Origin of the sequence: Thermoactinomyces vulgaris, from assembly GCF_003688725.1 — a bacterium.
In the GTDB taxonomy this organism is placed as follows: Bacteria; Bacillota; Bacilli; order Thermoactinomycetales; family Thermoactinomycetaceae; genus Thermoactinomyces; species Thermoactinomyces vulgaris.
The window spans coordinates 285,736-343,194 of the sequence record NZ_REFP01000008.1; the positions used below are offsets into that span (position 1 = coordinate 285,736).

Consider the following 57,459-nt stretch of genomic DNA (forward strand, 5'->3'; position numbering starts at 1 on the left):
AAGAGATTTCTGCAGGCGGTGTTGTGTTTCGGGAAAAGCACGGAAGATACGAGATTTTGATGATTAAAGACCGTTTTGAACATTGGACGTTGCCGAAAGGAAAACAAGAGCCGGGCGAAACCGTTGAGGAAACAGCCTTGAGGGAAATCGAAGAGGAAACGGGGATCAAAGGGGAAATTCTGCGTCCCCTGGTGACCGTGCAGTATACATATGAACATCTGCAGCACGGGGAAACGGACAAGGTTGTGCACTATTTTTTGGTGAAAGCGATGGACGGAACAGAATCCCCTCAGTTGGAAGAGATAGATGATGTCACATGGCTCACGGTGAAAGAAGCGTTGTCAAGACAAGCGCTTCACGGCTATTCGAATAATCAGGAGGTCATGGATCAGGCAGTTGATTTCCTGACCAATGAGTGCGGTTAAAAGCTTGCTTTTTCGGGAACCAGACGGGTGATAAAGCGGGCGAATTGGTCGCAAAACGGAAGCACCGCGATGGAACAAATGAGATTGAACAAGGTCTGAATGTGGGCGATTTGCGTTGCCGGATCTCCGGACAAATACGGAGCCAGCCGGGCGATGACCGGTATGAACGGGGTGAACAAGATGGCGCCTGCCACATTTAAGATCAGATGGGAAAGGGCGACTTGTTTGGCGGCAGGGATGGTGCGGATGGACGCCATGAGTGCTGTGACGCAGGTGCCGATGTTGCTTCCGAACACAACGGCAATGGCAAAAGGAAGCGGAATCACCTGGGCGGCATAAAATCCCATGGCCATGGCGATGCAGGCGCTGCTGCTGTGAATCAGCGCCGTAACCAGGATGCCTGCGGCAAGACCCGAAACAATGGGGTTTCCGCCGTGATGGATGAGCCAGGAAACCCATCCTTGTTCCTTCAGGGATTCCGTGATGCTTTGCATCCATTCGATTCCCCAAAAGATGGCTCCAAATCCGAGACAGACCGAGCCGGTGTTTTTGAGGAACGGATTGGAAAGCAAAGTGAGGCCGCCGCCGATGACCAACAGCGGAATGGCAAAATCTTCGATTTTCAAGGCCAGGATTTGGGTGGTGATGGTGGTTCCCACATTGCTTCCCAGGATGATTCCCAACGATTGGGAAAAAGTGAGCATACCGGCATTGACGAAACCGATGGTCAACACCGTCACGGCACTGCTGGACTGCAAAAAAGCGGTGGTGACCGTTCCGGTCCAAAAACTGCGCACCGGTGTTTTCGTGAATCGCAGCAACACGGACTGCAAGCGGTCACGGGCCAGGTTTTCCAAGCCTGTCCGCATCTTGGAAAGTCCCCATAAAAAAATAAAAAGACCAAACCCGAACGGAACCAACAATTGAATCGGCATCGGCTTGTTTCCCTCCTTGATTTGATTTATATGTGGACATGCGGAGGGAATGACCGATAAAATAAATAAAAGCCCTGCAACAGGGCTGGCGCATTATGCTTTTCTTTCTTCCGGTGCTGTTTCAACGGACAGGTCGCCCGGCTTTTCCCGGGGATGTTTCGGGATGAACGGGGGAGCGTCAAACCCGGTGAAGTCTGGGCGGTACAATTCCGGAAAGCCGGGCAAAGCACGTGCATGTTCTGAGCGGGTTTGGACCGGTGCCAGTTCCGGTGTCCCGAAAATGGCCCAAGTGCCCGTATGGGGATCTTCCGCCATGCGCGGCGGTTTGATGGACGGCCCGTCTTCCATTTGTTCCGGCAGCGAAGCGGAATTGTTTTCCTTTTTTGACTCCGCAAAGAATTGGCTCAGTTCTTCCCGGACGATTTTCCGGATCAGTTTCCGCAGTTGCGATGCCGATGGATGATTGCGTTGTGTCATGGTTTTCACCCCTTTTTTCCTTTCAGGCTGATATAGTGTATGTCAAACGGGAAAAATGGGTGAATACATAGATTGCCCTGAAAAAGTAGGGAGGGAACTTGTATGGCGGATTGCATTTTTTGCCAAATCGTGGAAGGGAAAATGCCTTCCAAAAAAGTGTACGAAGATGAATATGTTTACGCTTTTCATGACATTTCCCCGGCTGCTCCGACGCACATTTTGGTCATTCCGAAAAAACATATTCCGACGATCATGGACTTGAAGGAAGAAGACCAGATGCTGGCAGGGAAAGTGATGGCGGCAATTCAAAAAATTGCAAAAGAGTATCATTTGGATGAAAGAGGATTTCGGATTGTAAACAATGTCGGAAAAGAAGGCGGACAAACCGTCTATCACATTCATTTCCATTTGTTGGGTGGACGGACCCTGACCTGGCCTCCGGGTTGATTTTGACAGGAACCATTCTTATAAGATATAATATAAAATGATTATTTGTGTCTCCAACGGTGGTTCTCAGACGACTGTCTTGGAACCTTATTTTGGGCATCGTTGGCTGATTTTTTGAGCAGGTGTTGTTGTGCTGACCCTCCTCTGGGGGAAGGCCGCTCTCTTGTTTTTTTGCTTGAAATGTGTGGGTCTTTTTCCTTTGTTAGGCTGCCGGCCCAAAGCGGTCTAGCTGACCCGTGGAGGGAGGGAATAGCATGGTTGAAACTCGCGTTCGCAAAAACGAATCACTCGATGCCGCTTTGCGTCGTTTCAAGCGTTCTTGCGCCAAAGACGGGATTTTGGCCGAATACAGAAGACGCGAGCGCTATGAAAAGCCGAGTGTAAAACGCAAAAAGAAGTCGGAAGCGGCACGTAGAAAGCGCCGTTAGTGAGGTGGCATTTTTTGAGTTTGACGAATCAGTTGGATCAAGAGATGAAAATGGCACTGAAAAATAAGGATAAACAAAAATTATCCACCATTCGCATGTTGAAATCAGCGATAAAAAAAGAAGAAATCGATAAAAAGCGTCCGTTAAACGACGATGAAATCATCAGTGTCATCATGCGTGAAGTAAAACAACGCAAAGATTCATTGGCTGAATACAAAGCTGCCGGACGCGATGATTTGGCAGAGAAAGAGCAAGCTGAAATTGACATCCTCTCTGCTTATTTGCCGGAACAAATGTCCGAAGAGGAATTGAAAGCCCTTGTGCAACAAGTCATTGATGAAGTGGGGGCCGGTTCCAAAGCGGACATGGGCAAAGTGATGAGTGCGATCATGCCCAAAGTGAAGGGACGGGCAGAGGGAAGATTGGTCAATCGAATGGTTCAAGAAGCACTTCAGTAATGATTGCAGCGTGTTTATCCAAACACGCTGTTTTTTGTACCGGGAGGGGAGGGCGAACCGGGATGGAACTATCGGAATTTTTGATGAATCCCGCGGTGATGATGGTTATCCTTACCATCGGGCTCGTGGGTTTGCTGGTGGAGTTGTTTTCCCCGGGAGTCGGGCTTGGAGCGTTCATCGGTTTGGCCAGTTTTGCCGTTTTTTTCGGGACTTATATTCATGCCGGAACGGCCGGTGCAACCGAACCTTTGCTTTTTATCGCCGGAATCATTCTGATCTTGTTGGAAATTTTTTTGCCGACACTGGGGATTGTTGGAACAATTGGTTTGATTTTGGTGGCGGTTTCCATTTTCAATGCCGTTCCCATATTGAGCGAGGCCATTTGGATCGTGGCCGGAGCGGTCCTGCTCACGGCGGTGATCGTGTGGATCTTGATCCGTTTTTTGGGATGGGAAGTGAAATGGAACCGAGTGGTGCTCCGATCGTCTCAATCCAATGAGGAAGGGTATACGTCTTCAAAAGACCGGAACGAATTGCTCGGGCAAGTCGGAATCACTTTGACTCCGTTGCGCCCGTCCGGTTTTGCCAAGTTTGGCGATCGGAAGGAAGATGTTGTCAGTGAAGGAGAAATTATATCAAGAGGAGAAGAGGTAAAGGTTATTCATGTTGAAGGAATGCGTGTGGTTGTGAAGCGTGTGAAGGATTTGGATTCTGACCATTAACAACAAAAAGGAGAAATGGGTATGGATTTTGGTTCGTTGTTTTCGGTTATCTTGATTATCATCGCGATTTCCCTGTTTTTTTCCTTTGTTCCGGTCATGCTGTGGATCACGGCCATGGCCTCGGGGGTTTACATCGGTTTGACCACCCTGATCGGTATGCGGTTGCGCCGGATTACTCCTGCCCGCATTGTCAATCCGTTGATCAAGGCGCGTAAAGCCGGATTGAATGTGGATATTTCCCAATTGGAAACGCATTATTTGGCAGGCGGAAACGTGGATCGTGTGGTGGATGCTTTGATTGCGGCACAACGTGCCAATATCGACCTGGTGTTTGAACGGGCGGCGGCCATTGATTTGGCTGGACGGGACGTGCTGGAAGCCGTGCAGATGAGCGTCAACCCCAAAGTGATTGAAACCCCGGAAGTTTCTGCAGTTTGTAAAGACGGAATCGAAGTCAAGGTGATTGCGCGGGTGACGGTGCGTGCCAACATCGACCGTTTGGTCGGAGGCGCCGGTGAAGAAACCATCATTGCCCGCGTGGGGGAAGGGATTGTCACCACCAACGGATCGGCGGAAAACCACAAAGAAGTATTGGAAAATCCCGACATGATCTCCAACACTGTTTTAAGCAAAGGTTTGGATGCAGGGACAGCGTTTGAAATCTTGTCCATTGACATTGCGGATGTCGATATCGGAAAAAACATCGGCGCTTCTTTGCAAATTGACCAAGCCGAAGCGGACAAGAAGATTGCCCAGGCGAAAGCCGAAGAACGGAGGGCCATGGCGGTGGCCGCGGAACAGGAAATGAAAGCACGCGTTCAAGAGATGAAAGCCAAAGTGATCGAGGCGGAGTCCCAGGTTCCATTGGCTTTGGCCGAAGCGTTGCGTTCCGGAAAAATGGGCTTTATGGATTATTACATGTTGCAAAATATTGAAGCCGACACCAAAATGCGCCGTTCCCTGCGCGGAGATGACCTCAAGGAGAATGGTGGAGATAAAGAATGATTTTTGAAGAAGTGAAGGAGAAGGTGGAAGGGAATCAGAGAGAGGAGACAAAAAATGATCCGGAGGCATCGCTTTGGCTGACCCGTTCCGAGCTTCGCCGGGGATTTTTGATGAGTGAAATTTTGGGAGCGCCCCGGGCCTTGAAACCATTTTCCTGGGTCCGGTATCGCCGCTTTTAATGCATATCAAACAAAAAGTCCGTTCCTTGCGGGGGAACGGACTTTTCTTTTTTATCCCAACCAAGGAAATAAATCTCTGTCATGGATTCAATCCGTACACTCATACTAAAAAAAACAAAGGAGGTGAAGAAGGTGGCCAACCGTTCCAACCGATTGCTCGTTCCCGGTGCCCGGCAGGTCTTAAACCAGTTCAAAGAAGAAATTGCTTCGGAATTCGGAGTGAAGTTGGGTTCTGACACGGCGGCCCGTGCCAATGGTTCCGTCGGCGGTGAGATCACGAAACGGCTCATTTCGCAAGCGCAAAAACAATTGAATGAATAAACGGGTTGACAAGCATGGGTGATTCACGGTTCCCATGCTTTTTTGGTTGGAAGGAACGAAACATAACGGAGTACATCGAAGCATAAGGATGGTACAAAAGAAGGGGCGGGTGGAGAGGAAGGCTGAAAACCATGCGCAAATGGGCTTCGGATTGGTTGGATTTACCGGTTCATGTGGCAAGTGATGCTCCGCGGATTGAGATCATCGGCTCAATGACCATGCAAGTGGAAAATTATCAGGAGATTGAGAAATTTAACGCCGATGAATTGTTGCTAAAGACAAAAACCGGAATTTTGAAGATCGAAGGAAAGCAATTAAAAATCAAAGCCATTCAGCCTGAAGTGGTATGGGTTGAAGGAAAAATTCAGGGCTTTCAATTTCAGGAATAAGAGGAGGACCCGGCGTGTCATCCAACATCTTACCATCCAATTTCAAAGGAAAAATCGAATGTATTTGCGAAGGGGAGCATTTGACTTCTTTGCTAAACCAAGCGGTTCAGCAGGGGATGGAACTGGAAAATATCGAATGGCTGGACGGGCATCGCATCCGGTTAAAAGTGCCACTGTCGGAGTTTCTCTCTTTCTACCGGATTGCGCGTAAATCACGCAACCGGGTGAGGATTGTGAAAAAAGAAGGACTTCCTTTTTTATTAAAGCGCTTGAAAAGGAGGAAGTTCTTCGTTGCGGGCTCTGTTTTGTTTTTTGTCTTGATTCTTTTGTTCACCTCGCTGGTGTGGAATGTGAAAGTGGAAGGGACGGAGAAGATTCCCGTGCAACACGTACAAGCTTTATTAAAAAAAGAAGGCGTGTATCCAGGCCAATGGAAGATGCGTTTGCCGGACCGGGAAGAAGTCCAATACCGTTTGCTGTCCCAACTGCCGCAGGCTTCCTGGGTCGGCGTCCGCGTTGAAGGGACACGGGTGGTGGTGACCGTGGTGGAAAAAAGGGAGAAGGATCCGTCCGGGGAACAAAACGGCGATGCCGGACCCGTGCATTTGGTTGCCACCAAAAACGCATTGATTTACGATCTGAAAGTGGAACGGGGCAATCCGATGGTCGAGGTGAATGATGTCGTCAAAGAAGGCCAAATTTTGGTATCGGGAATTTACGGGGACTTAAATGATTCAAAATCGAAAAAAATAGTGGGTGCAAAGGGAAAAGTATGGGGAGAGGTTTGGTATGAGTCCAGTGTCGAGATTCCGCTCGAACGAAAAAGAAAAGTGTATACGGGACGACGCGAAAAACATGTTTATCCTTATCTGTTTTCCCATGTGATGAAAAATCCTTTTCACAGAAAACCGCCGTATAAATCAACCGAGGTAATGGATCATTTTCACTTTCTGAAGTTGGGCCGGTGGGAACTTCCTGTTGGCTGGGTGGAACGGGAAGAGTTGGAAATGGAGTGGATGAAAGAACGGTTGTCGGTTGATGAAGCCGTTCAGGAAGGACTGGTTCACGCCAAGGAGGATTTACTTAAAAAAACCGGATCGGACGGGCGGATTTTGGGGCAAAAAGTTTTGCAGAAGCGCCAAGAGAATGGTAAAGTTTATTTGAAAGTACACTTTGATGTGATTGAAAATATCGCTAAAATCCAACCGATTCTGCAAGGAGAATGAGCCATTGCAAAATCCACGTGAAGAGAACAAAACCGTAAAAATTCATTTGCGCAACGGGGCGGAAGCCCTGAGCCTTTTTGGCCCCCATGATGCTTATTTGAAACAAATTGAAAGAAACACCAATGCCCAAATCATTTCGCGCGGGGGAGAGGTGCTGATCCAAGGTCGGCCCGGGGATGTTGAAATATTGGAGGAATTGTTCCGGGTACTGATCACCCTCATTCGCCGCGGGATGCAAGTGACCGAAAGGGATGTGGTGTATGCTCACCGCCTGGCGGAACAGGGGATGGCCGATGAATTGCTGGAATTGTACCAGGAAGAAATCGGTGTGACCCAAAAAGGGAAAGCCATCCGGGTCAAAACGTTGGGACAGCGCCATTACGTGACGGCCATTCAAAAATCGGACATTGTTTTTGGTGTGGGTCCGGCCGGAACCGGTAAAACGTTCTTGGCGGTGGTGATGGCCGTGTCGGCACTGAAAGCCCATCGGGTGAAACGGATTGTTTTAACCCGCCCGGCTGTCGAAGCTGGAGAAAATCTGGGCTTTTTGCCCGGGGATCTGCAGGAGAAAGTGGATCCTTATTTGCGTCCGCTTTATGACAGCTTATATACGATGCTGGGCACCGAGCAAATGAATAAAATGATGGAACGGGGGTTGATTGAAGTTGCCCCGTTGGCTTACATGAGGGGCCGGACCTTGGAGGATTCGTTTGTGATTTTGGATGAAGCGCAAAACACGACCCCTGAACAGATGAAAATGTTTTTGACCCGTCTAGGTTTTGGTTCCAAAATGGTGGTCACGGGAGATGTGACGCAGATTGATTTGCCGAGAGGCAAAAAGTCCGGTTTGAAAGAAGCCGAACGGATTTTGAAATCGATTCCGGAAATCAGCTTTGTTTATTTGGGACAAGCCGATGTTGTCCGCAATACCTTGGTACAGAAAATCATTGATGCTTATGAAGCCGATTCAAAAGAAGAGGAGAACAGATAAGGAGCCGGTTTCGATGAAAGAGAGCAAAGAACCGACCTCTGGTGTGAGCCATTGGTTTCTTTTAAAGGATTGGAAAACAAGCTGGCGTGTTAAGATTCTGATGTACGCGATCTTCGGGATCGCGTTCTATTTATTGCTGATCCATCATGTGTTGCCCGACCAATATGATATCACCCTCGGGGAGCCCAGTCCGGCTACGGTGGTGTCCCCCGTTACCAAAGTGGATGAATATGCGACCAATCAGGCAAGGAAAAAAGCGGCTGCATCCGTGGAGCCGGTGTACATCAAAGATGATCATTTAACCATGCAGCAAATCGGAAAGATTGATTCCATTTTTGTGATGGCCAAAGAAATTTTGGAGAAGCCGGTCGATGCGGATGAAAAGCGGGAGAAATTAAAAAATGATTTTGAAGCCACTTTTTCCTTGGGGTTTTCAGACGGGTTTTACCAAAAACTGTTGAATGTTTCGCTGAACCGCCTGCAAGTGATTCGTTTGACCGCCCGCCAAATTGTGTCTGAAATCTTACAAGAAGGGGTTCGGGAAGACGAACTGAAAAAAATGCAGGAAAAAGTGGATCAGACCTTATATCTCAGCGTTAACACCCTGAACAATGAAGAGCAGGCCCTGGTGAGTGAACTGGCGAAAAAAAGCCTGGTTGTCAATGAATTTTATGACAAGAATCAGACCGAACAGCAAAAACAGGCTGTACAGGAGGCGGTCAAGCCGATTCCCATCAACAAAGGGCAAATCATCGTCGCTTACGGAGAAGTGGTGACGGATGACCAGTATCGAAAATTGCAAGAATTGGGCCTGCTGAAAAAAGATACCCAATTGCAGACACATCTGGGAATCCTTTTGTTTGTCTTTACCATCATGGGTCTTTTATATTATTACATTTACCGCTTTGATCAGGAAAATCACCATAATAACCGGAACTTGTTGTTGCTGTTTTGCATCTTGCTGCTCACGCTGATCGGGATGAAAGTGGTGTCTTACGGCCAAAATCTCGAATGGAGCAAAATCGGATATCTGGTTCCGGTCGGATTGGGATCCATGCTGATCACTTTATTGCTCAACATACGCTTGTCTTTGATCTGCACGGTCTTTTTGTCGATCTTCTGCAGTGTGTTGTTTAACGGGGATAATCATTTGCTGTTTGATTACCGATACGGTCTGGTTTCACTGGTGAGCGGGATGACGGCGGCGTTTGCGTTGGGCGATGTGCGAAAAAGAAGCGCCATTTTGAAGGCGGGGCTTATTTCTTCGCTGGCTTCCGTGATTCCGGTGATGGCCATCTGGTTTATGATGCCGGTGGAGGGAACCTTGAATGAATTGTTGCAGTCGATCGGTTTTGCCATGTTGGGCGGGATCTTTTCGGCTGTTTTGACCATGGGTTTTCTCCCCTATTTGGAAACGCTTTTTGGCATTTTGTCCCCGATGCGTCTCATTGAACTCGGAAATCCGAACCATCCGTTGTTGCGAAAGTTGCTGATTCAAAGTCCGGGGACTTACCACCATTCGGTGATGGTCGGAAACTTGTCGGAAGCGGCGGCCGAAGCGATCGGCGCCAACGGATTGCTGGCGAGGGTGGGGGCTTATTATCATGATGTGGGCAAAACCAAACGTCCGCAATTTTTTATCGAAAATCAATTGTCCAAGGAAAATCCCCATGACAAAATATCGCCCAATTTAAGCAAAAGCATTATCATTTCCCATGCCAAAGACGGGGTGGAGTTATTAAAGTCCCACAATATCCCCAAACCGATTCAGGATATCGCCGCCCAACATCACGGAACCACCTTGATCAAATATTTTTATTTTAAAGCCAAAGAACAAATGGAGAATGTGCGTGAAGAAGATTACCGTTACCCCGGGCCCAAAGCACAATTTAAAGAGGCCGCGATTGTCGGAATCTGTGATTGTGTGGAAGCAGCTGTCCGGTCGCTGTCCAGACCGACTCCGTCCCGCATCGAAAACATGGTCAAAAAGATCATTCGGGAGCGGTTGGAGGACGGACAGTTCAATGAATGTGACCTGACCCTGAGGGAGCTTGATTTGATTGAAAAATCGGTTTGCGAAACCTTGCAGGGAATCTTTCATTCGCGCATCGAATATCCGGATGAAACAGGAAATGCCAAAGGAGTCAAGAAAGAATGAGTTTAGTCATCGATTTGCAAGTGGAAACTCCCTTAAACGAAGCCGAACAAGAGTCACTTTCGGTGATATTAAAAGCGCTCCGGGCCGCCGCCCGGGCTGAAAACCTGCCTCCGGCGGATGTGGCGGTCACGGTGGTGGACAATGAACAGATTCATGCGTTGAACAAGGAGTATCGCCAGGTGGACCGTCCCACCGATGTCTTGTCGTTTCCCCTGTGGGAACCGGGGGAGGAATGGGTGATCTCGGAAGAAGAAGAAACCGTGCCGCTCGGGGATATTGTGATTTCTTACCCCAAAGCGAAGGAGCAGGCGGAAGAATACGGCCATTCCCTCGAACGGGAACTGGGCTTTCTGGCCGTACACGGTTTTTTGCATTTGTTGGGATATGATCATGAAACGGCGGAAGAAGAAAAGGAAATGTTCCAAAGACAGGAGGAGATCTTACAGCAAGCAGGTTTGCACCGGTAAAAGGGAGGATGTCTTTCATGAAAGTGACCAAACTGTTACGCAGTTTTGTCTACGCTTTGGAAGGATTAAAATACACGATTGTGACGCAACGGAACATGCGGTTTCATTTTTTGGTGGCATTGGGGGTTCTTTTGCTGAGCCTCACGCTCCCGATGAACAAAGTGGAAGTTCTGGTCTTGTTTGTCGCAATCGTCCTCGTCCTGTTTGCTGAATTGATTAATACGGCCATTGAAGCCGTCGTCGATATGGTCACCGGTGAGTATCATCCGCTTGCCAAAGTGGCCAAAGATGTCGCAGCCGGTGCGGTGCTTCTTACCGCCGGATTTGCCGTGATCATCGGAATCAGTGTTTTTTATCCGCATCTGGATGCTTTGTTTACCCTGGCCATCAACCAAAAGACGATTCCGGCCAATATCAGTCTTGCAATCATCATTGTGTTTGACTTTTTCCTCACGCTTTTCATAAAGGGCTGGTTGCAACGTATGGATCGTGGAAGTTGGGAGCCCAGTATGGTTGCATCCATTGCCGGTTGTGTTTCGGTATTACTGATCGGTGTCATCGGTCATTTTTTGATCACCTTATTGGTCCTTGTGCTTTTTGCCATGTTGATCGGCACCCGCCTCCGCTTCCGTTCTTCGCGGAAACCGGTGTTTTTTGGCGTCTGCCTGGGGATTTTGGTGGCCCTGATTGGCGCGCAGTTCTTGTAAGAACCGGCCGTTTCCGGTGAAAATAGATAAAGAAAAAGACCATTGCTTGGCAACCATTCTTTACAAGAAGGGCCAAGCAATTTTTGAAAGGGGATATTGACTTGGGAAGTGAATTTCGTTCAGGATTTGTAGCCTTGATCGGGCGACCGAATGTGGGAAAATCGACTTTGATGAATCATGTGATCGGGCAAAAGATCGCCATTATGTCCGACAAACCGCAAACCACCCGCAACAAGATCCGGGGGGTTTACACCGAAGAAAACGGACAAATTGTTTTCCTGGATACACCGGGGATTCACAAGCCGCAATCCAAATTGGGGGAAATGCTGGTCAGGGCATCGCACAATGCCTTGGAAGAAGTGGATTTGATCCTGTTTCTGGTGGATGCGGTCGCAGGAAAAGGTCCCGGGGATGAATTTATCATGAACCATTTAAAGGATGTCAAAACACCTGTTTTTTTGGTTGTCAATAAAATCGACCAGGTGCATCCGGATGATCTGTTGCCGCTCATTGACAAATACCGCAAAGATTTTTCGTTTGCGGAAGTGGTGCCGATTTCGGCGCTGAACGGAAATAATACGGGAACGCTGATCCAACAGGTTTTTCAGTATTTGCCGCAAGGGCCGAAATATTATCCGTCCGACCAGGTGACCGATCATCCCGAACGGTTTATCGTCAGTGAATTAATCCGGGAAAAAGTCCTCGAACTGACCCGGGAAGAGATTCCGCATTCGGTGGCGGTCGTTGTCGAGGAAATGAAGCGGAGACCCGGGAAGGACATCGTGGATGTGTTGGCAACGATATATGCTGAGCGGCCTTCACAAAAAGGCATCCTGATCGGAAAAAAAGGAGCCTTGCTGAAAGAAGTCGGCACGCGTGCCCGGGTTGAAATCGAGCGTTTGCTGGGTGTGAAGATTTTCCTTGATTTGTGGGTCAAAGTGAAAAAAGACTGGACCAATGAAGATATCATGTTGCGTCAACTGGGTTACACGGAAGAAGAGATCTGAAAAAATGACAAATTTTCCTTCTTATACTCTCCCGCTCAAAAGGTCATCCTAAAGTTGTAAAATACGGAAAGGGTGATACTGGTTGCGCAATTTCTTATGGAGTTGCTTTGAAGTGACTGGCAGTATCGATGCATATCTCTTGCTCAAAAGCCTCGAAAACATAAAAGAGAATGAAGAAAAAGCGCAAAAAGAGCGGGATGAGGAGGAAAGCGGCTGACACGGGAAAGGGCGGTTAACCGGTGTTAAACAAATATGAGGGGATTGTCCTGAAAGCTCGCGATTACGGAGAGAGCCATCAAATTCTAACCGTTTATACGAAAAACCAGGGGAAAGTTTCTTTTATGGCCAGAGGCTCCAAGAAAACGAAAAGCCGTTTTGGAGCCGTGACCGAGCCGTTTACCCGGGCTCATTTTGTCAGTTTTGGAAACGGGAACATCGCGACGTTGTCGCAAGCTGATCTCATTTCTTCTCATCATTTATTGCGTTCTGATCTCTTGTTGACGTCATATGGCGCCTACTGGCTGGAGTTGATCGACAAAACGACGGAAGAAAAAGAAGCGGATCCTTCTATGTACGATTTGTTGACCAGCTTGTTGGAGCATTTGGAACAAAAAAAGGACCCTGACATCTTAACCTTTATTTTGGAACTCAGAGTGTTGAGGACGGCGGGATACACTCCGGAGACGGACCGGTGTGTTTCTTGTTGTTCCGGACGGCGTCCTGTCCGTTTCAGTATCCGTCAGGGCGGTTGGTTATGCGAAAGTTGTCAGGATCAGGATCGAGACGGGATTTTGGTATCGGAGGCAAGCATCCGGATTTTGCGGATCCTGCAACAAGTCGATCCGCACCGGCTCGGTAAAATCGATGTGAAACCGGAGACCAAAGAGCAGTTGGAAAAAATGATCCGGGGATTTGTTGAAGAGTATTTGCCGGTCCGGCTGAAATCCTTGCAACTGCTGGAGCAGTTCAAAAAAATCTGGACGTGAGACTTCCGGATTTTTTCATGGATATTGACATTTGAAAGGATTTTTGCTATACCATTATTAAAATTTGAAGATCGGCGCGATGAGAGAAAAGGAGTAGCCAAATCTGTCTGTGTGAACAGCGAGCCGGGGATGGTGGGAGCCCGGTCCGGGCAATTGGTGAAGGCAGTTCTTAAGCGCTGTATGATAAAAAGCGGGCCTGGACCAAGTCCGGGTCAAATAGGGTGGAACCGCGGGAAAACCTCTCGTCCCTATGAGAAAACCATGGGTTTTGTCAGGGATGAGAGGTTTTTTAGGTGGAAATTTGACGGAGGTGGAAAGCTGTGAACATGCAGGAGATGATCAAACGATTGCAAGATTATTGGGCTTCGCATGGTTGTATCCTCGCCCAGCCCTACGATACGGAAAAAGGGGCCGGAACCTTAAATCCAATGACTTTTTTAAGGGCGTTGGGTCCGGAACCGTGGAACGTGGCGTATGTGGAACCTTCCCGGCGTCCGGCGGATGGCCGTTACGGGGAAAATCCCAACCGCCTTTACCAGCACCATCAATTTCAAGTGCTGTTAAAGCCGGCACCGGACAACATTCAGGAAATCTATTTAAAAAGCTTGGAAGCGTTGGAGATTGACCCGTCCAAGCATGATATCCGGTTTGTGGAAGACAACTGGGAAAACCCGACATTCGGCGCGGCCGGACTGGGATGGGAAGTATGGCTGGACGGGATGGAAGTGACCCAATTTACATATTTCCAACAAGTGGGCAGTCTGGATGTGGATCCGGTTTCCGTGGAATTGACTTACGGATTGGAACGCTTGGCCTCTTACATTCAGGAAAAGGAAAATGTCTTTGACCTTGAATGGGTGGATGGCGTAAAGTATGGCGATGTGTTTGGCCAGCCGGAATATGAGCATTCCAAATATACCTTTGAAGTCTCCAATAAAGAGTGGCTCTTCCGCCAGTTTGACGACTTTGAGAAAGAAGCGATGAGGGCTTTGGAGGACCAATTGGTTTTCCCGGCATATGACTATGCGCTGAAATGCTCGCATGTCTTCAATCTGCTGGAAGCCCGGGGAGCGATCAGTGTGACGGAGCGGACCGGTTATATCGGACGGGTGCGAAACCTGGCCCGGAAAATCGCCAAAGCTTTCGTCGAGCAAAGGGAGAAATTGGGTTATCCCTTATTAAAACAAGAAGGGGGAAGAAGCAAATGAGCAAGGATTTGTTGCTGGAAATCGGTTGCGAGGAAATTCCGGCCCGGTTTGTGGATGATGCGGCGGCCCAGCTGAAAGACAAGTTGACCGGTTGGCTGGAAGAAAACCGGGTTCAATACAGCCATTGCAAAACCTATGCAACCCCGCGCCGGTTGGCCGTTTGTGTCACAGGCGTTTTGGAACGGCAAGAAGACGTGTATAAAGAAGTGAGAGGGCCTGCGGAAAAAATCGCCAAGCTGGAGGATGGCACCTGGAGCAAAGCGGCTCAGGGATTTGCCAAAAAACAAGGGGTGGATCCCGAACAACTTGTTCTCAAAGAGGTGAAAGGGGAAAACTACGTTTTTGCCAAAATTCACCAACCTGGAAAACGGACGGCGGAGTTGTTGCCGGAAGGGATTCCGTCTTTGCTGAACCAATTCCATTTTCCAAAGACCATGCGCTGGAATTCGCGGGTCAGGTTTATCCGTCCGGTGCGCTGGCTGGTTTGTCTGTTGGGAGACGAAATCATTCCCGTCCGGTGGGCGGGGCTGACGGCAGGCAATCAAACCAGGGGGCATCGCTTTTTGGGAAGCGAAGCGGTGATTCCGGAAGCCGGTGCTTATGAAGAGGTGATGAATCAGCAATATGTTTTGGCCGACGTGGAGACGAGAAGAAATGCCATTTTGAACCAGCTGAGAAGGTTGGAGGAAGAAAAGGGTTGGGTGATTCCGACAGAGGAAGGCTTGTTGAAGGAGATTACCCATCTGGTGGAATACCCGACGGTGTTGTACGGGCAATACGATGAAGAGTTTCTGATTCTGCCGCGTGAAGTGTTGGTCACCACCATGCGGGAACATCAACGTTATTTTCCGGTGGAAGATCAAAACGGCCGGTTATTGCCTTATTTTGTGACGGTCCGCAACGGAGATGACCAATATTTGGAAACGGTGGCCAAAGGAAATGAGAAGGTGCTCCGTGCCCGCTTGTCTGATGCCCGCTTCTTCTATGAAGAAGATTTAAAGCTTGCGTTGGATGATGCCGTACAAAAATTGGATCAGATTGTGTATCAAGATGAATTGGGAAGCCTGGGAGATCGGGTGCGCCGGCTCGTAGCACTTGCCGCACAACTGGCTGACGGGATCGGCCTTTCGGAAAAAGAGCGGTCTCAATTAAAACGGGCGGCGCACATTTGCAAGTTTGACGCCGTGACCCAGATGGTCGGGGAATTTCCCGAACTGGAAGGAATCATGGGGCGCACTTATGCACTGAATGCCGGAGAGGAAACGGAAGTGGCCGAAACCGTGTATGAGCACCATTTGCCCCGTTTTTCCGGAGATGCCCTCCCAAGCCGGAGAATTGCCGGATTGCTCTCGCTTGCTGATAAAATCGATGCAATTGTGTCCAGCTTTGGAATCGGGATTCAGCCGACCGGATCACAAGACCCCTACGGCTTGCGCAGAAAAGCGCAGGGGATCATCCAGATTTTGTTGGCCGGGGATTACCACAAGCTTTCTTTAAAGCAATTGTGGCAACTTTCCTTGGCGCAACTGGACGATGCCGGATTGCTTCAAAAGCATCCCGGCGAACTGGAAAAAGAACTGCATGAATTCTTTGCGCTCCGCCTGCGTACGGTATTGCAGGAGCAGCAAATCCGGTATGATGTGATGGATGCGGTATTGGCCTCCGATCTTTCCCATCCCGTGCAAGTCGTGGAAAAAGCCCGGGTATTGATGGGGCAAGTCGGACGGGAAGCGTTTAAAGAAGAAGTTGAAGGGTTTACGCGTGTTGCGCGATTGGCGAAAAATGCCGAAGATTCCACGCCGGATCCGTCCCTTTTCCGGGAGGATGCTGAAAAGGCGCTTTACCGCCGGTTGGAAGAAGTGAAAGCCGGTTATGAGGAAGCGGAAAAGCAACAAGATTTCCTTGGCATGTATCAAGCCCTGGCGCAAATGGCACCCGATATTCATCACTTCTTTGACCGGGTGATGGTGATGGTGGAAGAAGAGGAAATCAAAAGTAACCGCCTTGCATTGCTTAGTGACGTCACCCGATTGATTCACCGGTTTGCTGATTTTAACCAGATCGTTTTCGCTTAAAAAAGAAACAGCTTCAAAGCTGTTTCTTTTTTTGCTCAGCTTTTTTTCAATTGATGGAGGGTTTGGATCATTTCCTCCAAATGTTCCCCCGGGAGAATGACGGGGGTTTGCTCCCGGATCAGCTCGGCAAATTGAATCAATTCCCCGTAAGCAGACGGAGGGAACGGGATGTGGTGAGTGGTTTTGGTGTCCCCCCAGCTGTGGGCATAAGAAAGGCGGACCAATCCCACATGGTTTTGAATCTGTTGATAAAAATCCACCCAGTTGTTGGTTCTGTGGGTGATTTCTTGTTCGGTTGCCCCAGCAAACAAACTCCGGGATCGGTGCATGTAGGTGAGCACATTGGACGTGATGCAGGCGTTGGCAGTGTCAAAACAAAGGCGCACACCCGTGTTTTCGGCGATTTCCAGTAAATGTCGGGGGGTTCGCAGAGCCGGATACAAATCGGCGCGTCCCGGTTCAAAGTAGTGTTCTCCCCCCATCGGGGCATTTTCCAAATACAGTTCAAACCCAAGGGGCCGGCAAAGTTTTTGAATCTCTTCCAGTTGGGATGCGATGGTTTTCACATATTGATCTTTAAAGTCCTGCAATGCGGAAAAGTCCGTGGGATGACGGTCCAGGTATTCAAATATAATGCCGAGCGGAACTTTCCGGCCGCTGCAGATGAGGCGGCGGCCTTTTTCATCGGTGGATTGATGCAAAAGATGAAGCCATTTTTCCCAGTCTTCAGGGTTGAATGCCCCGGTTCCAAGCCCCGCGGAAGGCGGCATCCGAAAAGCGACGGGCCGGAGCCGGCCGGTGTTGATCATGTCCCGGAATTGGCCGGGATCAAAGGGCTTTTCAGGAAGTTGAACTTCAATATACTGCACATCATGGGCTTTGGCATGATGAAAACAAGAATAATCACACGAACAACTGACTGCAATCGGATGGTTGAATAACATGGTGTGTCCTCCATCATCGGGATTCAAATCTACCCTTATGTTAACTCAAAAAGCGATAAAAATTACACTGGTAAGAAGGATGAAAAATGTTATATACTAAACATGGATTTTTGATCAAAAGTATGTCACAATTAATAAAAGCAAGGCTTTCGTGGGAGGTGTGAAAAAATCGAGCTCACAAAGCGTCAAGAGAAAATCCTGGAGATTGTCAAGGAAGAGGGTCCGATTACAGGAGAACATATTGCCGACAAACTTCACTTAACCAGAGCCACGTTGCGGCCTGATCTGGCAATCTTGACCATGGCCGGTTTTCTTGAAGCCAGACCGCGTGTCGGCTATTTTTACTCGGGAAAGACCGCGAACCAACTGATGGGGGAACATATCCGTCATTTGCTGGTGAAAGATTACAAATCCCGCCCGGTGGTCGTACAGGAACACACATCGGTTTATGACGGGATTTGCACCATGTTTTTGGAAGATGTCGGTTCGCTCTACGTGATAAAAAAAGAAGGCAATCTGGTCGGTGTTGTGTCACGGAAAGACTTATTGCAGGCGGCGATGGGAAAACAAGAATTGCAATCGATGCCCATCGGGGTCGTGATGACCCGGATGCCGAACATCATCACTTGCAAGCCGGAAGATACCCTTTACTATGCGGCGAAACAGATGATGCGCCATGAAGTGGATTCTTTGCCGGTGGTTCGCCCGGTCGACGGGGATGAACAGCAACTCGAAGTGATCGGCCGGATCAGCAAAACGACGCTGGTCAAAGTATTTGTCGAGCTTGGACAACCTTGAAGAAATTAAGGGAGGGAGTATGACCTTATATGTCAGAAAAGCAACGAGTCGTATATGTCGTTTCCGATTCCGTGGGAGAGACAGCAGAACTGGTGGTCAAAGCTGCTTCCAGCCAGTTTAACGGGGGAGAAATCGAAATCCGCCGCATCCCTTATGTGAACGATGCGGATACCGTCATTGAGACGGTACAAGCCGCCAAAGAGGAAAAAGCGCTGATCGCTTTTACTTTGGTGGTTCCGGAATTGCAAGAGCTCCTGATCACAGAGGCCGGACGCAAGCAAGTCCCTTATGTGGATATCATGGGGCCGATGATTCAAGGCATGTCTGAGCTGTTTCAGCATGAACCCAAATACAAGCCGGGGCTGATCCACCAGTTGGATGAAGATTATTTCCGCAAAGTGGAAGCGATCGAATTTGCCGTGAAATATGATGACGGCAAAGATCCGCGGGGCCTTTTGAAAGCCGATGTCATATTGGTGGGGGTTTCCCGGACTTCGAAAACACCGCTGTCCATGTATTTGGCCCACAAGCGCTTTAAAGTGGCCAACGTCCCGCTTGTTCCGGAAGTGGAACCGCCGGAAGAGTTGCTGCAAGTTCCCTCACATCGCATTATCGGCCTGACCATTGATCCGGAACAATTAAATCACATCCGGACGGAAAGGCTGAAAGCATTGGGGCTGGCTTCCGGTGCCAACTATGCGAGCATGGAGCGGATCCTGGAAGAGCTGGATTATGCAGAACGGGTGATTCGCCGCCTGGGATGCCCGGTGATCAACGTATCCAACAAAGCCGTGGAAGAAACAGCAAATCTCATACTGGATATCATTCAAAAAGGGGGACAATAGCAGTGGGTTTGAAACAGGTTTACCGTTTTCATGAAGGAAACAGGGACATGAAAGATTTGTTGGGAGGCAAAGGGGCGAATCTGGCAGACATGACCCGTGTCGGTCTGCCCGTTCCGCCGGGATTTACCATCACCACCGAAGCGTGCAATGACTTTCTGAAAAGCGGGGAAGGGTTAAAAGAAGAATTATTGGAGCAGGTGAAAGAAGCGATATCCGGTCTGGAAAAAGAAACCGGAAAAAAACTGGGCCATCCCAAGCGCCCGTTGCTGGTCTCGGTCCGTTCAGGCGCCAAATTTTCCATGCCGGGCATGATGGATACGATTTTGAATCTGGGGCTCAATGACCAAACGGCGGCCGGCCTGGCCGGGCAAACCGGCAATCCCCGCTTTGCCTATGATTGTTACCGACGGTTTATCCAAATGTTCGGGGATGTCGTGTTGGGCGTGGATCATTACAAATTCGAACAAGTCATCCAAAAGGTGAAAGAGAAAAAAGGCGTTGAACTGGATACCGAACTGGATGCAGAGGATTGGCAGGAAGTGATTCGCGCGTTTAAAGAACTGATTTGGAAGGAAACCAAAAACCCTTTCCCCCAGGAGCCGATGGAGCAATTGAAACAAGCCATTGTAGCCGTGTTCTCTTCATGGAATAACAACCGGGCCAAAATTTACCGGAAAATGAACGGAATTCCGGATGATTTGGGAACGGCCGTCAATGTGCAAACCATGGTTTTCGGGAACATGGGGAATGAATCAGGGACGGGGGTTTGCTTCACACGAAACCCTTCCAGCGGGGAGAAAGAGTTATACGGGGAGTTTTTGTTTAACGCGCAAGGGGAAGATGTGGTGGCCGGCATTCGCACTCCCAAACCGATCGCCGATCTGGAAAAAGAGATGCCGGATGTTTATGAGGAGTTGGTCCGCATCTGCAACCAATTGGAAAGCGCTTACCGGGATATGCAGGATATTGAATTTACCATTGAAAATAAAAAATTATACATTCTGCAAACGAGAGTTGGCAAAAGAACTTCGCAAGCTGCGGTGAAGATTGCCGTTCAGATGGCCGGGGAAGGAATCATCTCGCGCGAAGAGGCCCTGATGCGGGTCGAACCGGAGCAATTGGAACAGATGTTACACCGCCGGATCGACCATAACGCCAAGCTGACCGCATGGGCCAAAGGATTGCCCGCATCGCCTGGAGCGGCTTCCGGACAAATTGTTTTTGACGCGGACACGGCGGAAGCCTGGGCCAAAGAGGGCAAACGGGTGTTGTTGGTCCGGCCGGAAACGACGCCGGAAGATATTCACGGTGTTTTGGCGGCACAAGGGATTTTGACAAGCCGCGGCGGAATGACAAGCCATGCTGCCGTGGTCGCCAGGGGAATGGGAAAAGCATGCGTATGCGGATGTGAACAGTTGAAAATCGATTTGCGCCAAAAAACGGTGACCGTAGAGGATGTGACCCTCCGGGAAGGGGACGTTTTGTCCATCGACGGGGGAACCGGACAAGTGTTTATCGGCGAAGTTCCGATGAAGGATCCCGAATTGACTCCCGAGTTCCGGGAATTGCTGAAATGGGCGGATGAAATCAGAAGGTTGAAAGTGCGCACCAATGCTGACAATCCGGAAGATGCGGAAAAAGCACGGGAACTGGGGGCGGAAGGAATCGGATTATGCCGCACGGAGCACATGTTTATGGATCCCAAGCGGATTCCGATCGTGCAACGGATGATTCTGGCCGATGACCAGGAAGAAAGACAACAGGCGCTCGATGAGCTTTTGCCCATGCAAAAAGAAGACTTCAAAGGAATTTTCCGGGCGATGGACGGATTGCCGGTCAACATCCGGCTGTTGGATCCACCGCTGCATGAATTCCTGCCGAATATGGAAGACTTGCTGGTGGAAATCACCAAAATGCAAGTGGCGGGGCAAGAAGGCACCGGGGAGTACCGCCAAAAAGAACATTTGCTTAAAAAAGTGCGTTCCCTCCATGAGTTTAACCCGATGCTGGGGCACCGGGGATGCCGTCTGGGGATCATTCACCCCGAAATTTACCGAATGCAGGCAGAAGCGATCTTCCAAGCGGCAGTGGAATGCATCAAAGAAGGCATCCGGGTGGAGCCGGAGATCATGATCCCGCTGGTGGGGCATGTGGAGGAATTGAAACGGATGCGTGCCTTGGTGGAACAAGTGGCGGCTGAAGTCATGGCGGCTGAAAATGTAAGCGTTTCATATCAGGTGGGAACCATGATCGAGATTCCGAGAGCAGCCTTGACGGCAGACCAAATTGCAGAAGAAGCCGATTTCTTCTCTTTCGGAACCAATGATTTGACCCAGACGACGTTCGGCTACAGCCGGGATGATGCGGAAGGCAAATTTTTGCATACCTATGTGGATCAGAAAATCCTGCCGGATAACCCGTTCATCCGCCTTGACCGCGAAGGTGTCGGGGAGCTGGTTCGCATCGGGACGGAAAAAGGAAGAAACACAAAGCCAGCCTTAAAGACCGGCATTTGCGGGGAGCACGGCGGAGAAAAAGAATCCATCCGATTTTGCCATGAAGTCGGGATGAATTATGTCAGCTGCTCTGTCTTCCGGGTTCCGTTGGCAAGGCTTGCCGCCGCACAAGCCGTCATTTTGGAGAAATAAGCTTGCAAGAATATGAAAGTAGTACTAGAATAAATTTATTTAAAAAAATACCCACGCGTTGGGTATTTTTTCTTTAAAAAGATTTCTTTACAAAATTAAAATAAAATGCAATGATATGATGATGAATTCATTCCCCTGGTTTTTTATCCTCCTGATTTTTAAAAGAAGGCACCTAGAAGGAGAAGCGATTTTTAATGTAGAATAAGGGGATAGGGAAAGGTCAAAGCACTTTTTGCAGATATTGCCATTTTATAAAAAAAGGATTGAAGGAGGAGTTTGCCGAATGTTGGCGAATAGTTAACATTCGTGCAGGGGAATCAATCCATCCATACCTTTTATTAGGAATTCTTTAGAAAGCAGTGATGGATATGAAAGGAAGGATTCCTGATGAAGTCATTGACCAAGTCAGAAAAGAGTATGATATTGTCGATGTGATTGAACAGACCGTTTCCCTGAAAAAAAGCGGTAAGAATTATTTTGGATTGTGCCCTTTTCATTCAGAGAAAACTCCTTCCTTTTCGGTCGCGCCTGATAAACAGATTTTTTATTGTTTCGGTTGCGGGAAAGGCGGAGATGTGATCAAATTTGTCATGGAGCTGGAGCAGTACACGTTTGTCGAAGCCGTGACGCATTTAGCTGAACAAGCCGGCATTCCCGTTCCCAAGCCGGTTGCGGAAGATCTTTCCGATGAAGAGGAACAAATGCGCCGGCAAATGAGAAAAGCTCTCGATCTGACTGCAAAGTTGTATCATTATGTGCTCCTTTCCACAAAGTACGGCCGTGTTGCAAGACAATATCTCAAGCAACGGGAAATCCTGCCGGAGGCCGTCAAAGAGTTTCAACTTGGCTATGCACCTTCATCTTTTCAATTTCTACTGTCATTCCTTAAAAAAAGAGGGTTTTCCGAAGAGATCCTCGAAAAAGTTGGATTAATCACATCGCGTGAACAAGGATACACTAAAAAATATTATGACCGTTTTCGACATCGCCTGATGTTTCCGATTCATGACGCCCAGGGAAAAGTGATCGGCTTTGGCGGACGGGCATTGGGAGACGGACAACCGAAGTATTTGAACAGTCCTGATACAATATTATTTCATAAACGGAATCATTTATATAATCTTCATCGTGCACGTTCTCACATACGTAAACATTCCAAAGCCGTTCTGTTTGAAGGATACATGGATGTGATCTCTGCCTGGCAGGCAGGGGTTCCCAATGGTGTTGCGACGTTGGGAACGGCTCTGAGCGAAACCCAAGCACGAATCCTGAAGAGAAATTCAGACCATGTCATTTTGAGTTACGATTCCGATGAAGCCGGGCAGAATGCGGCTTTCAGAGGAATTGAATTGTTAAAAAATGAAGGATGCACGGTCAAAGTCGCGCAAATGCCCTTGGGATTGGATCCGGACGATTACATCCGGCGGTTCGGAAAGACGGCGTTTAAAGAAGAAATTTTGGCGGCGGCCATGCCATTAACGGCATTTAAATTGGAAATCCTAAAGAAAAAATATGATTTGCAGGATGAAGACGAACGCATGAAATATCTGGCCGAAGCGGTCGGTGTCATTGCCAGGTTGCCTCAAGCCATTGAACAAGATCACTATCTTCGCCGGTTGGCCGGAGAGTTTCATCTTTCATTGGATGCCCTGAAAGATGAACTGCGGAAAGCAAAGCGGATAAAGCAGAAAAGCAAAAGGGATAAAGATGGCTCCAAGTGGAATAATGGGTATCAAGAGATTGGCAAACATTTGATCGGAGGTGCTCAACCCCGGTCGATTGCCGAGAAATCGGAGATGTATCTGATTGCCCATATGATGAGAAGCAGATCAGTGACGGAATGGGTGAAAACCCATTTGGGAGCTGATTTCAATACAGAAATTTATGCCGTGTTGGCAGCTTATCTTTATTCTTACTATGACCGGGACAGCCCGGAAGATCCCGGAGCCTTTATCCGTACATTGACCGACCCCGATCTGGAATCAGTGGCCGCAAAACTTGCTTTCATGGAGTTGCCCGATGAGATTTCGGAAAAGGAATTGAGGGATTGTGTTCACCATATACGAGATGTTCCTCTCCTGAAACAGATTGAAGAAAAGGAGAGACAGATTGAACAACTATCGCGTGCTGATGAACCCGTCAAAGCCGCAAAGTTGTTAAAGGAAGTTACGCAGTTGCGTAATCAGTTGCATATGCGGATTTAGGAAACGAGTTCATCAGAAAGGAGGAGGAAAGGAACTTGGCGAACAAACAAAATGAAATGGAACTAACTTTGGATCAAGCCAAAGAACAATTGGTGGAAAAAGGCAAAAAGCAAGGTGTTTTATCTTATAAAATGATCATGGAAAAAATGTCTCCTTTCGACCAAAGTTCCCAACAAATGGACGAGTTTTTTGAACACTTGCATGATCAGGGAATCGAAGTGGTCAATGAAGAAGACGATTCGGATTTTGATGAAACCGAGGTCGATGACGAGGAGTTTGTGGATGATGATTTAAATGTTCCGCCGGGAGTTAAAATCAATGACCCTGTCCGGATGTATCTCAAAGAGATTGGCCGTGTTCCTTTGCTGACTGCGGAAGAAGAAGTCGAATTGGCTAAACGGATTGAACAGGGGGATGAAGAAGCCAAGCAGCGGCTGGCTGAAGCCAACTTGCGCCTGGTGGTCAGTATCGCCAAGCGGTATGTCGGACGGGGAATGTTGTTCTTGGATTTGATTCAGGAAGGAAATATGGGGCTGATTAAAGCCGTTGAAAAGTTTGATTTCCGTAAAGGATTTAAATTCAGCACGTACGCAACCTGGTGGATCCGGCAAGCCATCACCCGCGCCATTGCCGATCAGGCCCGCACCATTCGAATCCCGGTTCATATGGTGGAAACCATTAATAAATTGATTCGCGTGTCCCGTCAATTGTTGCAAGAACTCGGCCGGGAGCCGACACCGGAAGAAATTGCCGAAGAAATGGGTTTAAGCCCTGAAAAGGTACGGGAAATCATGAAAATTGCCCAAGAACCCGTTTCGTTGGAAACGCCGATCGGAGAAGAAGATGACTCCCATCTGGGCGATTTCATTCCGGATGATGATGCACAAGCACCAGCGGATGCCGCGGCTTATGAATTGTTGAAAGAACAGTTGAAAGATGTGTTGGATACCTTGTCGGAACGGGAAGAAAATGTTTTGCGTTTACGTTTTGGATTGGATGATGGACGCACCCGCACTTTGGAAGAAGTCGGGAAAGTCTTTGGCGTGACACGGGAACGGATTCGTCAGATTGAAGCCAAAGCACTTCGCAAATTGCGTCATCCAAGCCGCAGCAAACGTTTAAAAGATTTCCTCGAATAAAATTTGGCGGTTTGACGCACCCAACCGGGTGCGTTTCTTTTTTGTTGATTCAATTTTATCCCTTTTCAACCCTCATTGCAAATAAGTTTCGGACAATTTTGGGCCCGTTTGGGGCGAATAACCGAAAATTATTGAATAAATAGAATAAAAAAATTTATAATAAAAATGAAAACGCTGTCATTCGGACCGAAGGAGTGGGGAAACATGAACTACGAATTGACATCCGAGCAACAAATGATCCGATCTTTGATGCGTGATTTTGCCGAAGGAGAGGTGGCTCCGGGAGCGGATGAAAGGGATCGAAGCAAGCAATTTCCCAAGGATATTTTTCAGAAAATGTCCAATCTTAAATTAATGGGGTTGCCCTTTCCGGAAGAATACGGAGGAGCGGGTGCAGATACGATCAGCTTTGCCATTGCCGTGGAGGAATTGAGCCGGGTTTGTGCTTCCACCGGAATCACTTATTCTGCTCACATCTCATTGGGGTGTGCTCCACTCTATCTCTTTGGAACCAAAGAACAAAAAGAAAAATATCTGGTTCCGTTGTGTGAAGGAAAGACCTTGGGGGCTTTTGGGCTCACCGAACCCAATGCCGGTTCCGATGCCGGAGGAACCAAAACCCGCGCTGTCAAAAAAGGGGACGAGTGGGTCATAAATGGCAGCAAATGTTTCATCACTAATGCCAGTTATGCAAAGTATTTGGCTTTGACCGCCGTGACCGGCCAATCCGGAGACCGCAAAGAAATCACCGCGTTTATCGTTCCGACGGATGCGCCCGGGTTCCAAGTGCTGGATCATTATGTGAAGCTGGGGTTAAACAGTTCCAATACCACCGAATTGGTGTTGGAAGATGTGCACGTTCCGGAAGAAAATATTTTGGGGGAAAGGGGAAAAGGGTTTAAACAGTTTTTGATCACCCTGGACGGGGGCCGGATCGGGATCGGGGCCATGGCGGTCGGAATAGCGCAGGGAGCCTATGAATTGGCTTTGAAGTATGCGAAAGAACGGAAACAATTTGGCCAATCTCTGTCCAAGTTTCAGGCGATTCAGCATAAATTGGCGGATATGCACATGAAAATTGAATTGGCCCGGACTTATGTATATAAAGCTGCCTGGTTGAAGGATCAGGGAAAACGGTTTACCAAGGAAGCTTCCATCTGTAAATTGTTTGCTTCGGAAGTGGCCATGGAAGTTGCCAATCAAGCGGTGCAAATTCATGGCGGCTGGGGATATATGCACGATTATAAAGTGGAGCGGTATTTCCGTGATGCCAAATTGACCGAGATCGGGGAAGGAACCTCGGAGATTCAGCGCAATATCATTGCACGTGAAATCGGCTGTTGAAAAGGGAGGTCATATCTTGGCGGAACTGGTTCATTACACGCTGGGGGATTTGTTGGACGAACAAGTGAAGCTCCATGGAAAAAAAGAAGCGGTGATTTATCCGGAGAAAGGCATTCGCTGGACTTATGAGGACTTTCAAAAAAAGGTGATCGAAGCTGCCAAAGGATTGATTAAGCTGGGGTTGGACAAAGGGCATCACCTGGCCATCTGGGCTCTGAACCAACCGGAATGGTTGATTTCCCAATTTGCCACCGGCATGACCGGGGTGGTTTTGATTACGGTCAACACCAATTACCGCGTGCGCGAACTGGAATATTTGCTGAAGCAATCGGATACGGAGACACTGATTTTGGAGAGGGAAGTAAAAGGCGTTTCCTATGTCGATATGCTTTATGAAATATGCCCGGAGTTAAAAGAATGTCCGCCCGGCCGGTTAAAATCCAAGAGATTGCCCAAATTGAAAAATGTCATACTGCTCGATGATGAACCGGCCCCCGGGATGTTTTGCTGGAAGGACCTGATTGAAATGGGGAGGGAGGTCCGGGAGGAGGAAGTCAAAGCCCGTCAGGCATCTTTGCATCCGGATGATGTGATCAACATGCAGTACACGTCCGGCACCACCGGATTTCCAAAAGGCGTGATGCTTTCTCACCACAATATCATCAACAACGGGCGAAATATCGCAGAGTGCATGAAATTGACGGAGAAAGACCGCCTCTGTATACCGGTGCCTTTTTTTCATTGCTTCGGGTGCGTCCTGGGCACCCTAGCCGGCATCAGTGTCGGGGCGGCCCTGGTTCCCTTGATCACCTTTGACGCCGGAAAAGTGCTGGAGATTGTGGAAAAGGAAAAGTGTACAGGCCTGCACGGGGTGCCCACCATGTTTATTACCGAATTGAATCATCCGTCCTTCCGAAAGAAAAAGTACCCCCATTTGCGAACGGGGATTATGGCCGGTTCCAATTGCCCGATTGAAGTGATGCGCAAAGTGACCGAAGACATGGGGGTCCGCGAAATCACCATTGCTTACGGCCAAACGGAGTCTTCACCGGTCATCACCCAGACCCGGACGGATGACCCTTTGGACGTGCGTGTGGCCACCGTGGGAAGGCCCTTGCCGCATGTGGAAGTGAAAATCATTGACCCCGAAAGCAACAAGCCGTTGCCTCCGGGAAAGCAAGGGGAGCTTTGCACCCGGGGTTACCATGTGATGAAAGGCTATTACAAAATGCCTGAGGCGACCCGGGAAGTGATTGATGAAGAAGGATGGCTTCACACCGGTGATTTGGCAGTGGAAAATGAAGATGGAACCTACCGGATTACCGGACGTTTGAAAGATATGATCATTCGTGGGGGCGAAAATATTTATCCGCGGGAGATTGAGGAATTTCTCTATACGCATCCCAAAGTTTTGGACATTCAAATTGTGGGAGTGCCGGACGAAAAGTATGGTGAAGTTTCGGTGGCTTTCATCCGGAAGAAAGAGGGGGTCGATTGTACGGAAGAGGAAATCATTGAGTTTTGCAAAGGGAACATTGCCCGGTACAAAATCCCTTCCCAAGTCATTTTTGTGGACAAATATCCGATGACCGCCAGCGGAAAAATCCAAAAGTACAAGTTGCGGGAAGCCTTTATCCGAAAGGACTTGTCCGCCTATCAACAAGCGGGCGGCAAAGCTTGACCCTTGTCTTTTTTCCGGCTTCCCGGTACATTTAGAATGAATATCATCGGTCTGTATGGATTACAGCAAGAAATGGAGAGTCAAAAATGGAGCGAATCCCTCCGATCTTGATGGATTTTCCGCATTCTTTCGAAACCGAACGTTTATGGATTCGTTTGCCTTTGCCGGGAGACGGGGAAAAAGTGTATGAAGCCATGGTGGAAACCGAGGAGCTTTTGCGCCAATGGATGCCATGGGCGCAAACTCCCCCTTCCAAAGAACAAGCCGAAATCAATGTCAGGCAGGCACACAGCAAGTTCTTGGAGCGAACCGACTTGCGTTTCCATTTGTTTCACAAAGAGACCAAGGATTTTGTCGGGAGCAGCGGACTGCACCGGATTGACTGGAGCGTACCGAAATTTGAAATCGGTTATTGGTGCCGCAAGTCTTACATGAGACAGGGGTACATCACTGAAGCGGTCCGGGGGTTGTCCGTATTTGCTTTTGAAATTTTAAAAGCCAACCGGGTGGAGATCCGCTGTGACCAACGAAATGTACGCAGCCGGAAAGTGGCTGAACGTTTGGGGTACCGGTTGGAAGGGATCCTGCGGAATTTCCATGTGTCCCCGGATCGCCAATTGGAAAATACGTGTGTATATGCAATGATTGCTGAAGACTTCCACAGTCTTTCATTACGGAAAAGCGGCGGTGCATCAATGTAGATGCTTGCGCTGTTTTTTTTTGCATATTAATCTATAAATGACAGATTATTTTATAAAGGAGGAATATTCTTACATGAGCGATTTTTTCCCAATCCATGATGTAGACTATTTAGAGTATTACACAGGAAATGCGAGGCAAGCTGCATCTTATTTTTGCCAGACGTTTGGATTTCGTCCGGTTGCTTACAGCGGATTGGAAACCGGAAACCGCGAAACCGTTTCGTATCTGGTGGAACAAGGGAATGTGCGCTTTTTGATTACCGGGGCTTATTCTCCGGAGCATGAGATTTCCTCCTTTGTCAGGCAACACGGTGACGGAGTCAAAGATATTGCCCTTTTGGTGGACGATGTGGAAAGCGCTTTCAAAGAGGCGGTTTCCCGCGGAGGCATTGCCATCAAAGAACCGTATGAATTGAGGGATGAACAAGGGGTTTTGAAAAAAGCCGTCATCGGCACCTATGGGGACACCGTCCATACGCTTGTGGAGCGGAAAAAATACAAAGGGTTGTTTGCGCCGGGCTTTATTCCGTGTGAAATGAACCTCCCCGTGCGGAATGCCGGCATCACCGGTGTGGACCATGTGGTGGGCAATGTGGAAAAAATGGAGACATGGGTGGCTTATTATGAGAAAGTCATGGGCTTTAAGCAGTTGATTCATTTTGATGACGAGGATATCAGCACGGAGTATTCGGCGTTGATGTCCAAAGTGATGCAAAACGGATCGGGAAGAATCAAGTTCCCCATCAACGAACCGGCGGAAGGAAAGAAAAAATCACAAATCCAGGAGTTTTTGGAGTTTTATCACGGTGCGGGCGTTCAACATGTGGCGCTCCTTACCGATGACATTGTGAAAACCGTGGAAACGATGCAGAAAAACGGCGTGGAGTTTTTGGACACCCCGGATACGTATTATGAAGATTTGTTTGAACGCGTCGGCGACATTGATGAAAAGCTGGATGATTTGAAACGGCTCCGGATTTTGGTGGACCGGGATGATGAAGGATATCTGTTGCAGATCTTCACCAAACCGATTGTGGACCGTCCGACCTTGTTCTTTGAAATCATCCAGCGCAAAGGCGCCAGGGGATTTGGTGAAGGAAACTTTAAAGCTTTGTTTGAGGCGATTGAGCGGGAGCAGGCCCGGCGAGGCAACTTATAAAGAGAAAATCATGAGACCCTGAGATGACAAGGCGGCTTTTCTCTGTCATAAATCCTCAATATTAAGGTCATCCTATGGAAGAATCCAATTGACCAAATTGAGGTGACACAGATGAAAGGCCGTGTATTTTCGCTCGTTCTCTCTTTGATTTTCGCCTCTTCGGTTTTGACCGGAATGGCGCCCCGTGTCAATACAAGGGAAGGGGTCGCTTATGCGGACCGCCCTTTTTATCAGATGGATACAACCTTTTATCCGGAAAAGGATGAGTTGACGGGACATATGGTGGTCACTTTGCCGGAAAAAAGAAACGAACCGCAAAATGAAGTATATTTCAGGCTCTATCCCAATGCATTTCAAAATTGGAAGCACAAAGCCTCCAAACCGGAAAAACCGGGTTACATCCGCGTTTTTCATGTGAAAGTGGATGGCAAAAGCGTGCAGCCCGATATCAAGGAAACGGTGATGAAAGTGCAGTTGCCCCGTTCCCTTCAAGACGGACAATCCGCCCGCATTGAGATGGATTTTTTATTGCATTTGCCCCGTGGAGGGATGCGGCTGAACACTTTCAAAAACACGGCCTTTTTGGCTCAGTGGTACCCGATGCTGGCCGTCAGGGATCAACACGGATGGCATACCGAACCGTACACCACGACCGGCGATCCCTTTTACTCGGTGATGTCTGATTTTGAAGTCACTTTCCGTCTCCCCGAAGGTTACCGGGTGATTTCCACGGGAAATGACAAAAATCAACCGGTACGCTCCAAAATCACCATCAAACAGGATCAAGTCCGCGACTTTGCAGCGGTTTTGACCAAAGATTACCGGTCGGTAAGCGGAAAGTACAAAGATATTCAAGTCAACCTTTGGTATATGAACGGGATGGAGGATGTGGCCAAACCCTTGTTGGAAGCAGCGGTATCCGGAATGAAATTTTACAGTGAAAAATTCGGACCCTATCCTTATGAAGAAGTCGATGTCGTGTTGGGGGAAACCGGTGAAGGAATCGCCGGGATGGAATATCCGGGCCTGGTGACCTCCATTCCAAAAATCGGGACCAAAAAAGGGATCCAACCGGCCGTCAATGTGGTGGTGCACGAGCTGGCGCACCAGTGGTGGTACGGGGTGGTCGGCAACAACCAAGCCAAAGAACCCTGGCTGGATGAAGGGTTGACCACCTTCTCCGAGTTTTTGTATATGGAAGAGCAGATGAAAGAAGATGAACGGGAGCTTTTGAAGAAAGCATCGGAAAAAGCCGATGAAATTCATCAAACGGTGGGGATCAGTTCGGCTCAACCGTTGTATGATTACCCGGAACCGGTGTACGGTCTGATGGTGTACATTCGTCCGGCAGCCATGTTGTATGAACTGATGGACGAAATCGGAAGAGAGAAAGTCCTGGAGATCTTAAAAACCTATTATCACCGTTATCAATACAAAGTCGCCACCACCCGGGATTTTATCCGGACCGCAGGTGAAGTGGCCGGCAAAGATTTGACTCCTTTTTTCCAAAAATGGTTGTACTTCAAGGAAGCTTAAATTCGAGGGGGAAGGAACCGAAAACAACCAAGCGAAGGAAGTGATGACCCGTCACTTCCTTCTTTGCTGTCCGGAGACGGCTCAACCAAACCGGTTGCTTTTTTGTTTAAAGGGTTCGTGCTATTATTCTAAGAGGCGTAAAGGTCTAAGTTTCAAGGGGGAGGGAAGAGGTTGTCGGATGATCCAATTGTCCTGTCGGCGCGCCTTCAGAAATTGACGGAATGGATCCCTTCCGGTGCGCGGGTGGCAGACATCGGCGGAGATCATGCCTATTTGCTGATTCATCAGGCCAAGGCCGGTTGTTTGTCACATGGAATTGTGGGAGAGTTAAACAAGGGGCCGTTTGAAAATGCCCGCCGCACCATCCGCATGGCAAAGGTGGAAAAGATGGTGGAAGTCCGCCTCGGAGACGGATTGTCAGTGTTAAAGCCGGATGAAGTCGATGTGGTTGTGATCGCCGGAATGGGCGGGGCTTTGATTGCTCAGATTTTAAACGAGGGCAAAGAAAAACTGCACGGTGTGAAAAGGTTGATTTTGCAACCCAACATCGGCGGCCACAATGTCCGCAGGTGGTTGAAAGAAAACGGATTTTGCCTGGTGGATGAATCATTGGTGGAAGATGCCGGCATCTTGTATGAGGCGATGGCGGCCGAACCCGGTGAGGAGAGGATTTATCACGAAATGGGCGGGGAGTTTTCGGAATCCACCTTAATGGAAGTGGGGCCGCTGCTTTTTAAGAAAAGGCATCCGCTTTTGAAAAGAAAAGTGATGCAGGAATGGGAATCGAAACAAAAGGTGTTTCGTTCATTGAAAAACGCGAAATCGGCGCCAGCTGTCACCAAAAGAGAACAACTGGCGGAACAATTAAAAGAATGGGAGAAGGTGAAAACATGTCTGTTCGCGGAGTCGACCTGATCAAAGCGATGGAATCGTATGCCCCTTCCGCTTTGGCTGTCGAAAAAGACCGGATTGGTTTACAGGTGGGGGATCCGCAAGGGGAAGTCCGGAAAGTGCTGGTCACCCTGGATGTGAATGAAGAAGTGGTGGATGAAGCGATTCGCATCGGGGCCAATTGGATCGTGGCTCATCATGCGGTGATTTTTCATCCGTTGAAAGAAATCCGGACCGATGAGCCGGCAGGCAGAATGTTTGCCAAGTTGCTGGCACACGGCATCCATGTTTACATCGCGCACACTAATTTGGATGCGGCTGAGGGTGGAGTGAATGATGCCTTGGCCGACCGTCTCGGGCTCACCGGCACCAAGGTTCTGATCGGCTATAAACAGGATGCATTGAAAAAACTGGTCGTCACCGTGCCGGTGGCTCATCATGAAGCGGTGCTGAATGCCATCAGCAGGGCCGGGGCCGGATGGATCGGGAACTATAGCCACTGCACGTTTAATGTGGAAGGAACCGGAACCTTTTTGCCGCGCGACGGGGCCAATCCGTTTATCGGCCAAACGGGGGAACTGGAAAAGGTGAAAGAGATCCGTTTGGAGACCATCATGCCGGCATCGATCGAAAAACGGGTGCTTGAAGCCATGTTCAAAGCCCATCCATATGAGGAAGTGGCTTATGACATTTATCCGTTGGATTTGAAAGGCGAGCCGCTCGGGTTCGGACGAATCGGATCCTTGCCGGAAACGATGAAATTGGATGAATTTGCCCGTTTCGTCAAAGACGCTTTTGAATGTGACGGGGTTCGTGTGGTGGGGGACCCGGAAAAAGAAATCCGGAAAGTGGCGATTTTGGGAGGATCTGGCGGCCGTTACCTTCGCGATGTCAAACGGCAGGGGGCCGATGTTTACATCACGGGGGATGTGGATTATCATACGGCGCAAGAAGCCATGGATTTGGGAATTTCACTGGTGGATCCGGGACACCATGTTGAGCATTGGGTGGTTCCGTATGTTTGCAAGGAGCTGGAAAAACGGTTGAACCGCCAGGTTCCGGTCGAACCGTCGAAAGTGAACACCAACCCCTTTCGGTTTTGTGTTTGAGCAAGTGGAAAGAGGTTCCTGTTGATATGACCCTGCTCCATTGTTATAATTAAATTTACTGTACAAAGGAAAGTAAACAAGGCAATCGCCGGTGGTGTACCGCAAGGTCCCACGGGAGGAAAGTCCGGGCTCCACAGGGCAGGGTGCCGGCTAACGGCCGGTGGGGGCGACCCTAAGGCTAGTGCCACAGAAATGCAGACCGCCGATGGGGACGAATTTCGTCTCACAGGCAAGGGTGCAACGGTGCGGTAAGAGCGCACCAGCAGCATGGAGACATGCTGGCTAGGTAAACCCCACCCGGAGCAAGACCTGATAGGAGATCAGCATCTTTGGATGCAGCTGTGGCCCGCAGTGATCTCGGGTAGGTCGCTGAAGTTGTGTAGCAATACACAATGTAGATAGATGATTGCCACTCCAATGGGTGGGAGACGTTCAAGCCGTTGCTTGGACCACCCGGAGAACAGAACCCGGCTTATTGTTTGCTTTCCGACAAATCGCTTGAGAAAAGACGCGAACGCGTCTTTTTTTATTTTTACGGACTTTTGCGGACTTTGAATAGGAATGAAAGGGAAGGCCATGCTAAACATAGAATCTTTCAAAATGAGGTTGGTTCAGATGAACGGGGACTTTACATCTTACGAGGCTTATTTGGAGCGTTATCAGACTTTTTACGATGAAGAATTGGATGACCGCCCTCCCGTGTTGGATCGTGAGCAATTCACCCGCTTGTTTCAGTTGCTGAAAGAAAGTTACCAAACCTATGAGGAAATGCTGCGCATGGGAAAACAGGAGCAGGCGGGGCAGTATTACCGCAGTGTGATTAACGGTTTGGAAAATCAATTGGCCATCAGTGATGCTTCTGACAATTTCCGTATACAACTTCTTCATTCAATGTAACCGGCCGGGAAAAACAATGGCTTGTTTTCAAGCCATTGTTTCTCGGGTGATATTTATCGGAAAATTCACGCGAAGAGAGAGGGTTTTGGCGGGCAATTGCCGGTGTTGTGAATTTTTGCCGCGGAACAGGCCGGACCGGGGTATAAATCGCAAAACGTTGCAAAACTTAACAAAAGATGAACATGAAGGAGGATATCTATGCAGCTGTTGAAGGAACTTACCGAAGCCAACGGGGTATCCGGGTTTGAAAAAGAAGTCCGCGAAGTCATGAAAAGGGAACTGAGCAAAGAAAATGTGGAAATTCAAACCGACGGGCTCGGAGGCATTTTCGGGATTAAAAAAGGGACAAGTGACCGGCCGCGTATTTTATTGGCCGGACACCTGGATGAAGTCGGCTTTATGGTGACCGAAATCACCAAAAGCGGTTATTTGCGTTTTACTCCGCTCGGGGGATGGTGGAGTCAGGTTCTGTTGTCACAGCGTGTTTTGATCATTACGGAACAAAGAACCTTTACGGGGGTCATCGGTTCCCGGCCGCCGCATGTGTTGACACCCGAAGAAAAAGGAAAATTGATTCCGATTCGCGAAATGTTTATTGATATCGGTGCCCACAGCGATGAGCAGGTGAAAGAATGGGGGATCCGCGTCGGAGATCCGATTGTGCCGGTGTGTCCGTTTGAAATTTTGCCGGATCGCGACACCATTCTGGCTAAAGCGCTGGACAACCGTGCCGGTTGTTATCTGGCTTTGGAAGTGTTAAAACAATTAAGTATGGCGGATCATCCCAATACGGTGATTGCCGGGGCCACGGTGCAGGAAGAAGTGGGCCTCAGGGGAGCGACAACCGCCCCGCGCCTGCTGAAGCCGGACGTTGCGATTGCTCTGGATGTGGGGGTTGCGGAAGATTCCCCGGGCAGTGAAGGACAAAACAAAGCCAAGCTGGGCAAAGGCCCGTTAATCACATTTTTGGATGCGACGATGATTCCCAATCTGTCCTTGCGCAATTATGTGGTGAAAGTGGCCGAAAAACATGGAATCCCTTTCCAAATCGACACGATGACCGGGGGTGGAACCGATGCCGGACAGTTCCATCTCTACGGCAAAGGCGTTCCGTCGATCGTCATTGGTGTGGCGGCACGGTACATCCACAGCCATGTTTCCATGATCAGCAAGAGTGACTTGGATCATGCCGTCCGCTTGCTGGTGGAAGTGGTCAAAGGGTTAAATCAGGACCAATACAATGAATTCATTCAATATGTCTGACTTGTACCCATCATGGGACGGTGACTCCATACCGTCCTCCTTTTATGCTATGATGGAGAAAGATCAAAAGGAATGGGGGAAATACAGCACGGTAAAACGAAAGGATTCAGGCGGGATGGATGAAGTTCAGGGAGCTTGCCGGCCAGGATGAACCGGCGGACAAAAAGCAGTATTTTTCAGCATCGGAATTCGTAAGATATTTTTAGAATGAGACGTGTCCAAAAACGGGGTTGAGTTATGGAACAAGCATTGTATATCTTGCAGGAATACGGGTATATAGGAATCTTTCTGTTTCTGGTGTTGGGGCTGATCGGACTTCCGTTGCCCGATGAGATTATGTTAACTTTTCTTGGTTATTTGACAACCATCGGACAATTGAATTTTTACCTCACCATCCTTTGTGCGTTTCTCGGATCGGCGGGTGGAATCACCATCAGTTATTTGCTCGGCATTTGGTTGGGATACCCGTTTTTGAAAAAATACGGGCCCAAGCTTTTCATTACCCGCCGGCGATTGCGAATCACGCAGTTGCTGTTCCGTAAATACGGAAATTGGCTGTTGTTTGGCGGGTATTTCATTCCCGGCGTCCGCCATGTCTCGGCCTATCTGGCGGGGATAACCCGGATTTCTTATTGGCGTTTTGCCATACATGCCTATGCAGGCGCCGTTTGCTGGTGCACTGCTTTTATCGGTTTGGGGCATCTTCTGGGAGCCAATTGGGAATGGGGGTTTTTTCTGTTGCACAAGTATGGGACCCGGATTTTATTCATTCTGTTGCCGGTTGCTCTGGTTTTTGGCGGATGGTATTTTTGGAGTCAAAATAAATCGTTAAACACAAAATAGAAAGTGGCGAACGTACCATCATCCCCAAAAAAGTTGGTGGTGGCTTTTCTTTATGGAATCCGGTGATTGCTTGTCAAAGGTGGAGAGATAAAGATATAGTGGAAGAGGTTAAGGAGGGATGGGGATGACGATACAAATTTTGTCGCTCATGGATGATAAACATCTGATCCAAATCTTATCCACACAGCAAGCGGCGTACCAGGTGGAAGCAGAGCGAATCCGTTCCTACAATATTCCCACACTGAAAGAAACCATTCAATCCATGCGAAAATCGAAAGAAACGTTTATCGGTATATATAAAAAAGATCAATTGGCCGGTTTTTTATCGTACATAAAAGAGAAAGACCGGATGACGATCTGCCGTCTGGCGGTTCATCCGGACTATTTTCGGCAGGGGATTGCCTCCCGGTTGTTGACGGAGGTTTTAAACCAACCCGGGATCAAAAGCTGGGTCGTGACCACGGGAAAAGAAAATGAGCCGGCCATTCGATGTTATGAAAAGCACGGATTTCAGAAGCAGGAAGAAATCATGACAAGAGAAGGGATTCCCATCGTGCGAATGTTTAAAAAAGTTGACGGGTAGATCATTCTATGTTTAGAATAAAGAAGATAACATCATATTGAAATTATCCACTAGGGGTGCACGGACGTGCTGAGAGGAACATGGTTCCAACCCTTTGAACTTGAACTGGGTCATGCCAGCGAAAGGAAGTGGGGAAGGTTCGTTATGACTTGATGATGCATAAAAACCGGTATCCCCATGGATGCCGGTTTTTTTGATGGGGGATTCGTGTATGGAATTGCATGTGATATCCAGCCCTTGTCAAACACTCAGTGGTTTGATCGAACAATGGACCCGTTTGGCTCCTTATGCCGATGCTTTTCATCTGCGCTACAAAGAAAAAAGCGAAGGGGAAATCTTGGAGATGGCCCGTCTGCTTTTGCAAGAAACCCCGATTGAGGCAAAATCGTTGATCATTAACCGGCATGCCGCTGTGGCGGAAGAATTGGGGGCAGGGGGCCTGCATCTGACCGAACATCAAGTGATTTCCCGGGAAATGTTGCAACGGTTGCAACGAAAAATGCGGGTGGGACGTTCCGTTCACTCTGTCCGCCGCGCGGTTGAAGCAAATCAGGAAGGCATGGATTATCTGATGGCAGGGCACATTTTTCCTTCCGCTTCCAAACCGGGATTGCCTCCCTTCGGGGTGGAATCGTTGCGGCGATTGGTACAAGCCTGTTCGCTGCCTGTCATTGCCATCGGCGGGATCGGACCGGACAATGTGAATCAAATCCGACAAACGGGTGCTGAAGGAGTGGCTGTGATTTCAGCCGTCGCACATCATCCTTCCCCTGAAGAAGCGGCAAAGGAAATGAAAAGAAGGTGGGTTGATGAAGCACAGTGATGTTTTAATTATTGGCGGAGGGATCATCGGCATTTCCATTGCTTATCACTTGGCCAAAGCAAAAGTAAAAGTCGTTATCCTTGAACAAGACCGGGCAGGCGCTCATGCCTCAAGGGCGGCCGCGGGAATGTTGGGGGCCCAGGTGGAGATGCATCATCCGGGGCCGCTGGCCGATGTTTGTTTAAAAAGCAGGTCCATGTTTCCTGAACTGGCGGAAGCATTGCGGGAGCAGACCGGGCTGGATATTGAATTGAACCGTTCCGGGTTGATCAAACCCGCCCGGTCGGAAGAGGAAGCGGCCGGTTTAAAAGAACGGATGAAATGGCAAAAAGCCGTCTGGCTGGATCGCAAGGAATGCCTGGAGAAGGAAAGAGGGCTGGGCGAAGAAGTGATCGGCGGCTTGTTTTTTCCTGAGGAATTTCAAGTTTCTGCCCCCCGGTTGACCCAAGCTTTGATCCGGGCTGCGCAACAGCAGGGAGCAAAATTGATCGAAGATTGCAAAGTCATTGATTTTTGCGTTGAAAACGGACGGATCCGGAAAGTGGTCACCCCGCATGAAGAATGGGCGGCGGACACGGTGGTGCTCGCTGCCGGTGCTTGGACGGGGATTGCTTCGCGGCGGTTGGGATTGAACCTGCCGGTCTATCCGGTCAAAGGCGAGTCCTTTGCCCTGAAAACCACCCGTCCTTCCCTGAAACACACGATATTCGGCAATGATGTGTACATCGTGCCAAAAGCAAACGGTGAATGGATCATTGGCGCCACCGAAAAAGAACATCAGTGGGATCCCGGCGTGACAGCCGAAGCGGTTTACCGGCTTATCGCCGATGCCTCCCGTTACTTGCCTGGTGTCAAAGAATTAAACATCAGCCGGATGTGGGCAAGCGTCCGTCCCGGAACGCCGGATAAGCTTCCTGTGATCGGCCGGCTGGAAAACATCGATCATTGCATTGTGGCCACCGGTCATTTTCGAAATGGCATTTTACTCAGCCCTTGGACCGGTCAAGTCGTGGCCCGTCTCATTTTGGGAGAAACAGAAGAAGAATGTCTCCCGTTCAGTCCCCGGAGGTTTACCGGATGAAAAGGAGGGTGTTCAGTGCAAATTCAGTTGAACGGGGAGATGCAAACGGTCCCCCCTCATCTGAAAACGGTGGATGATCTCATCAAACACTTCAAATTAAACAACAAAATTCTTGTGGTGGAACACAACCGCCATGTATTGACAAGGGAAATGCATCCCACGACCCGGTTGTCGGATGGCGATTGCATTGAAATTGTTCATTTTGTCGGAGGGGGATAAGCCGGTGTTGAAAATCGGAAAACATACTTTTCAATCGCGTTTGTTTCTCGGCACAGGGAAATTTTCCAGTTTGGATGTACAAAAAAAAGCGGTGGATGTTTCCGGAACCGAGGTGTTGACTTTTGCGGTCCGCAGAATGAATCTCTTTGATCCGGAGCAACCCAACTTTTTGGAAATGCTTGATTTGAAAAAATACAAACTGCTGCCAAATACAGCAGGGGCCACAACTGCGGAAGAAGCCGTACGGATCGCCCGTTTGGCCCGGGCCTCCAACTTGTGTGATATGATTAAAGTGGAAGTGATCGGCGATTCCAAAACCTTGTTGCCTGATCCCGTTGAAACGTTAAAAGCCACCCGGATGTTGGTGGAAGAAGGATTTACCGTTCTTTCTTACACTTTGGATGATCCGGTTTTGGCCCGCAAATTGTGGGAAGCCGGGGCCCATGCGATCATGCCCGGAGGGTCGCCGATTGGTTCGGGGCAAGGGTTATTGAATCCCCTTTATCTGAAGTGGATCATTGAGAATTCGCCGGTGCCGGTGATTATCGATGCCGGAATCGGTTCGCCGAAAGATGTTGCGGAATCCATGGAATTGGGAGCGGACGGGGTGTTGCTCAACACGGCCGTATCTCAGGCGAAAGATCCGGTCAAGATGGCAGAAGCCATGAAATATGCCATTATTGCGGGAAGAATGGGATATGAGGCCGGAAGGATCCCAAAACGGGAATATGCCAGTGCCAGCAGTCCTTCCGAGGGATTGCCGGCCAATTAAATAACTCTTTCAACGAAAAATCCCCTGGCCGGATGAATCCGGCCAGGGGGATTTCTTCTAACTATGTACCTGATGAATGGTGGGTGAGGAAAATTTCACTTTGCTTTTTACATTCCGGTAGCGGGAGATGTTCAGCAAAATGCCCAACGACACCAACTTAAACACCAGTGCCGTTCCCCCGTAACTGATCAGCGGAAGCGGAACTCCGGTCACCGGAAGCAATGCCGTGACCACGCCCAAATTGAAAATCGTTTCGATTGCAATCAAAGTGACGATCCCTGTTGCCATCAAGGTTCCAAACTGATCCGGTGCCTGGAGGGCAACCAAGATGCCGCGTACAATGAGCAAGGCAAACAAAGCGATAATGATGAACCCTCCGATAAACCCGAGTTCTTCGGCAATGATCGAGAAGATGAAATCGGTATGGGATTCCGGAAGGTAAGCCAGTTTTTGAATGCTTCTTCCAAGTCCCACTCCCGTCAAGCCGCCGGGGCCGATGGCCATCAGTGATTGCATGATTTGATACCCGTTTCCGGTCGGATCACTTAACGGATTAAGCATCGATTGAATCCGGTCGACGCGGTAGTCTCCCAACAACATGACGCCAATGAGAACGGGAAGGCCGGATAATGCCAACAAAAAAAGATGTTTCAGCCGGGCGCCGGCGCAAAAAATGATGGTGAAACATATTCCCATGATAATCACCGTTGCGCTAAAATGAGGCTGTAACATTAAGAGTCCCAAGATCAGAAACAGGACGATCAGGGGAGGGAGCAAACCACGCCGAAATTGATGCAAGACCGGTTGCTTTTTGACCATGATGGAGGACATGTAAATGATCATCCCCAGCTTGACAAATTCCGAGGGTTGAAAAGAGATGGCCCCGTAACCCAGCCAACGTTGCGCTCCGTTTCTGACCAGACCGATCATCGGGACGAGGATTAAAAAAATGAGCGAAAGGAGCAAGATCGGGCCGACCCATTTGCGGTAGGTGTGATAGGGGATATTGGAAACCGTAAAAAATAAAATCAAGCCAATCAGGGCATAGATGGATTGCTTTTTGAAAAAGTAATAGGAATCATGGATGCCCGGATCGATATATCCATTGAAATAACTGGCGCTAAAAACCATGACAAGTCCAATTCCCAACAGCAAAAAGGTGAGAAAAATCAACCAAAAGTCTGGTTTGCCACGCTTCATAGTAAAAAATCTCCTTCTGCAAAAGGTTTTGATGTTTCATGCATTATGATAGGATGAAATCCGAGCAGAGAAAAGGAGAATGGAAATCGTGATGAACAAGAAGCACCAAATACAACAAATTGATTTTGCCACCGTGTTGATCTTCATCCTGCTTGCGGCTATTAGCATTGTTGCCATATCGAGTGCGACTTACACCGGAAACCAGGATTTTTACGAAAAACAGATCATGTGGTACATAGTCGGGTTTCTCTGTATGTTCGGTGTTCTCCTGTTTGACTATAAAATTTTGTTACAAGGGAAACTCTTGTATATTTTATACGGGATCGGCATTTTCTTAAATCTGCTCGTCATGATCCCGGGCATCGGCCAGGAAGTGAACGGTGCGCAATTGTGGATCCGGATTGGCGGTTTTTCCCTGCAGCCGTCGGAGTTGATGAAAATCTTTGTTATCTTGATATTAGCAAAAATGATGTCCCGGAAAAAAGGGGAGATGTGGGAGGATTTTCATACGCTCGGAAAGAGTTTGCTGGCTGCGGGCGTCCCGTTTCTGATCATTTTGATGCAACCCGACTTGGGTACGGCACTGATCTTGTTGGCCATCACCGCAAGCATTTTACTGGTGGGCGGCTTGCACTGGAAATGGTTGGTTGGCGGCCTGACGGTGATTGCAATCATCGTCGGCTCGGTCGTTTTTCTTTACCTGTCGGATTCTCCTTTGCTCCACCTCTTGTTGGCGGATCACCAAATTGAACGGATTCAGATCTTTTTGGATCCGGCATCCGACCCGACGGGAGCGGGATATCAGGCAACCCAGGCCAAAATCGCCATTGGTTCGGGAATGCTTTTGGGAAAAGGCTATCAGCAGGGAACGCAAGCTCAGGGCAACTGGATTCCGGAGCCCCACAATGATTTCATCTTTGCGGTGATTGCCGAAGAGTTCGGCTTTTTGGGTGCCGGTTTCCTGCTTGCATGTTATTTGATGTTGCTGTACCGCTTGATTCGCATTGCATTAAAATCAGCCAATTTGTTCGGAACCTGCATCGTCAGCGGAATCGTTGGTATGTTTGCTTTCCAAATATACCAGAATATTGGAATGGCGATCGGTTTGATGCCGATTACCGGTATTCCGCTTCCGTTCATCAGTTACGGAGGCACTTCCATTGTCACGCAAATGATGGCGATCGGTTTGGCATTGAATGTAGGAATGCGTTCCAAGGCGGAACAATTGCAATTTACCATTCATTAAAGGGAGGCGAATCCATGAAAATCACTTCTTTGTCACTGGATATCCGGGAAAAGGATTTTGAAGAGTATGAGGAGACTTTGATCCAAAGAGGATGGAAAAAGGTGAAAGGCCAGCACATTTATCAAAAAACATTCGGCGAGACGGAAGTGGAAATCCGGGAACATATTGCCGCATTCAGTGCCGAAGTCACGTTGAAATTGACGGCGCGAAACGAGCAGGGAATCAAACTGGACCGGATCATCCAATTGCTGCAAGAGTTGGACAAAGCTGATCACACCCCGGATCAAGAGTAAAAAAGCCGCCCTTTTCGAGGCGGTTTTTTTGTACTTTTTTTGCTTTTTGTCCCATAGAATCATAAGGGGTTCAGGAAGAGGCGGATTTTTTCTCCGGCTTTGGCAAAAACACCTTTAAAAGCGGCGGAGTCAAAACGGTGGTGATCAAGATTACTGCGACCATGACCGGAAACAGGGAGGCCGGGAACAGCTTGTTGTTTAAACCGATGCTTGCAATGATCAGCCCGACTTCTCCCCGGGCCACCATGCCGGCACCGACGGCGAAAGAATCCTTTGCCGGGAAACCGCCCAATTTCGCCCCGATGGCACCGCCGGCCAATTTGGTCAATACCGCGATGACGGTAAACACAATGATCTGAATCAAAATGGTGGCATTGACGGACTCAATTTCGGTCATTAAGCCGATACTGACGAAGAAGACCGGCACAAAAAAGGAAAAAGAAACCGTCTCCAGTTTCGGGAACAGTTCGTCCTGAAATTTGCTCGTGCTGAGTATGAGTCCGGCAAAGTATGCACCGACAATCCCGGCCAGCCCGAACATTTCGGCAAGAAAAGCATAAACGAGCGCCACGATGATGCCGATGGTCAGGATGACTTCTGTCGTCATCATTTGGTTGGCCCATTGAAATATTTTCGGAAGCGGCTTGCGGCTCAACCAGATGAATAAAAAGAAGACGATGATTTTCACAATCAATACCGGAAGCGACGGGCTGTCGTCCCCGTTTTTTCCCACAAAGCCAATGACAATGGATAACGTGATGATTCCGAGAATGTCATCCAGGACGGCCGCACCCAAAATGGTGTTGCCCGCTTTCGATTTTAAACAGCCCAATTCGCGCAACGTCTGAACCGAAATGCTGACGCTTGTCGCCACCAATGCGGTTCCGATAAAGATGGACGTGGCAAACCGGTAATCAAACCAGAGACCGCTGGCCAGTCCGCCGAGAAACGGAAAAATCACCCCGATGACCGCCACCATGGTGGAGGCAAAAGCGGCTTTTCGGAATTCCTTTAAATTTGTTTCCAGCCCGGCCAAAAACATCAACAAAATGACACCGATTTCGGCCGCTTCTTCAATAAACGCATTCATATGGATCCAGTCGAGCACCATCGGCCCTAAAAGGATGCCGGCCAAAAGTTCCCCCAGCACGGAGGGTTGCCCCCATTTTTTGCTCAGATGCCCCATGATTTTTACTGCCAGCAGGATGATTCCCAGCTCATACAAGAAGCCGAATTGTTCCAGTTTGCCGAAGTCGAAGAATTGATCTGCTAACATGGTAACCCTCCCTGTTGTTAGGATGGATTTTTTTGTTTATAAAAATACATAGGTGCCCGCTTTTTATCGCTTAGTTTTCATTTTGGTTTTTGTTAGAATAAGAGTGGGTATAGTTATTATGTGTATACAGGCTTGAGTTGAGGAGTGAAGGGTCATTGTTTGGATTATTTCTGTTGCTGTCTTTAGCCGGTTTGGTCTTGACCTTATGGGCACAGGCCAAAGTGAGGGGAAATTATTCTAAATGGTCAAAGGTGCCTGCACGATCCGGATTGACCGGTGCAGAAGTGGCGCGGCGCATTTTGGACCAAAACGGATTGTACAATGTGGCGGTTGAACCGGTACGCGGGATGTTGACGGATCATTATGATCCGGTATCCAGAGTGGTCCGGTTGTCGGAAGGAGTATACAGCTCCAGTTCCATTGCTGCCATTTCGGTGGCCGCGCATGAGTGCGGGCATGCCATTCAACATAAAGAAGCTTATGGCGCGCTTGTCCTGCGCCATCGGATGGTTCCTGTCTTAAACATCACTTCGGGATTGGCTCCTTTCTTGTTGATGGCCGGTATTTTCTTTAAAATGACGGGCATGCTTTTGCTCGGATTGATTTTCTTTTCCGTGGCTGTTTTGTTTCACCTGGTGACATTGCCGGTTGAGTTTAATGCCAGTTCCCGGGCCAAGACGATCATGGTCAGGGAAGGATTTATTAACGGAGCCTCGGAAGAAAGAGGCGTCCGCAAAGTCTTGGGAGCGGCGGCGCTCACCTATGTGGCCGGTGCGGTTGTCGCCTTGGTGGAACTGTTGCAATATGTTGCTTTATTTTTCCTGCAACAGGACGATTAAAGAAAAAACCCTCTTCTGAGGGTTTTTTTTTGTGAACGGTTGATCATCTTTTCCTGTTTTTCCCTCTTTTGCCGTCTTTATGACAGAAACCGGGTACATAGTTTGAGGGCCGGATAACAATAATAATGGCAAATCAAAAGCAAAAGGGGGGAAAACAAATGAACCGAATGGCCTTGTGGATGCGTAGCTTCATGAGTTTATGCCTGGTTTTTGTATTGAGTGCGTGTGCCACTTCCCAAGAGCAAGGAGTGGACCGGGACACGCTGAGGGATGACGTGACAAGAATTGCCAACCGAAACAACATGAACGAACGTGCACAAAACTTTACCCGGATGAATGATACGGATGACAACAACTTGGCTCGTGGTGTCCGGGTTTCGGATGAAGTGGCCGGCGAAGTGGCCGGTTTGCCGGAAGTAAAAAGTGCCGCAGCTATAGTGATGGGCAAAACGGCTTATGTGGCGGTGGTTCTGGATAAAAAACGCGGAGACGGAAAGGTGACGGACCGATTAAAAGAAAAGATCACCAAACACGCCAGAGCCGTGGATCCCACTTTGCGGGATGTGTATGTTTCCGCCAACCCGGATTTCGTCAAACAAATGAATAATTATGCCAATGACTTGCGGAACGGACGTCCGGTCAGCGGATTGATCAAAAATTTAAATGATATCATTAAGAGAACATTCCCGGAAGCCAAATAAGCCTTTTTACGGATATAGACCTCTTTTGAGGTCTGTTTTTTTTATATATAATTAGGACAAAGAAGGAAATTGAAGCAGGGAGTGTCGGTTTGTGAAAAGGTTAACGCCCATGGAGATTTTCAATAAAGATTTCAAGCAATCGTTGCGGGGTTATGACATCGAAGAAGTGAACAAATTTTTGGATCAGGTGATTGCAAGTTATGAAGATGTATTGCAGGAAAATGAATATTTGAAGGAAGAAATCAAGAAGTTGAAAAGCGGTGGAAAAAAGGTGTCCCAGGCAACGGGCCGCAATGCCGCCGTTAAAAACGATGACGTGATCAGTGACATCCTCGCCCGGTTGGATCGTTTGGAGAAAATCGTCCTTCGCTAATACATAAAAACAAGTGTGAAAAATGGCTGGCATCCGTATCAGATCAAAATCAATCGGTTTCCTTCGCTTTCGTCATGGATATATATTTTTATTAAAAATAATAATCAAACCTTCTTCTAAGGAGGTTTTTTGAATATTTTGCTGAATTAAAAAATAGTTTGATGAAAAAAGGGGGGCATCGATTGAGAAAAATATTGACGATGGGGATGGCAGCCATTTTTCTTTTGGCTGTGATGCTAAGCGGTTGCAGTTCAAAAGCGGATCAAGGCGACCAAACGTTGAATTTGAATATCACCGGCGAACCGACTTCCTTGGATCCGGCGCAAGCTTTTGATGAAGATTCCCTGGATATCACCCATAATCTGTTTGTCGGGCTGATGCGCCTGGACGAAAATCATCAACCGCAGCCTGCCATTGCGGAGAAAGTGGAGACCAGTGAAGACGGACGGGTCTATACCTTTACGTTGAGGCAAACCAAATGGTCCGACGGAAGTCCGCTGACCGCCCATGACTTTGAGTTTGCTTGGAAACGGGTGTTGAACCCGGAAACGGCTTCAAAAGCGGCTTTTCTGCTTTATTTTATTAAAGGAGCGGAAGCGTACAATCAAGGAAAAGCCGGTGTGGAAGGAGTCGGAGTTCAAGCGTTGGACGATGACACGTTGCGGGTGGAGCTGGAAAAGCCGACGCCTTCTTTCCTCGAACTCACTGCCTATCCGGTTTATGCCCCGGTGAGCAGGCAGGCATATGAAAAAAATCCCGACATGTTCGAAAATACCCAAAACTATGTGATTAACGGCGCTTACCGGTTGGCTGAATGGAAGCACAACAATTATGTGAAAATAACCAAAAACGAAAATTTTTACAAAGCCAATGAAGTCAAACTGGATGGAATTCATTTTTCGGTGATTACGGATAACCAGACCGTTTATCAAATGTTTCAAACCAAAAAATTGCATGTGGCGTCCAAAAGTTCCATCCCCGGGGAGATGTTAACCCGGCTGATCGGGGAAGAGAAAGTGAAAACCATGGAAGGAAGCGGGCTTTCCTTTTTTCGGTTTAACGTGAAAGAGAAACCGTTTACCAACAAGAAGATCCGTCAAGCGTTTGCGCTGGCGGTGGACCGCAAATTGATCACGGAACAGATTGTGGGAAGCGGGGAAGAGCCGGCATACGCTTATGTCGCTCCTTCCGTGCCGGACAATTTCCGCAAGGAAGGGGGAAATCTGATTTCGGACGGCCAGTATGAAAAGGCACGGCAACTCTTGGCTGAAGGGATGAAAGAAGAAGGATGGGACCGGTTGCCGACGGTGACGCTTATGTACAGTAATGCCACTGACAAAAACAAAAAAGTGGTGGAAGCCGTACAGGAAATGTACCGCAAACATCTGGGCGTGGAAATTCAATTGCAAGCCAAGGAGAAAAAGGTCTATTATGCCGATCAGGAAAACACCCGGTTTGTGATGAGCACCTCCAGTTTCTTGGCAGATTACAACGATGCTTATAATTACTTGGAAAGTTTCCAAACAGGTCATCCGATGAACCGAACCAATTGGAGCAATGAAAAATATGATGCGCTTCTCAAGCAGGCTTCCGAAACGGCTGATCCTGAATCAAGAAAGAAACTGCTGCATGAAGCGGAGGCGATCTTGTTTGAGGAAATGCCGGTATTCCCGCTTTACTATTACAACACGGCATATATGGAACAGCCGGGAGTCAAAGGAATCATCCGCCATCCGGTCGGCCCGAAAGATTATACGCATGCCGAAGTGAATTAAACCCTCTTGGCATCCGGAAGTCCCAAGTGGATTTTTTTTACAAAGTAATTTTGCTTGAAACACACATACTAAGGACAGATCCGGACCGTTTGGAGGGTAATGATGGAGAATCGAGACAATCAATTTCAAAAGCAAGAAGAACGTCAGGAAGAACGTATGGAAAATCGCACCTATCAGGAAAACAATCACAATCCTCAGCTGGATGAAGAGGTGGCACAGGAGGTTGCTCCCAATCCGGCTCTGGCGAAGGACAGAAGGGAGAACAATAAAAGAAAGGAAGAGGCGGGAGGATTCGGCATTGGTTTAACCGCCTTGATTCTGTCCGTTCTTTCATTTTTTGTCTGGCCGTTTGTTTTATCCATTGCCGGGATTATTGTAGGGATTTTTGCCGTTCGGAGAAGAAGTGCTTTAGGATGGTGGGCGATTGCAGTCGGGATCGTTGCCCTGATCGTCGCACTCTTTTTATTTCCGTTCCGACTACTTTTTTAATCACGTCCGGATCAGGTGAACAAGCCTTTCTGAAAAAGAAAGGCTTGTTCTTATGATAGGAATATGTTATAATTTAAAGTGAAATTAGCGGATGTAGTTCAATGGTAGAACACTAGCTTCCCAAGCTAGGAACGCGGGTTCGATTCCCGTCATCCGCTCCAGTTTATTTTCTGAACGGACTGGAAGCGCTTTTAGGAAATGCACAAAAAAGAGGGAATTATCCTGGAACCCCCTCCGAAATAAAAGCAGAGGCATTACTGTTTTCAGTAGTGCCTTTTTTATTTGATTTCAGAAAAAGTAGCCAAGGGTGCGCCCGATCGAATAAAATAATAAAAATAGCGAAGAAGGAGGGGCTTGCATGCAGGAAATACAATATATCCGTGAGCAATTTACGCGTGAAGAAGATGAAGTGCTCAAGTCGATCAGCGCCGGGTTAGAAAAACAAGGGTTCCCGCAAATATCCGTGCCGCCGGAAGTCGGAAAAATGTTACATATGCTTGTTAAGATTTCCAATGCATCCTGTATTTTGGAAATCGGTGCATTGGGGGGCTACAGCACGATCTGGATGGCCAGGGCGTTGCCGGAGCATGGGAAAATTATTTCGTTGGAGTTAAAGGAGGAGCATGCACAATTTGCCCGCGAGAATATTGCCAAGGCGGGGCTCAGTGAACAGGTTGAATTGATCGTCGGCGATGCTTTGGAAAGTTTAAATCAATTGGAGAAAGAACAAAAACGGTTTGATTTCTTTTTTATTGATGCGGACAAGCTGAATTACCCGAACTATCTGGAGAAAGCCATCCGTCTGTCAAATCCGGGGGCCGTGATCACTGCTGACAATTTATTTCTTCGCGGCCGGGTGTTTGATGAGAAAAATCAGGCGCCTTCTCCGGTGACCATGCGCCGGTTTCACCAGCAGATCGCCTCGGATGACCGCTTGGAGTCCCTGATTCTTCCACTGGGTGATGGTTTGGGCGTTTGCCGGGTAAAGGGGTCCCGTTAAAGTTAAAAAAGGAACCCGAATTTTCCGGATTCCACGGTTTCTGTCTGATTCTAATTTTTCTGTGCCGAGCCGGACTTCACAAGAAAACGAGCCATCCATTCATCTGATTTTCGGGCGATGTTCGGATATCGTTTCCGAAGTTTGAGTACGATTCGTGCTGCCCAAGGAGTGGTTTTGGAAAGCAATGCCAATCCGATAAATGTGAACAAAAATCCTTGGAGAAATGGTGCGAAAAAACCAATGATTCCCAATATTAAAAAGGTCCAACCGAGAATGTTTGTCCAAAGTGTTTTCATGTGATGTTCAAACCCCTTCAGCCCGTTAATATATTTTTAGTATATCCCAGACCTCCGGGAATCAAAATGAAGTTTTTTTGGCAAATGTAACATAAATATGACCGTGACGAAGGGGGCAAAATGATGAGTTGTTTGGAAGAAATTTTGTCATATAATGAGAGGTTTGTAAAAAATAAACAATATGAAAGTTACACCACGGACAAATATCCCAATAAACGGTTATTGATTGTTACTTGCATGGATACCCGGTTGACGGAGTTGTTGCCCAAAGCCCTGAATTTGAGAAACGGGGATGCCAAAATTCTCAAGACGGCCGGTGCATTCATATCGGAACCGTATGGAAGCCTGATGCGAAGCCTTTTGGTGGGCGTAACGCTTTTAAAAGTGGAAGAAGTGATGGTGATTGGTCATCATGACTGCGGGCTGGTCGGTTTGACGGGCGAGCGGGTGCTTGAAAAATTAAAAGAGAGAGGAATCACCGAAGAGAAAGCGGATGAAATAGAAAAACAAGGAGTGGATGCCGCGAAATGGTTGTCCGGCATTCAAAGTGTGGAAGAAGGCGTGATGGAAAGTGTCCGTTTGATCCGAAACCATCCTTTTTTTCCCCGGGATGTGTTGATCCATGGCTTAACCATCGATCCCGAAACGGGAAAATTGGAAGTGGTTGATGACGGTCGGAAAAAATAATCTTCTTCTTTTCAGCAAAAACTGATAAAATATGTGGTAATTAAAAGGAGGCACTGCTTATGGCACTGGCTACTTTTGGAGCTGGATGTTTTTGGGGGGTTGAAGAGGTGTTCCGCCAAATTCCCGGTGTGAAAAACACCACTGTGGGTTACATGGGTGGAACCACGGAAAACCCGACGTATGAAGAAGTTTGCACGGATCAAACCGGCCATGCCGAAGTGGTTCAGGTCGAGTATGATCCGGAACAAGTCACCTATGAAGATTTGCTGGATGTATTCTGGAATAATCACAATCCGACGACACTGAACCGTCAGGGCCCTGATGTGGGAACCCAGTACCGTTCGGTCATTTTTTACCATACAGATGAACAAAAGCAGGCTGCGGAAGCGTCGAAAAAACAATTGGATCAATCCGGCAAATGGAAAGATCCGATTGTGACACAGATTGAACCAGCCGGCACTTTTTGGCGTGCGGAAGAATATCATCAACGTTACTTGCAAAAACGCGGCTTAAATGCCTGCCATTTATAATCAGAGAGAAAAGGCGCTGACATCGGGCGCCTTTTTCTGTAAGGAAGTGAAGCGTGTGAAAGAAATGGTTGTCAAAGGCAAAGTCGTGGATGGTATGACCCGTTGTATCCATTACCATTCGGAGTTGGATATCATAGCGGTTAAGTTTGCCTGTTGCGGGCAATACTATCCATGCTATTTTTGTCATCAGGAAGCGGAGAATCATCCGGTCATTCGCTGGTCGGTCCGCCATCTGCATGAAAAAGCGGTCTTCTGCGGTGTGTGCCGGCATGAAATGACCCTGAAGGAGTATTTGCAGGGGACGGGAGCTTGTCCCTCTTGCCGCGCCAAGTTTAATCCGGGTTGCCGGAAACACTGGCAATATTATTTCGACAGGTCTTTGCTATCTTGTATCCGAACAGAAGTTTGAACAAAACAGGCGGATCTCCCGGCACCTGAATGGATGGCAGGTGTTTTGTTTTGTGTTAGAATGATGGAGTTATGAAAACAGGCATTCTTGTACAGCAGAAAGGAGGGGGGATCGGTGGTTTATTTGGATAACAGTGCAACGACCCAAACCGATCCGGCTGTGATTAAGGTCATGGGGGATGTCATGCGCGAAGTGTACGGAAATCCCTCTTCATTGCACGGTATCGGAGTGAAAGCCGAGCGGTTGCTGCAGCAGGCGCGCAAAGTGATTGCCGATCAACTCGGCGGATCGCCGCAGGAAATCATTTTTACTTCGGGAGGAACCGAAGCCAATAACATGGTGATTCGCGGAATTGCCGAATCTTACCGCAACCGGGGAAACCACATCATCACGAGCCAGGTTGAACATCCGTCTGTGTATGATGTTTTTCAGTACCTGAAACAAAAAGGGTGGAAAGTCACTTTTCTGCCTGTGAATGAAAAGGGGCAAGTGAGGACCGAAGACGTCAAAGCCGCTTTGACCGATGAAACGGTTCTGGTTTCCATCATGCATGTCAATAATGAGACGGGAAGCATTCAACCAGTCGGGGAAATCGGGGAATTATTAAAATCTTATCCCAAAGTGATGTTTCATGTGGATGCGGTCCAATCTTTCGGGAAGATCCCGCTGAAACCGGCCGATGCCCATATCGACTTTTTAACCATGTCCGGCCACAAGATTCACGGACCGAAAGGCATTGGTTGTTTATATAAACGGAAAAACCTGACCCTTCCGCCGCTTTTGATCGGCGGGGGACAAGAACAGGGATTTCGCTCGGGAACCGAAAATGTCCCGGCTGTTGCCGGCCTGGCCAAAGCGGTGGTGATGGCTGGCCAATCGGAGAAAGATTTTATCCAAAAATGCCAACGATGGAAAGAAATGCTCTTGGAGCGGGTGAAAGAGTTAAACGGTGTGAAAGTGAACGGAGATACGTCTTCCCGCGGTGGAGCCCCGTATATTTTAAACTTGTCTTTCCCTGGACTGAAGTCCGAGGTGGTGGTTCATGCCTTGGAAAAAGAAAAGGTTTATGTCTCCAGCAAATCAGCATGCTCCTCGAAAAAAGAAGAGCCTTCCAGAGTGTTGAAAGCGATGGGGTTGACCGATCTGGAAGCGATCGGCTCCATCCGGATCAGCATGGGGAGGATGAACACGGACGAAGATATCCGCCGATGCGGCGATGCACTGGTGCGTGTCATCCCGGAATTACAACAAGTCATGAAGGTGCATAAAGGATGAAAAAGAACTGTATATTGTTGCGATATGGAGAGCTTGCATTAAAAGGCAAAAATAAAAAAGAATTTGAGAATCAGTTGGTGAACAACATCCGCCAAAAAGTGAAACGGTTTCCGGGCACGGTGGTGACCAAAAGTCCGGGCCGGATTTATATTGACCTGAGTGAAGAACACTTCGAGCCGGTCATTCAGGCTTGTTCGGAAATTTTCGGTCTGGTGGGGATCAGTCCCGCCATCCGGGTGGAGAAGGATTGGGAAAAAATCAAAGAGGCGGCATTGGCGCTGTTGAGTGAACAAAAGGAACGGGTGCACACGTTTAAGATCAATGCGAAACGGGCCGATAAGCAATTTCCCATCCCCTCCCAGGAGATGAATCACCGGTTGGGCGGATTTTTGCTGGCCAAGCTGCCGCATTTGAAAGTCGACGTCCACGATCCGGATCTGACATTGTTTGTGGAAGTGCGGAAAGAACATGCTTATGTATATGGCGAGGATCTCCCTGGCTTGGGCGGTTTGCCGGTTGGAGTCAGCGGAAGGGTTTTGTTGATGCTCTCCGGAGGGATCGACAGCCCGGTCGCCGGATATCTGGCGCTGAAACGGGGCGTGGAGCTGCAGGCAATTCATTTTCACAGTTATCCGTATACCAGCGAACGGGCCAAACAAAAAGTGATCGACCTGGCCAAAATCTTAACCCGTTACGGGGGACACATCCGGTTGCATGTGGTTCCGTTCACCGAGATCCAAACGGAGATCAACAAGCATTGTTATGAATCGTACAGCATCACCATTATGCGCCGCTTTATGTTCCGCATCGCGGAGCAAATCGCCAAAAAACACAAAGCGTTGGCGCTGGTGACCGGAGAAAGTCTCGGCCAGGTGGCCAGCCAGACACTGGAAAGCATGCAAACGATTAATGCCGTAACGACAATGCCCGTACTAAGGCCGCTGGTGGGGATGGATAAACAGGAAATTATGTCCATCTCCAAGCGTATAGATACTTATGAAACTTCCATTTTGCCGTATGAAGATTGTTGTACGGTTTTTCTCCCGAAAGCACCGAAAACCAAGCCTCATCTGGACGTGGCCGAAAGGCAGGAGCGTTTGCTGGATGTGGAACGGTTGATCCAAGAAGCCGTGGAAAACACGGAAATCATCGACTTGCGCCCGGAAGATGAAGAAGAATTTTCCTACTTTTAAGGTTGCGTTTGGCATGCGGTTTCCGTTCCGCATGCCAAACGGTCAAAACAAACATGACCGAAACGGGGGTCCGATGTATGATTCCATTTCAAGAGGAAGTATACCGATTGACAAAAAAATTGGTTGAACACCCCAGTATTGTCGGAACTTTCGGTGAACGGGACATGGCTTATCTGATTTATGAAATATTGCAAGAGACCCCTTATTTTCAAGAACATCCGGAGTATTTGCAGATGACGCCGACCCGGCAGGATGACCTGGAAAGATATAATGTGCTCGCTTTGCTGAAAGGCGGCAAAGAGAATGAAAGCGAAACCGTGATATTGATGGGGCACATGGATACGGTGGGAGTGGAAGATTACGGGAAGTGGATGAATCTTGCTTTTTCGCCGGAACAATTATTGGAAGAGTGGAAAAAGAGCAAACTGCCGGAAGAAGTGAAAAAAGATCTTGACACCGAAGATTACATCGGCGGACGCGGGGTGCTGGACATGAAAAGCGGGATTGCCATTCATTTGGCGATTGTCCGGTACTTTGCCCGGAACCGGCATTTATTGAATGGGAATTTGCTGTTTGTGGCCGCTTGTGATGAAGAACGGAATTCGCGCGGGATCCTGTCTGCCCTTTCCGATATCTTGAAATGGGGAAGGGAAGAAAATCTTACTTATATTGCGGCAATCAATTCGGATTACACATCGCCCCGATTTCCGGGGGATCGCGACCGCTATATTTATCTGGGGACGGTCGGTAAATTGTTGCCGGCTTTTTATATCGTGGGCAAGGAGACCCATGTGGGGCAGGCATTTGAAGGATTTGATCCCAACTTGATTGCGTCGGAGTTAACGGCGCGAATCGATTACCAAACCGATTTGTGCGATGAAATGTTTGGCGAAATTACTTTGCCCCCGGTTTCATTGAAACAAACGGACCTAAAAAAACAATATGATGTGCAAACGCCCAAAACCGCACTGGTCTACTATAATTTTTTCGTTCACAGTTGGTCGCCGAGGGATGTGCTGGAAAAGTTGAAGCAGGTGGCTATTGACGCCTTTGAATCAGCCGTCATGAAGTTTCGGGGCCGGTCGCGCCGGTATCATGAATTGAGACGCCGTCCGTACCGGGACATTGACTGGAAGCCGCGTGTTTATACATATGAGGAGTTTTACCGGAAATGCCGGGAAAAACACGGACAGGAATTCGAACAGGAAGTCTTGCGATTGACCCGTAACATGCTGAATCAGGAAAACATGGATGTCCGCGAGCATTCGCTGCGGATGGTGGAGGAGTTGTGGAAATGGGGCGGCGACGATGAACCGGCGGTGATTCTTTTTTATGCGGCTCCTTATATTCCCCGTGTGGTTTTAAATGAAAAAGATCCGCGTGATCTCCGCCTGATCCGGGCCGTAGAAAAATCGGTCAAAGAGATTGAGCCTTTGCAGGAGAAAAAGATCAAAGTGCGCAAATTTTTTCCGTACATTTCGGATATGAGCTTTGTGGCAATGAGCGATGATGAACGGGAAATTCAAACGTTTGAAAAAAACATGCCGGTGTGGGGGGCAAAATACCATATGGACATGGAGGCCATCCGGCAGCTGGATGTCCCGGTGATCAACATCGGCCCTTACGGAAAAGACGCCCACAAAAAATGGGAACGGTTGGAAATTTCCTATTCGATGCAATGGGTCCCCAACTTGACCGTGCGTGTGATACGGTATCTTTTCAATTCTGTGGATGCTTTTTGACAACGTCTCATCGGATGAAAATTTGTGTTATCGTATAAAGGAGCAGATACCGAAAAGGAGAGTCGACATGGATACGAGTTGGATGGAGCCTGCCTTATGGCTTGCTTTTTTTAATATTATCATCATCGATTTGATTTTGAGCGGGGATAACGCGGTTGTGATCGGGATGGCTGCACGCAAACTGCCGCCGGCACAAAGGAAAAAAGCGATCGTGTTCGGTGCGGGTATCGCCGTGTTGTTACGGTCCACCCTGACGGTCGTGGCCGCATATTTGTTGAACATTCCTCTGTTGATGACCGTGGGCGGAATCTTGTTGATTGGCATTGCGGTGAAATTATTGGTTGAGGAAGATGACGGAGTGGATGTCCATGCCGGGGACACTTTGAAAAGTGCCATTAAAACCATCATCATCGCTGATGTGGTGATGAGTCTGGATAATGTATTGGCAGTTGCCGGCGCTTCCCACGGGAATGTTTTTCTCGTATTGATGGGACTGGCATTGAGCATTCCGATCATCATGTGGGGAAGCAATATCATTGCCGGATTGCTGAACCGGTTTCCCTGGCTGCTCTATGTCGGAGCCGCCGTACTCGGGTACACGGGCGGACAATTGATCGTGGAAGACCCGTTCGTTCATCAATTGCTGGCCGGGCTGGATGTCTTGAACATGATCATCCCGGTGGCGCTGGCAGCGATTGTCGTTATCAGCGGCTATGCGTGGAAACATAGAACCAAAACAGTGTAAATCAAAAGCCGGCTTGTCCGTTGTTGCGGATGAGCCGGCTTTTTCCGGTTAAAAGGAGCCAATCTTTTTTGGCTGGGGAAGCAGGATTCGAACCTGCGCATCACGGAGTCAAAGTCCGTTGCCTTACCACTTGGCTATTCCCCATTGCTTTCATTCTTAGAATGGATCCATCCGGACCGTTTTATACATCGCACAAGGCATAAAAGAGAAAAAAATCGAAAACAACCAAAATCAAAAAAATGACAAAATTCAGGAGGATCTTCCCTTTTAAAGGGGAAATTGTAAAAATATGTCGTTTGCATGGGGAAAGGGGTATTCAGCGTGGACATAGCTTCTTACATCAATCAATTGTTGCATCAGGCCGTGCAGCTCCGGGCAAGTGATGTCCATATTGAACCGCAACAGGATGCATTGCGCATCCGCATGCGGGTGGACGGACAATTGACGGAGACCGGAAGGGTGGATCTCTTCCATGCGACAGCGATTGTCTCAAGGATCAAAGTGATGAGCCGGTTGGATATCGGGGAAAAACGCCTTCCGCAGGACGGGGTTTTTGTTTTTGAGCGGAACAAACAACCGCTTGAGATCAGGGTATCCACCCTGCCGACGATTTACGGGGAGAAAGTGGTGATGCGGCTTCTTCGCCTTCGCGAGAATCCTTTCACCATGGAAGAGTTGGGGATGGAGAGCGACCAGCAACAAAAAGTGAGGCATCTGTTAAGCAAGAACAGCGGCCTCATGGTTGTCACCGGCCCCACTGGCTCAGGCAAAACCACGACGCTTTACACCTTGTTGCAGACATTGAATCAAAACCGGACCAACATTGTTTCTTTGGAAGATCCGGTTGAATTGCAACTGGACGGGATCAATCAAGTGCAGATCCATCCCAAATCCGGCCTCACTTATGCCTGCGCATTGCGGGCGGTGATGAGGCAAGATCCGGATGTGATCATGATCGGGGAAATCCGGGATGAGGAAGTGGCAAAGATTGCCGTGAGTGCCGCATTGACCGGCCATCTGGTTTTGACGACGTTACACACGCCCGATGCGGCGGGAGCCGTGATACGTTTGCTTGATTTGAAAGTGGAACCGTACCGCCTGGCCGCATCGCTCATTGGGGTGATTGCGCAAAGGCTCGTGCGGCGGATCTGCACCGGCTGTGGCGGTGAGGGGTGCCATCATTGCCGGCAAACCGGGTACCAGGGAAGAACGGGAATCTTTGAAGTGCTGGAGATGAGTGATGATCTGGCCGGGCAGATTGCCCGTCAAAATACATGGATGAAAATTCGCAAGACGATG

At 48.5% G+C, this 57,459-nt stretch carries 61 protein-coding genes, 2 tRNA genes, 1 other RNA gene and 1 riboswitch (2 of these 65 cut by a window edge); of the genes, 57 read left to right on the plus strand and 7 right to left on the minus strand.

All coding sequences use genetic code 11. The features are described 5' to 3' along the window. Positions 1–425, plus strand: partial view of an NUDIX hydrolase gene (locus ATH33_RS05780; RefSeq protein ID WP_037994539.1) — the 3' portion only. 4 nt of this gene lie to the left of the window's left edge; the window shows 425 of its 429 coding nt (coding positions 5–429); the start codon falls outside the window, past its left edge; the stop codon is at positions 423–425. Here ATH33_RS05780 and ATH33_RS05785 read toward each other — a convergent pair. Both ATH33_RS05785 and ATH33_RS05790 read right to left on the minus strand, forming a co-directional pair. Beyond that, positions 422–1,360 (minus strand): Na/Pi cotransporter family protein, encoded by a 939-nt coding sequence (locus tag ATH33_RS05785; RefSeq protein ID WP_037994536.1) that lies wholly within the window; start codon positions 1,358–1,360, stop codon positions 422–424. The two genes, ATH33_RS05780 and ATH33_RS05785, sit on opposite strands and share 4 nt — an antisense overlap. A 93-nt stretch (positions 1,361–1,453) precedes the next feature. Beyond that, positions 1,454–1,837, minus strand: coding sequence for a hypothetical protein (locus ATH33_RS05790; RefSeq protein WP_037994535.1), 384 nt, complete (start codon positions 1,835–1,837; stop codon positions 1,454–1,456). 102 nt (positions 1,838–1,939) lie between these two features. Between ATH33_RS05790 and ATH33_RS05795 the strand changes: the two genes are divergently transcribed. The 18 genes from ATH33_RS05795 to glyS all read left to right on the plus strand — a co-directional run bounded on the left by ATH33_RS05795 (position 1,940) and on the right by glyS (position 16,611). Next, on the plus strand, positions 1,940–2,284 hold the full coding sequence (locus ATH33_RS05795; protein ID WP_037994532.1) for a histidine triad nucleotide-binding protein: 345 nt from the start codon (positions 1,940–1,942) through the stop codon (positions 2,282–2,284). A gap of 254 nt (positions 2,285–2,538) precedes the next feature. Beyond that, a complete protein-coding gene (rpsU, locus tag ATH33_RS05800; protein ID WP_037994530.1) occupies positions 2,539–2,712 on the plus strand; it encodes a 30S ribosomal protein S21 in 174 nt (57 codons plus the stop codon). Between the two features lie 14 nt (positions 2,713–2,726). Beyond that, a complete protein-coding gene (locus ATH33_RS05805) occupies positions 2,727–3,170 on the plus strand; it encodes a GatB/YqeY domain-containing protein (protein ID WP_121874204.1) in 444 nt (147 codons plus the stop codon). Between the two features lie 62 nt (positions 3,171–3,232). Beyond that, entirely contained in the window at positions 3,233–3,892 is a 660-nt protein-coding gene (locus tag ATH33_RS05810; protein WP_049720350.1) for an NfeD family protein, read from the plus strand. A gap of 15 nt (positions 3,893–3,907) precedes the next feature. After that, positions 3,908–4,897 carry a flotillin-like protein FloA gene (gene floA / locus ATH33_RS05815; protein WP_369792444.1) on the plus strand — a complete coding sequence of 330 codons (990 nt, stop codon included), beginning with the start codon at positions 3,908–3,910 and terminating at the stop codon, positions 4,895–4,897. Then, the gene (locus ATH33_RS05820) at positions 4,894–5,076 is read left to right on the plus strand and encodes a hypothetical protein (RefSeq protein ID WP_037994524.1); all 183 of its coding nucleotides are present in this window, start codon (positions 4,894–4,896) and stop codon (positions 5,074–5,076) included. The genes floA and ATH33_RS05820 overlap by 4 nt, the downstream gene beginning before the upstream one ends. A gap of 132 nt (positions 5,077–5,208) precedes the next feature. After that, the gene (locus ATH33_RS05825; RefSeq protein WP_037994523.1) at positions 5,209–5,397 is read left to right on the plus strand and encodes an alpha/beta-type small acid-soluble spore protein; all 189 of its coding nucleotides are present in this window, start codon (positions 5,209–5,211) and stop codon (positions 5,395–5,397) included. Between the two features lie 131 nt (positions 5,398–5,528). Further along, positions 5,529–5,786: a YabP/YqfC family sporulation protein gene (locus tag ATH33_RS05830; protein WP_037994522.1), complete on the plus strand. Its 258-nt coding sequence runs from the start codon at positions 5,529–5,531 to the stop codon at positions 5,784–5,786. Between the two features lie 14 nt (positions 5,787–5,800). Further along, on the plus strand, positions 5,801–7,012 hold the full coding sequence (gene yqfD / locus ATH33_RS05835) for a sporulation protein YqfD (RefSeq protein WP_037994520.1): 1,212 nt from the start codon (positions 5,801–5,803) through the stop codon (positions 7,010–7,012). A gap of 4 nt (positions 7,013–7,016) precedes the next feature. Beyond that, on the plus strand, positions 7,017–8,003 hold the full coding sequence (locus ATH33_RS05840; RefSeq protein ID WP_049720348.1) for a PhoH family protein: 987 nt from the start codon (positions 7,017–7,019) through the stop codon (positions 8,001–8,003). A gap of 13 nt (positions 8,004–8,016) precedes the next feature. Next, positions 8,017–10,161: an HD family phosphohydrolase gene (locus ATH33_RS05845; protein ID WP_049720347.1), complete on the plus strand. Its 2,145-nt coding sequence runs from the start codon at positions 8,017–8,019 to the stop codon at positions 10,159–10,161. Next, positions 10,158–10,628 (plus strand): rRNA maturation RNase YbeY, encoded by a 471-nt coding sequence (gene ybeY / locus ATH33_RS05850; protein ID WP_037994518.1) that lies wholly within the window; start codon positions 10,158–10,160, stop codon positions 10,626–10,628. The genes ATH33_RS05845 and ybeY overlap by 4 nt, the downstream gene beginning before the upstream one ends. Before the next feature lie 17 nt (positions 10,629–10,645). Further along, entirely contained in the window at positions 10,646–11,335 is a 690-nt protein-coding gene (locus ATH33_RS05855; protein ID WP_049720346.1) for a diacylglycerol kinase, read from the plus strand. 101 nt (positions 11,336–11,436) lie between these two features. After that, positions 11,437–12,342, plus strand: coding sequence for a GTPase Era (gene era / locus ATH33_RS05860; protein WP_037994701.1), 906 nt, complete (start codon positions 11,437–11,439; stop codon positions 12,340–12,342). A gap of 82 nt (positions 12,343–12,424) precedes the next feature. Continuing rightward, complete coding sequence (locus tag ATH33_RS05865) at positions 12,425–12,559, plus strand: YqzL family protein (RefSeq protein WP_082240616.1); 135 nt, start codon at positions 12,425–12,427, stop codon at positions 12,557–12,559. A 22-nt stretch (positions 12,560–12,581) separates the two neighbouring features. Beyond that, the gene (gene recO, locus ATH33_RS05870; RefSeq protein WP_049720345.1) at positions 12,582–13,328 is read left to right on the plus strand and encodes a DNA repair protein RecO; all 747 of its coding nucleotides are present in this window, start codon (positions 12,582–12,584) and stop codon (positions 13,326–13,328) included. Between the two features lie 320 nt (positions 13,329–13,648). After that, positions 13,649–14,536, plus strand: a complete 888-nt coding sequence (gene glyQ / locus ATH33_RS05880) for a glycine--tRNA ligase subunit alpha (RefSeq protein ID WP_082240614.1) — start codon at positions 13,649–13,651, stop codon at positions 14,534–14,536. Beyond that, positions 14,533–16,611 carry a glycine--tRNA ligase subunit beta gene (gene glyS, locus ATH33_RS05885; RefSeq protein ID WP_037994511.1) on the plus strand — a complete coding sequence of 693 codons (2,079 nt, stop codon included), beginning with the start codon at positions 14,533–14,535 and terminating at the stop codon, positions 16,609–16,611. The genes glyQ and glyS overlap by 4 nt, the downstream gene beginning before the upstream one ends. 35 nt (positions 16,612–16,646) lie before the next feature. On the opposite strand, the gene ATH33_RS05890 is transcribed toward glyS, so the two are convergent. After that, positions 16,647–17,555, minus strand: a complete 909-nt coding sequence (locus ATH33_RS05890) for an apurinic/apyrimidinic endonuclease family protein (protein ID WP_037994509.1) — start codon at positions 17,553–17,555, stop codon at positions 16,647–16,649. 168 nt (positions 17,556–17,723) lie between these two features. Between ATH33_RS05890 and ccpN the strand changes: the two genes are divergently transcribed. The 21 genes from ccpN to ATH33_RS05995 all read left to right on the plus strand — a co-directional run bounded on the left by ccpN (position 17,724) and on the right by ATH33_RS05995 (position 40,091). Continuing rightward, entirely contained in the window at positions 17,724–18,353 is a 630-nt protein-coding gene (gene ccpN, locus ATH33_RS05895) for a transcriptional regulator CcpN (protein ID WP_062843147.1), read from the plus strand. 29 nt (positions 18,354–18,382) lie between these two features. Beyond that, positions 18,383–19,198 carry a pyruvate, water dikinase regulatory protein gene (locus ATH33_RS05900; RefSeq protein WP_037994505.1) on the plus strand — a complete coding sequence of 272 codons (816 nt, stop codon included), beginning with the start codon at positions 18,383–18,385 and terminating at the stop codon, positions 19,196–19,198. Positions 19,199–19,200: 2 nt separating this feature from the next. Then, complete coding sequence (gene ppdK / locus ATH33_RS05905) at positions 19,201–21,846, plus strand: pyruvate, phosphate dikinase (protein WP_282957130.1); 2,646 nt, start codon at positions 19,201–19,203, stop codon at positions 21,844–21,846. Between the two features lie 368 nt (positions 21,847–22,214). After that, positions 22,215–24,050 (plus strand): DNA primase, encoded by a 1,836-nt coding sequence (gene dnaG / locus ATH33_RS05910; protein WP_037994693.1) that lies wholly within the window; start codon positions 22,215–22,217, stop codon positions 24,048–24,050. A 56-nt stretch (positions 24,051–24,106) separates the two neighbouring features. Beyond that, positions 24,107–25,189, plus strand: coding sequence for an RNA polymerase sigma factor RpoD (gene rpoD / locus ATH33_RS05915; protein ID WP_082240632.1), 1,083 nt, complete (start codon positions 24,107–24,109; stop codon positions 25,187–25,189). Positions 25,190–25,393: 204 nt separating this feature from the next. Then, positions 25,394–26,533: an acyl-CoA dehydrogenase gene (locus ATH33_RS05920; protein ID WP_037994500.1), complete on the plus strand. Its 1,140-nt coding sequence runs from the start codon at positions 25,394–25,396 to the stop codon at positions 26,531–26,533. Between the two features lie 25 nt (positions 26,534–26,558). Next, positions 26,559–28,214: an AMP-binding protein gene (locus ATH33_RS05925; protein WP_037994691.1), complete on the plus strand. Its 1,656-nt coding sequence runs from the start codon at positions 26,559–26,561 to the stop codon at positions 28,212–28,214. An 86-nt stretch (positions 28,215–28,300) separates the two neighbouring features. Further along, positions 28,301–28,915 (plus strand): GNAT family N-acetyltransferase, encoded by a 615-nt coding sequence (locus tag ATH33_RS05930; protein ID WP_049720340.1) that lies wholly within the window; start codon positions 28,301–28,303, stop codon positions 28,913–28,915. A gap of 37 nt (positions 28,916–28,952) precedes the next feature. Beyond that, positions 28,953–30,074 (plus strand): 4-hydroxyphenylpyruvate dioxygenase, encoded by a 1,122-nt coding sequence (gene hppD / locus ATH33_RS05935; protein ID WP_049720339.1) that lies wholly within the window; start codon positions 28,953–28,955, stop codon positions 30,072–30,074. A 111-nt stretch (positions 30,075–30,185) separates the two neighbouring features. Next, positions 30,186–31,610, plus strand: coding sequence for a M1 family metallopeptidase (locus tag ATH33_RS05940; RefSeq protein WP_037994496.1), 1,425 nt, complete (start codon positions 30,186–30,188; stop codon positions 31,608–31,610). A 171-nt stretch (positions 31,611–31,781) separates the two neighbouring features. Beyond that, positions 31,782–32,525 carry a tRNA (adenine(22)-N(1))-methyltransferase gene (locus ATH33_RS05945; RefSeq protein ID WP_037994494.1) on the plus strand — a complete coding sequence of 248 codons (744 nt, stop codon included), beginning with the start codon at positions 31,782–31,784 and terminating at the stop codon, positions 32,523–32,525. Continuing rightward, entirely contained in the window at positions 32,501–33,610 is a 1,110-nt protein-coding gene (locus ATH33_RS05950; protein ID WP_037994492.1) for a Nif3-like dinuclear metal center hexameric protein, read from the plus strand. Before ATH33_RS05945 ends, ATH33_RS05950 begins: the two co-directional genes overlap by 25 nt. A 69-nt stretch (positions 33,611–33,679) precedes the next feature. Continuing rightward, positions 33,680–34,100: RNase P RNA component class A (gene rnpB, locus ATH33_RS05955), an RNA gene on the plus strand. Between the two features lie 125 nt (positions 34,101–34,225). Further along, on the plus strand, positions 34,226–34,507 hold the full coding sequence (locus ATH33_RS05960) for a hypothetical protein (protein ID WP_037994490.1): 282 nt from the start codon (positions 34,226–34,228) through the stop codon (positions 34,505–34,507). 198 nt (positions 34,508–34,705) lie between these two features. Next, positions 34,706–35,770 (plus strand): M42 family metallopeptidase, encoded by a 1,065-nt coding sequence (locus ATH33_RS05965; protein ID WP_037994489.1) that lies wholly within the window; start codon positions 34,706–34,708, stop codon positions 35,768–35,770. Positions 35,771–36,007: 237 nt separating this feature from the next. Next, complete coding sequence (locus tag ATH33_RS05970) at positions 36,008–36,613, plus strand: DedA family protein (protein WP_037994486.1); 606 nt, start codon at positions 36,008–36,010, stop codon at positions 36,611–36,613. Between the two features lie 124 nt (positions 36,614–36,737). Then, complete coding sequence (locus tag ATH33_RS05975) at positions 36,738–37,196, plus strand: GNAT family N-acetyltransferase (RefSeq protein WP_037994485.1); 459 nt, start codon at positions 36,738–36,740, stop codon at positions 37,194–37,196. Between the two features lie 42 nt (positions 37,197–37,238). After that, positions 37,239–37,340, plus strand: a riboswitch (TPP riboswitch). 67 nt (positions 37,341–37,407) lie between these two features. Further along, entirely contained in the window at positions 37,408–38,019 is a 612-nt protein-coding gene (locus ATH33_RS05980; RefSeq protein ID WP_049720338.1) for a thiamine phosphate synthase, read from the plus strand. After that, positions 38,006–39,100 carry a glycine oxidase ThiO gene (thiO, locus tag ATH33_RS05985; protein ID WP_049720337.1) on the plus strand — a complete coding sequence of 365 codons (1,095 nt, stop codon included), beginning with the start codon at positions 38,006–38,008 and terminating at the stop codon, positions 39,098–39,100. Before ATH33_RS05980 ends, thiO begins: the two co-directional genes overlap by 14 nt. Before the next feature lie 15 nt (positions 39,101–39,115). Next, on the plus strand, positions 39,116–39,319 hold the full coding sequence (gene thiS / locus ATH33_RS05990; protein WP_037994479.1) for a sulfur carrier protein ThiS: 204 nt from the start codon (positions 39,116–39,118) through the stop codon (positions 39,317–39,319). A 4-nt stretch (positions 39,320–39,323) separates the two neighbouring features. Further along, positions 39,324–40,091: a thiazole synthase gene (locus ATH33_RS05995; protein WP_037994477.1), complete on the plus strand. Its 768-nt coding sequence runs from the start codon at positions 39,324–39,326 to the stop codon at positions 40,089–40,091. Between the two features lie 57 nt (positions 40,092–40,148). On the opposite strand, the gene ftsW is transcribed toward ATH33_RS05995, so the two are convergent. Further along, positions 40,149–41,291 carry a putative lipid II flippase FtsW gene (gene ftsW / locus ATH33_RS06000; RefSeq protein WP_049720336.1) on the minus strand — a complete coding sequence of 381 codons (1,143 nt, stop codon included), beginning with the start codon at positions 41,289–41,291 and terminating at the stop codon, positions 40,149–40,151. A 91-nt stretch (positions 41,292–41,382) separates the two neighbouring features. On the opposite strand from ftsW, the gene rodA reads away from it, so the two are divergent. Then, positions 41,383–42,537 (plus strand): rod shape-determining protein RodA, encoded by a 1,155-nt coding sequence (gene rodA / locus ATH33_RS06005; protein ID WP_198052675.1) that lies wholly within the window; start codon positions 41,383–41,385, stop codon positions 42,535–42,537. 14 nt (positions 42,538–42,551) lie between these two features. Then, positions 42,552–42,830, plus strand: a complete 279-nt coding sequence (locus ATH33_RS06010; RefSeq protein WP_037994475.1) for a hypothetical protein — start codon at positions 42,552–42,554, stop codon at positions 42,828–42,830. 70 nt (positions 42,831–42,900) lie between these two features. On the opposite strand, the gene ATH33_RS06015 is transcribed toward ATH33_RS06010, so the two are convergent. Further along, complete coding sequence (locus ATH33_RS06015) at positions 42,901–44,106, minus strand: cation:proton antiporter (RefSeq protein WP_121874206.1); 1,206 nt, start codon at positions 44,104–44,106, stop codon at positions 42,901–42,903. A 155-nt stretch (positions 44,107–44,261) separates the two neighbouring features. Here ATH33_RS06015 and ATH33_RS06020 point away from each other — a divergent pair, with 155 nt between their 5' ends. From ATH33_RS06020 to ATH33_RS06050, 7 genes are all read left to right on the plus strand, one after another. Further along, positions 44,262–44,945: a zinc metallopeptidase gene (locus tag ATH33_RS06020; protein WP_049720333.1), complete on the plus strand. Its 684-nt coding sequence runs from the start codon at positions 44,262–44,264 to the stop codon at positions 44,943–44,945. 158 nt (positions 44,946–45,103) lie between these two features. Continuing rightward, positions 45,104–45,646 (plus strand): YhcN/YlaJ family sporulation lipoprotein, encoded by a 543-nt coding sequence (locus tag ATH33_RS06025; RefSeq protein WP_052186848.1) that lies wholly within the window; start codon positions 45,104–45,106, stop codon positions 45,644–45,646. A gap of 91 nt (positions 45,647–45,737) precedes the next feature. Further along, the gene (locus tag ATH33_RS06030) at positions 45,738–46,019 is read left to right on the plus strand and encodes a DivIVA domain-containing protein (protein ID WP_049720331.1); all 282 of its coding nucleotides are present in this window, start codon (positions 45,738–45,740) and stop codon (positions 46,017–46,019) included. Between the two features lie 182 nt (positions 46,020–46,201). Then, positions 46,202–47,794, plus strand: a complete 1,593-nt coding sequence (locus ATH33_RS06035) for a peptide ABC transporter substrate-binding protein (RefSeq protein ID WP_049720330.1) — start codon at positions 46,202–46,204, stop codon at positions 47,792–47,794. A 102-nt stretch (positions 47,795–47,896) separates the two neighbouring features. Then, the gene (locus ATH33_RS06040; protein WP_049720329.1) at positions 47,897–48,283 is read left to right on the plus strand and encodes a DUF308 domain-containing protein; all 387 of its coding nucleotides are present in this window, start codon (positions 47,897–47,899) and stop codon (positions 48,281–48,283) included. A gap of 87 nt (positions 48,284–48,370) precedes the next feature. Then, positions 48,371–48,444 (plus strand) — tRNA-Gly (locus tag ATH33_RS06045). A gap of 197 nt (positions 48,445–48,641) precedes the next feature. Then, positions 48,642–49,283 (plus strand): O-methyltransferase, encoded by a 642-nt coding sequence (locus ATH33_RS06050; RefSeq protein ID WP_037997167.1) that lies wholly within the window; start codon positions 48,642–48,644, stop codon positions 49,281–49,283. Between the two features lie 50 nt (positions 49,284–49,333). Here ATH33_RS06050 and ATH33_RS13965 read toward each other — a convergent pair whose 3' ends face one another. Beyond that, positions 49,334–49,579, minus strand: coding sequence for a PGPGW domain-containing protein (locus ATH33_RS13965; RefSeq protein WP_037997165.1), 246 nt, complete (start codon positions 49,577–49,579; stop codon positions 49,334–49,336). A 123-nt stretch (positions 49,580–49,702) separates the two neighbouring features. On the opposite strand from ATH33_RS13965, the gene ATH33_RS06060 reads away from it, so the two are divergent. The 7 genes from ATH33_RS06060 to ATH33_RS06090 all read left to right on the plus strand — a co-directional run bounded on the left by ATH33_RS06060 (position 49,703) and on the right by ATH33_RS06090 (position 56,160). After that, positions 49,703–50,266 carry a beta-class carbonic anhydrase gene (locus tag ATH33_RS06060; RefSeq protein WP_037997162.1) on the plus strand — a complete coding sequence of 188 codons (564 nt, stop codon included), beginning with the start codon at positions 49,703–49,705 and terminating at the stop codon, positions 50,264–50,266. 59 nt (positions 50,267–50,325) lie between these two features. Further along, the gene (msrA, locus tag ATH33_RS06065) at positions 50,326–50,796 is read left to right on the plus strand and encodes a peptide-methionine (S)-S-oxide reductase MsrA (RefSeq protein WP_037997160.1); all 471 of its coding nucleotides are present in this window, start codon (positions 50,326–50,328) and stop codon (positions 50,794–50,796) included. A gap of 64 nt (positions 50,797–50,860) precedes the next feature. Beyond that, the gene (locus ATH33_RS06070; protein WP_037997175.1) at positions 50,861–51,205 is read left to right on the plus strand and encodes a CHY zinc finger protein; all 345 of its coding nucleotides are present in this window, start codon (positions 50,861–50,863) and stop codon (positions 51,203–51,205) included. 114 nt (positions 51,206–51,319) lie between these two features. Then, positions 51,320–52,480 (plus strand): cysteine desulfurase family protein, encoded by a 1,161-nt coding sequence (locus ATH33_RS06075; RefSeq protein ID WP_037997157.1) that lies wholly within the window; start codon positions 51,320–51,322, stop codon positions 52,478–52,480. Next, entirely contained in the window at positions 52,477–53,673 is a 1,197-nt protein-coding gene (thiI, locus tag ATH33_RS06080) for a tRNA uracil 4-sulfurtransferase ThiI (RefSeq protein ID WP_037997154.1), read from the plus strand. Before ATH33_RS06075 ends, thiI begins: the two co-directional genes overlap by 4 nt. A gap of 77 nt (positions 53,674–53,750) precedes the next feature. Continuing rightward, positions 53,751–55,415, plus strand: coding sequence for a M20/M25/M40 family metallo-hydrolase (locus tag ATH33_RS06085; protein ID WP_049720405.1), 1,665 nt, complete (start codon positions 53,751–53,753; stop codon positions 55,413–55,415). Positions 55,416–55,482: 67 nt separating this feature from the next. Beyond that, positions 55,483–56,160 (plus strand): TerC family protein, encoded by a 678-nt coding sequence (locus ATH33_RS06090; RefSeq protein WP_231564635.1) that lies wholly within the window; start codon positions 55,483–55,485, stop codon positions 56,158–56,160. Between the two features lie 69 nt (positions 56,161–56,229). Here the strand turns inward: ATH33_RS06090 and ATH33_RS06095 are convergent. After that, positions 56,230–56,304, minus strand: a tRNA-Gln gene (locus ATH33_RS06095). A 177-nt stretch (positions 56,305–56,481) separates the two neighbouring features. On the opposite strand from ATH33_RS06095, the gene ATH33_RS06100 reads away from it, so the two are divergent. Next, a protein-coding gene (locus ATH33_RS06100; RefSeq protein WP_165489735.1) for a GspE/PulE family protein crosses the window boundary here: on the plus strand, positions 56,482–57,459 show its 5' portion. The gene runs 147 nt beyond the window's last position; only the first 978 of its 1,125 coding nucleotides appear in the window; it begins with the start codon at positions 56,482–56,484; the stop codon falls past the right edge of the window.

Excerpts from the sequence above, each read along its gene's own strand:
- ATH33_RS05785 (WP_037994536.1), bottom strand. The coding sequence starts at position 1,360 with ATGCCGATTCAATTGTTGGTTCCGTTCGGGTTTGGTCTTTTTATTTTT.
- ATH33_RS05790 (WP_037994535.1), bottom strand. The coding sequence starts at position 1,837 with ATGACACAACGCAATCATCCATCGGCATCGCAACTGCGGAAACTGATC.
- ATH33_RS05795 (WP_037994532.1), top strand. The coding sequence starts at position 1,940 with ATGGCGGATTGCATTTTTTGCCAAATCGTGGAAGGGAAAATGCCTTCC.
- rpsU (WP_037994530.1), top strand. The coding sequence starts at position 2,539 with ATGGTTGAAACTCGCGTTCGCAAAAACGAATCACTCGATGCCGCTTTG.
- ATH33_RS05810 (WP_049720350.1), top strand. The coding sequence starts at position 3,233 with ATGGAACTATCGGAATTTTTGATGAATCCCGCGGTGATGATGGTTATC.
- floA (WP_369792444.1), top strand. The coding sequence starts at position 3,908 with ATGGGTATGGATTTTGGTTCGTTGTTTTCGGTTATCTTGATTATCATC.
- ATH33_RS05820 (WP_037994524.1), top strand. The coding sequence starts at position 4,894 with ATGATTTTTGAAGAAGTGAAGGAGAAGGTGGAAGGGAATCAGAGAGAG.
- ATH33_RS05830 (WP_037994522.1), top strand. The coding sequence starts at position 5,529 with ATGCGCAAATGGGCTTCGGATTGGTTGGATTTACCGGTTCATGTGGCA.
- ATH33_RS05845 (WP_049720347.1), top strand. The coding sequence starts at position 8,017 with ATGAAAGAGAGCAAAGAACCGACCTCTGGTGTGAGCCATTGGTTTCTT.
- ybeY (WP_037994518.1), top strand. The coding sequence starts at position 10,158 with ATGAGTTTAGTCATCGATTTGCAAGTGGAAACTCCCTTAAACGAAGCC.
- ATH33_RS05855 (WP_049720346.1), top strand. The coding sequence starts at position 10,646 with ATGAAAGTGACCAAACTGTTACGCAGTTTTGTCTACGCTTTGGAAGGA.
- glyS (WP_037994511.1), top strand. The coding sequence starts at position 14,533 with ATGAGCAAGGATTTGTTGCTGGAAATCGGTTGCGAGGAAATTCCGGCC.
- ATH33_RS05890 (WP_037994509.1), bottom strand. The coding sequence starts at position 17,555 with ATGTTATTCAACCATCCGATTGCAGTCAGTTGTTCGTGTGATTATTCT.
- ATH33_RS05900 (WP_037994505.1), top strand. The coding sequence starts at position 18,383 with ATGTCAGAAAAGCAACGAGTCGTATATGTCGTTTCCGATTCCGTGGGA.
- dnaG (WP_037994693.1), top strand. The coding sequence starts at position 22,215 with ATGAAAGGAAGGATTCCTGATGAAGTCATTGACCAAGTCAGAAAAGAG.
- rpoD (WP_082240632.1), top strand. The coding sequence starts at position 24,107 with ATGGAACTAACTTTGGATCAAGCCAAAGAACAATTGGTGGAAAAAGGC.
- ATH33_RS05920 (WP_037994500.1), top strand. The coding sequence starts at position 25,394 with ATGAACTACGAATTGACATCCGAGCAACAAATGATCCGATCTTTGATG.
- ATH33_RS05930 (WP_049720340.1), top strand. The coding sequence starts at position 28,301 with ATGGAGCGAATCCCTCCGATCTTGATGGATTTTCCGCATTCTTTCGAA.
- hppD (WP_049720339.1), top strand. The coding sequence starts at position 28,953 with ATGACAGATTATTTTATAAAGGAGGAATATTCTTACATGAGCGATTTT.
- ATH33_RS05940 (WP_037994496.1), top strand. The coding sequence starts at position 30,186 with ATGAAAGGCCGTGTATTTTCGCTCGTTCTCTCTTTGATTTTCGCCTCT.
- ATH33_RS05950 (WP_037994492.1), top strand. The coding sequence starts at position 32,501 with ATGTCTGTTCGCGGAGTCGACCTGATCAAAGCGATGGAATCGTATGCC.
- ATH33_RS05960 (WP_037994490.1), top strand. The coding sequence starts at position 34,226 with ATGAACGGGGACTTTACATCTTACGAGGCTTATTTGGAGCGTTATCAG.
- ATH33_RS05965 (WP_037994489.1), top strand. The coding sequence starts at position 34,706 with ATGCAGCTGTTGAAGGAACTTACCGAAGCCAACGGGGTATCCGGGTTT.
- ATH33_RS05970 (WP_037994486.1), top strand. The coding sequence starts at position 36,008 with ATGGAACAAGCATTGTATATCTTGCAGGAATACGGGTATATAGGAATC.
- ATH33_RS05975 (WP_037994485.1), top strand. The coding sequence starts at position 36,738 with ATGACGATACAAATTTTGTCGCTCATGGATGATAAACATCTGATCCAA.
- ATH33_RS05980 (WP_049720338.1), top strand. The coding sequence starts at position 37,408 with ATGGAATTGCATGTGATATCCAGCCCTTGTCAAACACTCAGTGGTTTG.
- thiO (WP_049720337.1), top strand. The coding sequence starts at position 38,006 with ATGAAGCACAGTGATGTTTTAATTATTGGCGGAGGGATCATCGGCATT.
- ftsW (WP_049720336.1), bottom strand. The coding sequence starts at position 41,291 with ATGAAGCGTGGCAAACCAGACTTTTGGTTGATTTTTCTCACCTTTTTG.
- rodA (WP_198052675.1), top strand. The coding sequence starts at position 41,383 with ATGAACAAGAAGCACCAAATACAACAAATTGATTTTGCCACCGTGTTG.
- ATH33_RS06010 (WP_037994475.1), top strand. The coding sequence starts at position 42,552 with ATGAAAATCACTTCTTTGTCACTGGATATCCGGGAAAAGGATTTTGAA.
- ATH33_RS06015 (WP_121874206.1), bottom strand. The coding sequence starts at position 44,106 with ATGTTAGCAGATCAATTCTTCGACTTCGGCAAACTGGAACAATTCGGC.
- ATH33_RS06025 (WP_052186848.1), top strand. The coding sequence starts at position 45,104 with ATGAACCGAATGGCCTTGTGGATGCGTAGCTTCATGAGTTTATGCCTG.
- ATH33_RS06040 (WP_049720329.1), top strand. The coding sequence starts at position 47,897 with ATGGAGAATCGAGACAATCAATTTCAAAAGCAAGAAGAACGTCAGGAA.
- ATH33_RS06050 (WP_037997167.1), top strand. The coding sequence starts at position 48,642 with ATGCAGGAAATACAATATATCCGTGAGCAATTTACGCGTGAAGAAGAT.
- ATH33_RS13965 (WP_037997165.1), bottom strand. The coding sequence starts at position 49,579 with ATGAAAACACTTTGGACAAACATTCTCGGTTGGACCTTTTTAATATTG.
- ATH33_RS06060 (WP_037997162.1), top strand. The coding sequence starts at position 49,703 with ATGAGTTGTTTGGAAGAAATTTTGTCATATAATGAGAGGTTTGTAAAA.
- msrA (WP_037997160.1), top strand. The coding sequence starts at position 50,326 with ATGGCACTGGCTACTTTTGGAGCTGGATGTTTTTGGGGGGTTGAAGAG.
- ATH33_RS06070 (WP_037997175.1), top strand. The coding sequence starts at position 50,861 with ATGGTTGTCAAAGGCAAAGTCGTGGATGGTATGACCCGTTGTATCCAT.
- thiI (WP_037997154.1), top strand. The coding sequence starts at position 52,477 with ATGAAAAAGAACTGTATATTGTTGCGATATGGAGAGCTTGCATTAAAA.
- ATH33_RS06085 (WP_049720405.1), top strand. The coding sequence starts at position 53,751 with ATGATTCCATTTCAAGAGGAAGTATACCGATTGACAAAAAAATTGGTT.
- ATH33_RS06090 (WP_231564635.1), top strand. The coding sequence starts at position 55,483 with ATGGATACGAGTTGGATGGAGCCTGCCTTATGGCTTGCTTTTTTTAAT.